This is a genomic window from Bradyrhizobium sp. i1.15.2 (assembly GCF_040548425.1).
Classification (GTDB): domain Bacteria; phylum Pseudomonadota; class Alphaproteobacteria; order Rhizobiales; family Xanthobacteraceae; genus Bradyrhizobium; species Bradyrhizobium canariense.
The window spans coordinates 1-54,638 of sequence record NZ_JBEPRQ010000001.1 but is presented as its reverse complement, the minus strand read 5'-3'; the positions used below and the strand labels follow the sequence as shown (position 1 = coordinate 54,638).

Below are 54,638 nucleotides of genomic sequence, written 5' to 3'. Positions count from 1 at the left end.
GGCGTCTACGCCATCGCCCGCACCATTCCGCCAGGCAAGACCGTCACCTATGGCGACATCGCCAGGCAGCTCGGCGGCGTCGAGCTGTCGCGTGACGTCGGCCAGGCGCTCGGCCGCAACCCGTGCCCGATCGTCGTGCCCTGCCATCGCGTGCTGGCGGCCGGCAACAAGCCCGGCGGCTTCTCCGCGAATGGCGGCGTGGTGACGAAGCTGAAGATGCTCGAGATCGAAGGCGCGCTGGTGAACCACACGCCGAGCTTGTTCGATTGAGGCGATGCCGCCGCGGGCTAAATCTTCGCCGCCGCCTTCGGCCAATATTTGTCGCGCAAATGCCGTTTCACCAGCTTGCCGGTGGGCGTGCGCGGCAGCTCGGCTTCGAAATCGATCGAGCGCGGGCATTTGATCGTCGAGAGGCGGCTCTTGCAGTAGGCGATCAGGTCGGCCTCGAGCTCGCTGCCGGCGCGCTTGGGATTGTGCGGTTGCACCACGGCCTTGACCTCTTCGCCCATCTCCTCGTTCGGCACACCGAACACGGCGACGTCGGCGACTTCAGGATGGGTGATGAGCACGTCCTCGGTCTCCTGCGGGTAGATGTTCACGCCGCCGGAGATGATCATGTAAGACTTGCGGTCGGTGAGAAAGAGAAAGCCGTCCTTATCGAGATAACCGACGTCGCCGAGCGTCGACCAGCCCTTTGCGTTGTAGGCCTTCTTCGTTTTCTCGGGATCGTTGTGATAGGTGAACACAGGCGCATCGGCGAAATAGACCGTGCCAATCTCGCCCGTCGGTTGCTCCCCGTCGTTCTCGTCCAGAATCTTGATTTTGCCGACCACGGCGCGGCCGACGCTGCCGCGGTGCTCCAGCCATTCTTTCGAGTTGCAGACGGTGACGCCGTTGCCTTCGGAGCCCGCGTAATACTCGATCAGGATCGGCCCCCACCATTCGATCATCTTGGCCTTGACCTCGACCGGGCAGGGGGCGGCGGCGTGGATCGCGCCCTTCAGTGTCGAGACGCCGTAGCGGTTGCGGACCTCGTCCGGCAGCTTCAGCATGCGCACGAACATGGTCGGCACGAGCTGCGCGTGGGTCACCTTGTACTTTTCGACCAGCTTCAGGAAATCTTCGGCGTCAAAGTGCTCCATGATGATGGAAGTGCCGCCGAGCAGGATCGCCATCATGTTGAAGCGCAAGGGAGCGGCGTGATAAAGCGGAGCCGGTGAGAGATAAATAGTCTCGGCGTTCATGCCGCACATGCTGGCGCAGAGCACACGCAGAAACGCGTTCGGCTCGTCGATCGGCTTGCCCTCGAACGCCTTCTTGATGCCCTTGGGTCGGCCCGTGGTGCCCGACGAATATAGCATGTCATAGCCGGCGACCTCGTCGGCGATCGGCGTTGTTGGCTGGGCGGCCGCTTCCTTGTCGTAGGAGCGGAAGCCTGACAGTGGCTCGTCCATCATGTAGAAGACCGGCTCGCCGGGCGCACCCTTGATCAGGGCCTTGATCTGGTCGGCGCATTTCGGTGTCGTGATCACGACCTTGGCGCCGCAATCGGCGATGATGTAGTCGATCTCGTCCTGCTTCAAATAGCGGCTGATCGCGGTGTAATAGAGCCCGCTGCGTTGCGCCGCCCAGCAGATCTCCATGAAGGCGAGGCGGTTCTCCATCAGCAGCGCGATGTGGTCGCCGGCCTTCAGCCCGAGCGAGCGGAACAGGTGCGCCCCCTGGTTCGAAAGCTCGTCGAGCTCGCGATAGGTGATCGCCTTGCCGGTCCCGGCCATCTGATAGGCGATCTTGTCGGGTGTGGCGCGGGCGTAGATGGAGGGGTGAGTCATAAGCGCGGTCCTAAGGCATACGGGACGACACTATTGGCGAGTAACGGCTTACAGCCGCTCCACGATCGTCACGTTCGCCATGCCGCCACCTTCGCACATGGTCTGCAGGCCGTAGCGCTTGCCGCGCTGATGCAGGGCATGCACCAGCGTCGTCATCAGCTTGGTGCCGGAGCAGCCGAGCGGATGGCCGAGCGCGATGGCGCCGCCATTGACGTTGAGACGTTCCGGATCGGCGCCGGTGGTCTTCAACCACCCCGTCGGTACCGAAGCAAAGGCCTCGTTGACTTCGAACAGGTCGATATCGTCGATCGTCATGCCGGCCTTTTCCAGCGCGCGCTTGGTGGCGTGCAGCGGAGCATCGAGCATGATCACGGGATCGCCGCCCATCATGGTCATGTGGTGGACGCGCGCCAGCGGCTTCAGGCCAAGCTGCTTCAGGCCACGCTCGTTCACCACCATCACGCCGGAAGCGCCGTCGCAGATCTGGCTGGCGCTGGCCGCGGAAAGCTTGCCGTTCTCGGCGATCAGCTTGACGCCCTTGATGCCGTCGAGCGTGGCGTCGAAGCGGATGCCTTCGTCGATGTGGTGGGTGTCCTTGGAGCCGTCGGCGCGGGTGATCTCGAGCGGCACGATCTCCTTCTTGAAGTGGCCGGCCTGGGTTGCCGCGATCGCGCGCTGATGGCTGTTGTAGGAGTACTCGTCGAGCTCATCCTTGGAGAGGCCGTACTTCTCGGCCATCATCTCGGCGCCGGTGAACTGGCTGAACACGATGTTCGGATAACGCTGCTCGATGCCCGGGCTCTTGTAATTGCCAAAGCCGTTCTTGGCGGGAAGCTGCGACGACAGGCCCATCGGTACGCGCGTCATCGATTCCACGCCGGCGGCGATCACCACGTCCATCGCGCCGGACATCACGGCCTGGGCTGCGAAGTGCAGCGCCTGCTGCGAGGAGCCGCACTGGCGGTCGATCGAGGTGCCCGGCACGCTCTCCGGCAGCTTCGAGGCCATAATCGCGTTGCGCGCGACGTTGTTGGACTGCTCGCCGACCTGCATGACGCAGCCCATGATCACGTCCTCGACCAGCGCAGGATCGACCTTGGTGCGGTCGACCAGCTCGTCCAGCACCTTCGCGGCGAGATCGGCCGGATGCCATCCGGCGAGGCGGCCCCCCTTGCGCCCACCGGCGGTACGCGCAGCGGCGACGATGTAAGCCTCGGCCATGTCGGTTTCTCCCTGGATTATTCTGAATGGTTGGTTGTCGGGGCGGATTTAAGGGGCGACTGGTCGTTTAGTCAATCGATCAATTAACTCTTGTGGAGAGGCGCTGCTTGGGCTTATCTGCGGCGGCTCTCGCGCTAAATCGGGGATCTCCGTGACTACCAGCGTACCGAACAGGCTCCCCAGCGGAAAGAATTCCACGGCAGAGAAATTGCTCGTGGCCGCGAGCGAGCTGATGATCGAACGCTCCTCGATCGAGATTTCGCTGAGCGACATCGCCCAGAAGTCCGGCGCCAACGCGGCGCTGGTCAAATATCACTTCGGCAACAAGGACGGCCTACTGTTGGCGCTGCTCGAGCGCGACGCGGGGACGGAACTGTCCAATCTCGAATATCTGCTGGCGCAGCCGATCACGCCGACCGCGAAGCTGAAGCTGCACATCGGCGGCATCATCCGCGCCTATCACCGGTTTCCCTACATGAACCGGTTGATTCACTATCTGCTGCACGAGAGCGTCGCGGGCTCCGCGGACGAAGTCTCGAAATTCTTCGTCGCGCCGCTGCTGGATTTCCATCGCCGCCTGCTAGCCGAAGGCGTCAGTCAGGGCGAATTCCGCGCCACCGATCCGGTGTTGTTCTACACCAGCCTGATCGGCGCCTGCGATCATTTGTTCTTCGGCCGGCACGCGATGTCACGCGCGACCGGCGTCGGCCCGGTCACCGACGACGTCTGCCGGCAATATATCAAGCACATGGAAACGCTGATCTGCGGCGGCATCCTCACGCAAGGCGAGGAAGCTGCCGCGGCCGGATGATCTGGCCAGAACGCAGAAGTCTAGAGAAGAAACGCCCAAGGAAAAGGTAGAGGAAAGGTATTTGCGATGCAGTTGAAAGACGTAGCCGTTCTTATCACCGGCGGCGGGTCGGGCCTTGGTGCCGCGACCGCCCGCGCCATGGCCGCCAAGGGCGCCAAGATCGGCGTGATCGACCAGAGTAAGGAAAACGCTGAGAAGGTCGCCGCCGAAGTGAAGGGCATCGCGCTCCACGCCGATGTCACCAGCGAGGAGCAGATCAAGGCGGCGATCGCCAAGGCGGAAGCTGCGCACGGCGTCGCGCGCGTGCTGATGAACTGCGCCGGCATCGGCGGATCGCAGCGCATCGTCGGCCGCGACGGCGTCTACCCGCTGGAAAAATTCGCGCGCATCATCAACGTCAATTTGATCGGCACCTTCAACTGCCTGCGTCTGTTCGCCGAGCGCCTCGTCACGATCGAGCCGGTCGGTGAAGAGCGCGGCGTCATCGTCAACACGGCGTCGGTCGCGGCTTACGAAGGCCAGATCGGCCAGATCGCTTATGCGGCGTCGAAGGGCGGTGTCGTTGGCCTTACCCTGCCGGCGGCGCGCGATCTAGCGAGCCAGAAGATCCGCGTCAACACCATCGCGCCCGGCCTGTTCCTGACGCCGCTGCTGATGGGCTTGAACGAAGAGGCCCGCAAGAGCCTCGGTGCCCAGGTGCCGCATCCCGCGCGACTCGGCGACGCCAATGAATACGGCTCGCTCGCCGTGCACATCGTCGAGAACCCGATGCTCAATGGCGAGACAATTCGCCTCGACGGCGCGATCCGCATGGCGCCGCGTTAGGGCTCTTTTTCCTTCTCCCCTTGTGGGAGAAGGTGGCGCGCGTAGCGCGCCGGATGAGGGGTCTCTATCCACGGAGACAGACCCCTCACCCAGGCGAATTCCGAGCTCACAGCGTACATGCCCTCTCCCACAAGGGGAGAGGGCGCAGCAATCGGCACCGCGAATGGCGGCAAGCACGAGGCGCCTCATGTCCCAACCGCTGCTGATCGAGCACAACGACGGCGTCGACACCGTGACGCTCAATCGTCCCGAACACCTCAACGCGCTCGATCCTGCGCTGATCGACGCGCTCAATGTCTACTTCCAGGGCCTTCAGCGCAACCGCGACACGCGCGTCGTGGTGCTGAAGGGCGCCGGCAAGAATTTTTGCGCAGGGCTCGATCTCAAGGCGGCGATGGCGCGTCGTGCCGGCCAGCAGGAGCCGCCCGGTGTCACGGAGTCGCTGGACTCGCAGCGGCGCATCGCCGACATCGTGATGCTGATGCGGCGCTGTCCGCAGCCGATCCTCGCGCTGGTACAGGGCGCGGCGGCCGGCGGCGGCTTTGCGCTGGCGCTCGCCTCCGACATTCGCATCGCGACGAGATCGGCGCGGATGAACTGCGCTTTCATCAAGCTCGGCCTTGGCGGCTGCGACATCGGCACCAGCTATTTCCTACCGCGCCTGGTCGGTGTCTCCGTGGCCTCGGAGCTGATTCTCACAGGGCGCTTCATCGGCGCCGAACGGGCGCTCGCGGTCGGGCTGGTCTCCGAGGTCGTCGAGGAGGACAAGCTCGATGATGCCGCCGAACCCTATGTCGACGCGATGATCACGGCCTCGCCCGTGGGCTTACGCCTGTCCAAGGAATGTCTCAACATGAGCGTCGATGCCGGATCGCTGGAAGCCGTGATCGCGATGGAGGATCGCAACCAGGTCCTGTGCAGCCGCTCCGAGGAGTTTTCGGAAGGCATCAGGGCCTTCCTTGAGAAGCGAAAGCCTGTCTATATCAGGCGCTGACAATGAAGATCCGTAAAGGACGAGAAATTCCGGGAGACGCACAATGAGTGGAAGCGCGGCGGCGGTGATGACGAAGCCCGCCTTTCGCAAGGTCAAGTGGCTTGCGCGCGACATCGATGTCGAGCGCCGCGACGACGGCACGGTGGTGCTGAAGTCGCGCATCCCGCTGCAGACCTACGAGAAGCATATCCCGGCTTCGCTGGCAAAATGGGCGAAGGAAGCGCCCGAGCGGATCTGGCTTGCCCAGCGCGGCGGCCCGAACCGCGAATGGCGTAAGGTGTCCTATGGGGAGGCCAAGCGCACCGTGGATGCGCTGACGCAAGGCCTGCTCAATCTCGCGCTCGACGGCCGCCCGGTCACGATCCTCTCCGGCAATTCGATCGAGCACGCGCTGATGACGCAGGCCGCGATGCAGGCTCGCGTCCCCGCCGCGCCGGTCTCGCCGGCCTACTCCTTAATGAGCCATGATCACGTCAAGCTGAAATATTTGTTCGACCTGATCAAGCCCGGCGTGGTGATGGTGCAGGACGGCCCGACCTTCGAGAAGGCGCTGAAAGCGCTCGATCTCACCGGCGTCACCGTCGTTCACGTCTTGCGACCCTGCGAGGACATCGAGAGCGTCAGCTTTGCCGCGCTCGCGGCGACGGCCGTGACTGCCGATGTCGAAACGTCGATTGCAAAGATCACGCCTGAGACCGTCGGCAAACTGCTGTTCACGTCAGGCTCGACCGGCATGCCCAAGGCCGTCATCAACACGCAAGCGATGATGTGCGCCAATGCGGCGATGATGATGCAGGTGCGGCCGCGCGATCCCGGCGGTCCGATCTCGACCATGCTGGACTGGATGCCCTGGAACCACACGATGGGCGGCAATGCGGCGTTCCACCCGATCCTGGTCGACGGCGGCACACTCTATATCGACGACGGCCGGCCGATGCCGGGCCAGTTCGATGAGACGCTGCGCAATCTGCGCGAGATCTCGCCGACCTATTACGCCAACGTGCCCGCCGGCTATGCCGCGCTCGCCGCGGCCATGGAGAAGGACGAGGCGCTGTGCCGGTCCTTCTTCAAGAACCTCTCGATCATGGCCTATGGCGGCGCACGACTGCCGGATGATCTCTACGACCGCATGCAGGCTTTGGCCGTGAAGACCACTGGCGAGCGCATCGTGTTCTACACCGGCTGGGGCTCGACCGAGACCGCGCCGACCTCGACCGGCACCTATTGGGACACCGAGCGCGTCGGCCTGATCGGCCTGCCGTTCCCCGGCGTCGAGTTGAAGATGGTGCCTTGCGGCTCGAAATACGAGCTGCGTCTGCGCGGCGTCAACGTCACGCCGGGATATTTCGGCCAGCCTGACCTGACGAAGAAAATGTTCGACGAGGAAGGTTTTTATTGCATCGGTGACGCCGGCATCTTCGTCGACGATTCCGATCCGGTGAAGGGAATCATCTTTGCCGGGCGCGTGGTCGAGGATTTCAAGCTGACCACCGGCACCTTCGTCCATGTCGGCTCGCTGCGCACCGATGCGATCGCCGCCGCGACGCCGGTCGTGCATGATGCGCTGGTCGCGGGGCAGGATCGCGCCTTCATCGGCCTGCTGGCCTGGCCGAATCTGCATGCCTGCCGCCAGCTCGTCGGCAATCCCGATCTCAGCTTCGGAGACGCAGTGAAGCATCCCGAGGTGATCGCCTGCTTCAGGCGCGGGCTGGAGGCTCACAACAAGGAGTGCGAAGGCGCCAGCAGCCGTATCATCGCGCGCGCCATGCTGATGGCGGAACCGCCCTCGATCGACGGCAACGAGCTCACCGACAAGGGCTACATCAACCAGCGCGCCGGCCTGGAGCGCCGTGCCGCCCTGGTGGAGCGGCTTTATGCCGACAAGCTCGACCGGGACGTCATCATTCTCAAGTAATCGACATCATCAACACGGATACGCGCCATGAACTTCGATTTCTCCGACGACCAAAAGCAGCTCCGCGATCAGGCGCGCAAATTCCTCACCGAGAAGTGCCCACCCAAAGCTGTGCGCATGGTTCTCGACGGCAAGGCGCCATACGACAAGGAGCTGTGGAAGAGCCTCGCCGAGATGGGTTTTCTCGGTGTCGCCATTCCCGAGGATTTTGGCGGCGCGGGCGCCGGTCATCTCGAACTTTGCGTGATCGCTGAAGAGATGGGCCGGGCGAACGCACCGGTGCCGTTTTCCTCCACCGTCTATCTCGCAGCCGAAGCGCTGCTGATCGCCGGCAGCGACGCGCAGAAGAAGAAATGGTTGCCGGCAATTGCCTCGGGCGAGGCGATCGGAACGCTGGCGCTGTTCGAGGGCAAGGGCAATCCGTCGCCGAAGAACGTCAAGCTGACGGCTGCGAACGGCGTGCTCAACGGTGTCAAGAAGCCGGTCCCCGATGGCGCGATCGCCGACTTCGCGGTGGTCGCGGCACGCACGGGATCGAGCGGGCGCGACGGCGACATCTCCTTATTCATCGTCGATCTCAAGGACGGCGGCGTCGAGGTGAAAAGCCTGACCAACCTCGATCCGACCCGCGGACAGGCCGAGATCACTTTCAGGGATTGCAAGGCAGAGCCGCTAGGCGCGGCCGGCGAAGGCTGGAGCATCTTGACTCAAGTGCTCGATCGCGCCGCGGTGCTCTGCGCGTTCGAGCAGGTGGGCGGCTCCGACCGCGCGCTGGAGATGGGCCGCGACTACGCGCTCGACCGCATCGCCTTCGGCCGACAGATCGGCTCGTTCCAGGCCGTCAAGCACATGCTGGCAGACATGTACGTGTCGGCGACGCTGGCACGTTCCAACAGCTATTACGGCGCTTGGGCGCTCTCGACCAATGCATCCGAATTGCCGGAAGCGGCTGCAGCCGCGCGCATCAGCGCGACGCAGGCGTTCCAGCACTGCGCCAAGAACAACATCCAGGTTCACGGCGGCATGGGTTTCACCTGGGAGTTCGACTGCCACATGTACTACCGCCGTGCCAACGCCATGGCGCTCGGGCTCGGCAGCCTGTCCTATTGGGAAGACCAGTTGATCGACCGTATGCGCAAGAAGAACGCGGCGTGACGTTATCGTCATTCAGGGGCGCCGCAGAGCGGCGAACTATGATGTGCAATTGCACATCCGAGAATCCAGAGATGAGTGAATAACGTCGAGATTCCGGGTTCGCGCTTCGCGCGCCCCGGAATGACAGAGAGAATAGAACCATGAACTTCGACGATACCCCGCAGGAAGCTGAATTTCGCGCCACTGCTCGCGCCTGGATCGCGGCCAATGCACCGAAGCAGTACGAGGAGGAGCTTCGCAAGTCTTCGCTCGGCCGCACGCAATTGAAGAACGCCAACATTCTGGAAGTGGCAAAGGCCTGGCAAAAGAAGAAGGCCGATGCCGGCTGGGCCTGCCTGCACTGGCCGAAGGAGTATGGCGGCCGCGGCTCGTCGCCGATCGAGCGTGTGATCTGGCAGCAGGAAGAGGGGCCGTTCGGCCAGCTATCCCGCATGTTCATCATCGGCCACGGCATGTGCGGGCCGACCATGATGGCGTTCGCGCGCGAGGAGCACAAGCGCGCCTATCTGCCGCCGCTCGCCTCCGGCGAAAAGGTCTGGTGCCAGCTGTTCTCCGAGCCCGCGGGCGGCTCCGACGTTGCGGGCCTGCGCACGCGCGCGGAGAAAGACGGCGACGAGTGGGTCATCAACGGCCAGAAGATCTGGACGTCGGGCGCGCACTATTCCGATTACGGCATTTTGCTCACCCGCACCGATCCGACCGTGCCCAAGCACAAGGGCCTGACCATGTTCTTCCTGGACATGAAGAGCCCCGGCGTCGAGGTGCGGCCGATCAAGCAGGCCAGCGGCGCTTCCGACTTCAACGAGGTCTATTTCACCAATGTTCGCATTCCCGATCATCAGCGCCTCGGCGAGGTCGGTGACGGCTGGAACGTCTCGCTGACCACGCTGATGAACGAGCGCAGCGCGATCGGCGCGGCCGTCTCGACAGGCTTCCCCGAGCTGTTCGAATATTGCTCCAGCCTGATGCTGGACGATGGCCCGGCAATCGAGGACCGCGCGGTGCGCGCGAAGCTGGCGAGCTGGGCGGTGAAGGCGAGCGGGTTGCGCTACACCAGCATGCGCGCGATCTCCGCGCTGTCTAAGGGCGAGCGCCCGGGGCCGGAAAATTCCATCGGCAAGCTGGTCGCGGGCTCGATGATCCAGGATGTCGCGACCTATGCGCTGGATCTGCAAGGCGCCGCCGGTGTGATCAGCGGTCCTGAAGATTCCGAACTCGCCGGCCGTTTCCAGGCGATGCTGCTGCGCGCGCCGGGCACGCGTGTCGAAGGCGGCACCGACGAGATCATGCGCAACATCATCGCCGAGCGGGTGTTGGGCCTGCCCGGCGACATCCGGGTGGACAAGGACGTGCCGTTCAACAAGATCCCGACGAAGGGAAGAGGTTGATGATCCTCATCCTGAGGAGCCGCGGAACGCGGCGTCTCGAAGGATGCAGGCCCGACTGGGGCCTCGTGGTTTGAGACGGCGCTGCGCGCCTCCTCACCATGAGGGACTAAGACAGAGCAAGAACGAAGAGGTCCGCCGTGAATTTCGACGACACCCCGCAGGAAGCCGCATTCCGCGAGACCGCGCGCAAATGGGTCGAGGCCAACGCGCCGAAGGAGTTTTTGGCCGAGCTGTCAAAATCCTCGCTCGGCCGTATCCGGCTCGCCAACCACGACATCGTCGATGTCGGCAAGGCCTGGCAGAAGAAGAAGGCCGAAGGCAATTGGGCCTGCCTACATTGGCCCAAGGAATATGGCGGCCGGGGTGCAACGCCGATCGAGCGGGTGATCTGGCAGCAGGAGGAAGGCGTCTATGGCAAGCTGACGCAGCCGTTCCAGATCGGCGAGGGCATGTGCGGCCCAACCGTGATGGCTTTTGGCAGCGAGGACGCCAAGCGGCGCCATTTGCCGAAGCTGGCCGCAGGCGAGGAGATCTGGTGCCAGCTGTTCTCCGAGCCGTCGGCGGGCTCCGACGTCGCGGGCTTGCGCACGCGCGCGGAGAAGAAGGGCGACAATTGGGTCGTCAACGGCCAGAAGATCTGGACCTCCGGCGCGCACTATTCCGACTACGGACTTTTGATCGCGCGCACCGATCCCAATGTGCCCAAGCACAAGGGTCTCACCATGTTCTTCCTGGACATGAAGAGCCCTGGCGTCGAGGTGCGGCCGATCAAGCAGGCCAACGGCATGCAGGAGTTCAACGAGGTCTATTTCACCGACGTCGTCATTCCCGACAGCCAGCGCCTCGGCGCCGTCGGCGAGGGCTGGAGCGTGTCGCTGACCACGTTGATGAACGAGCGGATGTCGATCGGCTCGCGGCTTGCGACCGGCGTGCCCGAGATGTTCGAGTTCTGCTCCAATCTGATGATGGAGGATGGCCTCGCCATCGACGATCCCGCCGTGCGCTCAAAACTTGCGAGCTGGGCCGTGAAGTCGAGCGGGTTGAAATACACCAGCTACCGAGCGATCTCGGCGCTGTCCAAGGGTGAACGGCCGGGGCCGGAGAATTCGATCGGCAAGCTCGTGTCCGGCATGATGCTGCAGGACATCGCGACCTATGCCATGGACCTCCAGGGCGCGGCCGGCGTTCTTACAGGCAGCGACGAGGAAACCGTGCAGGGCCAGTTTCAGCAGATGCTGCTGTCCTCGCCCTCGATGCGTATCGCGGGCGGCACAGACGAGATCTTGCGCAACATCATCGCCGAGCGCGTGCTGGGATTGCCGGGCGACATCCGCGTCGACAAGGACGTGCCGTATAACAAGATTCCGACCAAGGGACGGTGATCTAGCCTCTCGCTGTATCTTGTAGGGTGGGCAAAGCGAAGCGTGCCCACCATATGCAGATGCGCCGAGGTAAGTCTGTCGGTGGGCACGGCGCTATGCGCCTTTGCCCACCTTACGTAGAGAAGGCGCGAGTTGATCCATGGACGCACAAGTAAAGCAAGACGACCGCATCGGCGTGCTCGAAGAGCTGCTCAACGAGCGCTACTCGGTCCGTGCCTTCCTGGCCAAGGAGGTCGATCGCGCGACGATCGAACATTTGCTGACCACCGCGCAGCGCACGGCGTCCTGGTGCAACAGCCAGCCCTGGCAGATCGTCATCGCCAGCGGCGAGGCCAAGGAGCGTTTCCGCAATCTGATTTATAAGGAGGCTTCGGGCGGTCTCGGGGACGACTATGATTTCCCGCCGCCACGCGAATATCTCGGCGCGTACCTCGAACGCCGCCGCGAGAGCGGTTTTCAGCTCTACAACACGCTCGGCATCGTGCGCGGAGACAAGACGGCGTACGCGAAGCAGGCGCTAGAGAACTACAATTTCTTCGGTGCGCCGCATGTGGCCATCATCCACACCGACGAGCCGCTCGGCATCTACGGTGCGATCGATTGCGGCGCCTATGTCTCGAACTTCATGCTGGCCGCGCAGGCGCTCGGGCTCGGTACGATTCCGCAGGCGGCGCTCGCGCGCCACTCCGGCCTGATCCGCCGCCATTTCAATCTGCCTGATGATCGCCGCATCGTTTGCGGCATTTCGTTCGGCTATGCCGACAACGCCCATAAGGTCAACAGCTACCGCACGTCGCGTGCGAGCGTGGCCGAGACCGTGACCTTCGTGGACAAGTAATCAGGCGTGGACCGGTGATCGAGGCGGCGCACGCCCCGCATCACGTTTCAGACGCGATCACGTCAGACATACGAAGACGGCCGCGGAAGCGGCCGCCTTCATCGCGGTCTCAATCCGAATAACGCCCGCCGTCAGCCGCCGCTGCCGCCGATCACGGCGCGAATGGTCTCGTCGGGCCCGAAATCCTCCGCGCCGTCGACATAGAGCAGCGCCGCGAGCTTGGAGCGCGCGCGGTTGACGCGGCTCTTGATCGTGCCCACCGCGCAGCCGCAGATCGAGGCCGCATCCTCATAGGAGAAGCCGGAGGCGCCGACGAGGATCAGCGCTTCACGCTGGTCCTGCGGAAGCTTGTCGAGCGCCGTGCGGAATTCCTCGAACTCGAGATGGGCGTTCTGCGAGGGCTGCGTCTTCAGCGTCTTGGCATAGTTGCCTTCGGCATCCTCGACTTCCCGCCGCCGCTTGCGATAGTCGGAGCGGAACAGGTTGCGCAGGATCGTGAACAGCCACGCCGGCAGATTGGAGCCGGGCTGGAACGAGTCGATGTTGGCGAGCGCGCGCAACAGCGTCTCCTGGACAAGATCGTCGGCGCGATCGGCATTGCCGCTGAGCGAGATGGCGAACGCGCGCAGACTGGGCACGGCCGCCAGGATGTCGTTACGCAGGGAGTCCGTGAGAGGCATCAATCCCTCCCATTGTTGTTGTCGTTGGAGCCGCCACCATTTTCCACTTGGGGTGTCGCTCCCGGCGCATCAAGTTTCTTGATCAGTTCCGCGAACCGGTCCGGAACCCCCTGCCGCACCACGTCGTCGTACATGGCGCGCAGCTGGTGCCCAATCCGGGACTGAATCTCCGGAGTGAGCCCTCCCTTGCCGGGGGTCGTGCTTTTGCTGGCTTGAGACTTGAGATCTTTCATGACCTGTTCCACGTTTCCCCGAGTTAAGTAGCTGTAAAATCGAGAAGTTCTCTCAACCGGGAGCCGTTCCCTGGATAGGCTCAATGCGAGTTGCGAGAAAAAGTTCCGCCCCCATGCGGAACTTTTCTCAGTCTGAGGCGTAATCAGCCCAGCAGGGGAACCCGGGCCCCCCGCCTAACGCCTGCACGTCAAGGTCGGCCCGAAGATGATATGGAGTGGGGATGTCCCGTTCACAGCTCGTTGCTGAACACTTGCCGTTGTTGCGCCGGTATGCACGCGCCCTGACGGGCAGCCAGTCCTCCGGTGACGCCTATGTCGCAGCCATGTTGGAAGCCATGCTGGGGGATCCGTCGGTGCTCGACGAGAGCCACGGGCCGCGCGCCGGCCTCTTCCGGCTGTTCACCCAAATCTGGAATTCCGTTTCCGTCAACGACGATTCGGAAGTGACGAACCTGCCGATGCCCCCGGAGCGACGGCTGTCCAACATCACGCCGTTGCCGCGGCAAGCCTTCCTGCTGCTCTCGCTCGAGGGATTCTCGGAAGAAGAGGTCGGCTACATTCTCGGCACCGACGTCGGCGAGACGCGCCGGCTTGCGGATGCCGCAGGGCGTGAGATGGCCGCCGAGATCGCCACCGACGTGCTGATCATCGAGGATGAGACCTTCATCGCCATGGACCTCGAAAGCCTGGTGAAGAACCTCGGCCACAATGTCGTCGGCGTCGCCCGCACCCACGCCGATGCGGTCGCGCTGGCAAAGAACAAGCGACCCGGCCTGATCCTCGCCGACATCCAGCTCGCCGACGGTTCGTCGGGCCTCGACGCCGTCAACGAGCTGCTCCGCACCTTCGAGGTGCCGGTAGTGTTCATCACGGCATACCCTGAGCGCTTCCTCACCGGCGAGCGTCCCGAGCCGGCGTTCCTGATCTCAAAGCCATTCCAGCCGGCTATGGTGTCGGCGGTGGCGAGCCAGGCGCTGTTCTTCCAGCGCAACTCGCGCAACCGCGCGCCGAAAGTGCCGGCGGCGTAAGGAAGCGCCTGCGCCCGGCATTTGACGAAATCCCGATCCGGCGTGCCGCAAGGTGCGCCGGATTTTCGTTGACCGGGTTGCCACGCTTGACGGCCATCGAATTCGCCGCTCATACCTCGTGCAGCGGCCGCGTTGCAGCCGCGGTGCCATCGGAGACGTGTTCATGGACCAGCAACTCCTCGATCGTCTCGCCATCCGCGACCTCGTCGAGAACTGGGCGGTGTGGCGCGATGCCGGCGACTGGGAGCGCTTTGCCACCGTCTGGCACGAGGAAGGCTGGATGTCCGCCACCTGGTTTCAGGGGCCGGCGCGGGATTTCATGCGGGTCAGCCAGGAAGGGTTCGCCAAGGGCGTGCGCATCCTGCATTTCCTCGGCGGCACCAGTATCGACCTCGAGGGGGCGCGCGCCATCGCGCAGACCAAGATGACCATCTCGCAGCGCGCGCCGGTGCACGACGTGCCCTGCGACGTGGTCTGCACCGGGCGCTTCTACGATTTCCTGGAGAAGCGGCAGGGAAAATGGGGCATCGTCCGCCGCCAGCCGATCTACGAGAAGGACCGGATCGACCCGGTCGATCCCGCCGCGACACTTCAGCTCGACCAGAAAGCCCTTGCCGCGCTCCCGGAAGGCTACCGCCACCTCGCCTACATGCAGGAGCTGATCGGCTACAAGGTCAAGCGCGACATGCCGGGCCTGACCGGGCCTGAGGTCGAGAAGCTCTATGCCGAGGGTCGGGATTGGCTGGCGGGGAAGGCGAACTGAACTCCAGACAAAAGTAAGGCGCGACTGGCATCACCACAGTCGCGCCCTACGTCACCGGCTTATGGGGCAGGGGGGAATAGCCGGCTGTTGAGACGACTCCCGTCCGCGAAAGTCGTTCCAGGCGGTTGCGAAATTTTTTTCGCGGGGACAGTGCCCTTTCGCACACGGTTAAGTGATCTTAACGACTGAGAACTCTGGGTCCTCTCCTCGCGTTGTTCCCGCGATCGCCATGGGGCGAGGGACCGACAGCCATGTCACAGATTCAAAAGGTATTTTTAGGCGCGGTCGCGATCGCCGCGACGCTTGGCGCTGTCCAGGTGGGCGCCGTGCAGCTGGCCTCCGGCCATGATCTGGCCGACCGCTGGCAGGCGGTCGCTGACAAGCCGGGCCATAACGTCAATCGCGCCAGCAAAGCCGACCGGCTGGCCGACATCAAGCAGGCTGAGGTTCCGACCCGCACCGTGTCGATGCGGCTGAACGATCTGGCCGACACGTCGGTGCTGTTGCGGGTCCCCGCAGTGATCGAGGCCGGTAACGCCAAGCCGCCGGTGTTGCTCCCGGACCAGAAGCAGAGCCGCAAAAAGCCGACGATCGCCTGCGAGCCGATGGTCAGCTCCCTGACCGAGGTCGCAAAACTGCTCCAGCCCGGCCGCTGCGTGACCTGACCGGCATTTGCCACGGACAAGTCGCCCTCCGTCCGGAGGGCGATTGCTGCCGTCCACTTGATCCCCTGCCCCCTCGCGTTATATCCCGGGTTTCTTCCCCTTTCGATTGACCGGGTAAACGCATGACGACGTCAGACACGGCTGTGCATACGCAGCCCTTCCAGGCCGAGGTTTCCGAGCTTCTGCACCTGATGGTGCACTCCGTCTATTCCGAGACCGACATCTTCCTGCGCGAGCTCGTCTCGAACGCATCGGACGCCTGCGACAAGCTGCGCTATGAGGCTATCGCTACTCCGGCGCTGCTGGGTGACGGCGACGCGCTCAAGATCCGGATCATTCCGAACAAGACGGCCGGAACGCTTGCGATCGCCGACAATGGCATCGGCATGGAGCGGCAGGAGCTGATCGACCACCTCGGCACCATCGCCCGCTCCGGCACCAAGGCCTTCGTGTCGAAGCTCAAGGAGGCCAAGGATGGTCTGGGCCTGATCGGCCAGTTCGGCGTCGGCTTCTATTCCGCCTTCATGGTCGCCGACAAGATCGTCGTGGTGAGCCGCCGCGCCGGCGAGAGCGACGTCTGGACCTGGACGTCCTCGGGCGGCTCGGGCTTCGAGATCGCGCGTGCCAGCGAGGAGGATGCGGCCCGCGTGCAGCGCGGCACCGAGATCGTCCTGCATCTCAAGGACGAAGCGAAGAAATATCTCGAAGCCTACGAGATCGAGCGTATCGTCGGCGCTTATTCCGACAACATTCTCTTCCCCATCGAGCTCGTGCCCGAAGAGGGTGAGCCGCGTCAGATCAATTCTGCGAGCGCGCTATGGCAGCGCTCGAAATCCGAGCTCACGCCGGAAGACTACAAGAAGGCCTATCAGCAGATCGCCTCCGCCTTCGACGATCCCGCGATGACGCTGCATTATCGCGCGGAGGGGCGTTACTCCTACGCCGTGCTGCTGTTCGCGCCATCGACAAAGCCGTTCGACCTGTTCGAGCCAAACCGCAAGGGGCGCGTCAAGCTCTATGTCCGCCGCGTGTTCATCACCGACGATGCCGATCTGCTGCCGGGCTATCTCCGCTTCATCCGCGGCGTCGTCGACAGCGAGGATCTCCCGCTCAACATCTCCCGCGAGATGCTTCAGAACAATCCGCAACTCGCGCAGATCCGCAAGGCCGTAGCGACCCGCGTACTGTCCGAGCTCGAAAGCCTTGCGGAGAAGGATCCGGAGAACTTCGCGAAAATCTGGGAGGCCTTCGGCGCGGTGCTGAAAGAAGGCATCTACGAGGATTTCGAGCGCCGCGAAAAGCTGCTCGCGCTGTCGCGTTTCACCACGACCTCGGGCGAGAAGCGCTCGCTCAAGGACGTCATCGCCGATTTCAAGCCGAACCAGACCGAGATCTATTACCTCGTCGGCGACAGTATCGAGCGGCTGAAGTCGAACCCCCGGCTCGAGGCGGCGACTGCGCGCGGCATCGAAGTGCTGCTGCTGTCCGATCCCGTCGACGCCTTCTGGACCTCGATGCCCTCGGAGTTTGACGGCAAGCCGCTGAAGTCGCTGAGCCAGGGCGATCTCAATCTCGACCTGATCCCGCGCGTCGACGAGGCCGACGAGGCGAACAAGGACGAGCCGGCCGCCGACGAGGCCGCCACCATCGCGGTGATCAAGGCCGCGCTCGGCGAGCGCGTCAGCGACGTCAAGGCCTCGACGCGTCTGACCAGCTCCGCTTCCTGCCTCGTCGCCGACAGCCAGGGCCCGAGCCGCGAGCTCGAGCGCATCCTGGCCCAGCAGAACCGTGGCATGCGCACCAAGCCGATCCTCGAGATCAACCTGCGCCATCCGCTGGTCACGGCGATCACGAAGGCTCAGGCCGGCTCGAAGGCGGTCGACGATCTCAGCCTGCTCCTGCTCGAACAGGCGCAGATCCTGGACGGCGAGCTGCCGGAGGACCCTGCGGCGTTTGCGGCAAGGCTGAACCGGCTGGTGTTGCAGGGGCTCGGCGGGTAGCCGGCGCAGGCCATATGTGCCGCCGCGCTCATTCCGCCGCGTGATCCTTCCGCTCATCGCACGCGACGGTAGCTTGCGGCTTCTTCTCCATCCAGCGCGAGAGCAGGTCGGAGAAGCGGTCGAGGTAGAGGTAGACGACCGGGGTCGTGAACAGCGTCAGCGCCTGGCTCACGAGAAGGCCGCCAACCATCGCATAACCGAGCGGTTGGCGGATTTCGGAGCCGGTGCCGCTTCCGAGCATCAGCGGCACGCCGCCTAGCAGGGCGGCCATCGTTGTCATCATGATCGGGCGAAAGCGCAGCAGCGCCGCCTGGCGGATCGATTGCTCCGGGGTGAGATGCTGCTCGCGTTCGGCCGCGATGGCGAAATCCACCATCATGATGCCGTTCTTCTTGACGATGCCGATCAGGAGAATGACCCCGATCAGGGCAATGAGACTGAAGTCGAAGCCGAAGATCATCAGGATCGCGACGGCGCCGACGCCAGCCGAGGGCAACGTGGACAGGATGGTCAGAGGATGGATGTAGCTCTCGTAGAGCACGCCCAGAATCAAATAGACCACGACCAGTGCGGCGAGGATCAGCAACGGCACGGTGCCGAGCGATTGCTGGAATGCCTGCGCGGTACCCTGAAAACTTGTTGCCAGCGCCGGCGGCGCGCGCATCTCGCGGACCGCGTGCAGCACCGCGTCGGTCGCCTGTCCCAGCGCCACGCCCTCGGCAAGATTAAAGCTGATCGTCACCGACGGAAATTGGCCTTGATGCGAGATCGCAAGCGGTCGCACGGGCACATTGGTCCAGTTGCAGAACACCGAGAGCGGCACCTCGTCGCCGGTAAGCGGTGATTTGAGATAGATCTTGTCGAGCGTACCGAGCTGGCCTTGCAGGTCCGGTGTGATCTCCAGGACGATGTGATAGCTGTTGGTCTGGGTAAAATATTGCGCGACCTGACGCTGGCCGAACGCGTCATAGAGGGTGTCGTCGATCAGCTGCGGCTGAATGCCGTAGCGTGCGGCGGTGTCGCGATTGATCCTGAGTTGAACCGTCGTGCCTTCGGTTTGCTGGTCGGTCGCGACGTCGCGCAGTTGCGGCAGCGTCTTCATCGCATCGAGGATTTTCGGCGCCCATTCGTTCAGTTCGGCGAGGTTAGCGTCCTGGAGCGTGAATTCGAACTGAGTGCGGGTGGCGCGGCCGCCGAGACGAACGTCCTGCGAGGCCTGCATATAGAGCTTGGCGCCCTCCACCTTGGCGATCTTGGGCCGCAGCCGCGCGATGATCTGCTGTGCGCCGGCATCGCGCTCCTCCAGCGGTTTCAAGGTGATGTACATGCGCCCCGAGTTCAGTGCCGTACCGCCGCCGCCGATGAACATCGCGATCGAAGCGACGGCGGGGTCGGCCTGCACGATGGTGTTGAGCTCCACCTGGCGCCGTTTCATCTCGGCAAAGGAGATGTCCTGGGGCATCTCGGACACGGCTGTGAGGAAGCCGTTGTCCTGCTGCGGGAAGAAACCCTTCGGGATCAGGATGAAGAGGTAGATCGAGAGTGCTACGGTCGCGAAGAAGATGCAAAGGGTGACGAAACTGTGGCGCAGCGCGACGTCGAGCCCGCGTTCGTAGGCGCCGAGCACCCTTCCGAACATCCGCTCGCTCCACTGGTAAAAGCGGCCGTGCCGAGCCTCGTGGTTGGCGCGCAGGAAGCGCGAAGCCATCATCGGCGTCAGGGTCAGCGACACCACCAGAGAAACAAGGATCGCCATCGCCAGCGTGACCGCGAATTCGCGGAACAGCCGGCCGATGATGCCGCCCATCAGGAGCAACGGGATCAGCACCGCGATCAGAGAGATGCTGATCGAGACGATCGTAAAGCCGATTTCGGCCGCGCCCTTGTAGGCCGCAGCAAGCGGCCTCTCGCCCTGCTCGACGTAACGGGTGATGTTCTCCAGCATCACGATGGCGTCGTCCACCACGAAGCCGACCGCGATCGTCAGCGCCATCAAGGAGAGGTTATCCAGCGAATAGCCGAAGACCCACATCAGCGAGCAGGCTCCCAGTAGCGCTAGCGGCACAGTGATGCTCGGGATGATCGTCGCCCAGAAGCTGCGGAGGAAGATGAAGATCACCATCACCACGAGCGCGATAGTGGTCATGAGCGTGATCTGTACGTCCTCGACGGCGGCGCGGATGGTGATGGTGCGGTCGCTGATGATCTTGATCGAGATCGCGGGCGGGATGGCCGCGATCAGCCGCGGCAGCTGCGCCTTGATGCGATCGACGGTCTCGATGACGTTGGCGCCGGGTTGCTTGAAGATGACGAGGAATACGCCGCGCTTGCCGTCGGCCCAGGCCGCCGTCTTCATGTCCTCCGGCCCTGCCACGGCCTCACCGATGTCGCGGATCCGCAATGGAGCGCCGTTGCGATAGGCGACGATGACGTCCTGCCAATGCTGGGCCTGGGTGAGCTGGTCGTTGGCGTAGATCGTGTAGGCGCGCTTGGCCCCGTCGATGCTGCCCTTCGGGCTGTCGGTGGTCGCAGCCGCGATCTGGGCGCGCACGTCCTCCAGCGACAGGCCCTTGGCGACGAGCTTGGCCGGATCGATCTGTATGCGTACGGAGGGTTTCTGCTGTCCGCCGACGAACACTTGGGCGACGCCGGATAACTGGCTGATCTGTTGCGCGAGCTGCGCATCGGTGCGGTCGCTGACGACGGTCAGCGGCAGCGTGTCGGACGTCGCGGACAGGATCATCACCGGCGAATCCGCCGGGTTGACCTTGCGATAGGTGGGAGGCGAGGGCAGGTTCTTCGGCAATTGGCCGCTCGCTGCATTGATCGCTGCCTGCACATCGTTGGCGGCGGCGTCGATCTTCCGGTTGAGGTCGAACTGGATCGTGATCGACGCCGAACCCAGCGAGCTGGTCGACGTCATCTGCGTGATGCCGGGGATCTGTGCGAGCTGGCGTTCGAGCGGCTGCGCCACGGAAGAGGCCATGGTCTCGGGGCTGCCGCCGGGGAGCGAGGCCGAGAGCTGAATGGTCGGAAAGTCGACCTGGGGCAGCGGTGCAACCGGCAGCAGAGGATAGGCCACGAGGCCTACGAACAGGATGCCCGCCATCAGCAGTGAGGTGCCGATCGGATAGCGGATGAACGGAGACGAGAAGCTCTCTTGCATGCCCTGACACCACAGCCCTGGCCAGCGCATCTTCTCCCCGCGCACAGCGGAGTCGCGCCCGAGAGCGCAAGTGCGTTTCCTTCAGCCCATTTGCTTGTTCATTGCCCTGGAACGTCGTCGGTCCGGGCCGGCGTTGTGATCGAAAGACTAGTACGTTCGCTTGGGCCAGCGAACGGATTCCTGCGCTGGATGCTTTGCGACCTTTGTCGAAGGAGAGCTGCAGCGAGTTATGCGTTCCGCGCAAGCCGGAAAACTGGGTGCTTTCCGCTTCCGCATCTTTGCGGCGCTGTGTCTCACTCATTTCGTCGCGTGTCACAAGCCGAAGAGGTATGAAATAGGAACAATCGCTTCTGCCGCTCAGTTGTGCCATATCGAAATGACATAACGCGTGCCGTTGCCACCGATTCGAGGAATGTCCGATGCGCCTGCCGATCCTGACCCTCACCGCAATTGTTACGCTGTTCGCGGCGGCAGATGCCAGCGCCCAGACCTACGATCCGCGTTACCCGGTGTGCATGCACGTCTATATGCCCGGCGGCTTCGGCGGTGGCGGCGGCGACTATTTCGACTGCTCCTTCACCTCGCTGCCGCAGTGCCGCGCCACGGCTTCGGGCCGCTCGGCAAGCTGCGACGTCAATCCCTACTACGCGTTCGACCAACCCCCGCCGCCGCCGCGCCGGCGCCACAAGAACGTGCACTAGCGATCCGCAATGCGGCCTTCAGGGGGAATTTTCATGCGTCGCTTATTCGGCCTGATCATGACCGTCGGTGCCCTGCTCACGGCCGCGCCGTCGCATGCGCAGACCTTCGATCCGCGCTATCCCGTCTGCATGCACGTCTATTCCGGTGCGAACGGGGGTGGCGGGGAGTGGTACGATTGCTCCTTCACCTCCGTGCCTCAGTGCCGAGCTACCGCTTCAGGCCGCTCCGCCAGCTGCGATCTCAATCCGTATTATCCGTTCAACGCACCACCGCAGCGCTTGCGCCATCAGCGCGGCGGCTAGCGCGGGGCAATTACGTCCCGGCGGTCCGTGGGGCATCGCGGATGAGCCGCCGCGTGCCTTTTAGGAGGGCGGCGCCATGTTGACAGCGTCGACGATTGCGTTGGTCAATTGCCACGTCATCTTGTCCGTGGTCCAGTCGCTTGCGTGCAGCCTGTCGTCGTCGCCTGGGTCGACCATGCGGTCGAACGAAATCCCGGCGACATCATGCCAGCCCTTCATCAGCGCGAAACGGCCGAAGACGTTGACGCGCTTCTCCTGCGCGATCTGGCTGATCGCCTTGACCATGGCGCTTGCCTTCCTGGCCTTGGCCGGTGTCAGCAGCGCCGGCACATATTGAAGGTCCATCAGGATCACATCGATCTGCTTGGCGTCGAGCAGCCGGTCAACACCCTCGCGGATCGCTTGCGTGGTGTCCTCGAACGAGGGACCGGCGGATTGCCACACTGAATTGGTACCGACCTGCCAGATCACCAGATCGGGCTTCAGATCGAAGACGTCATGCTCGAACCGATTCAACTCCAAACGAGCATCTTCGCCGCCGACGCCGCGGTTGATCACCTCGATTGCGACGTTTGGAAATTTTATCCGAAGGTCCGACAGCAGCCGCTGCGGATAGGGCGCAATACCCCCTTCGCCCGCCGTGGTCGACGAGCCGATCGCGACCAGCCTGGCCTGTCCGCCCTTCACTCGGTGAGCAAAATTTGTCAGCGGCTGCTCGAAAGGCGCGGCCCGGACGGGAAACTCTAAGGGATCGAGAGCCACGGGTCGCTTTCCTTTCGCAGCCAGAACAACGCCGGCAGAAAGAATAGCCCGTTTCCCCGAGGTCACCTAGCGTCGCGAGGCCCGATTGCTATTGCTTCCGGATGCCTGACAGCTCCACCACCTTGCGCCAACGGTCGGTCTCCGCCGTCAGCATGCCGCCGAATTCGCTGGCATTGCCGTGCAGCGGGATCGCGCCGAGCCCGGCGATGCGGGACTTGATCTCCGCATCGGACAGCGCGGCGTCGATTTCGCGATTGAGCAGGTCGATGATCTCGCGCGGCGTGTCGTGTGGAGCGCCGACACCGTAGAATGAACTCGTCTCGTAGCCGCTGAGCGTGTCCGCGATCGGCGGCGCGTCCGGCAAAATCTCCGAACGCTCGCGCGTGGTGACGCCGAGTGCGCGCAATTTGCCGGCGCGCACGAGCTCGAAGGATGAAGTGACGTTGTCGAACATGCCCTGAATCTGGCCGCTCATCACGTCGGTCAATCCGGGAGCCGAGCCGCGATAGGGCACGTGGATGAACTGCACGCCGGCCAGCGACTTGAACAGCTCGCCGGAGAGATGCAGCGAGGTGCCGATGCCGGAAGAGGCAATCGACATCTTGCCGGGATTGGTCTTGGCGTAGGCGATGAAGTCGGCGACGCTGTTCACCGGCAGGTCGTTGTTGACGACCAGCACCAGCGGAATTCGCGCGACGCCGGCGACCGGCGCGATGCCCTTGGCGAAATCATACGGCAGCGCCGGGTCGAACGAGGCGTTGATGGCGTTGGCGGTCGAGGTCAACAGCAGGGTGTGACCATCGGGGGCGGACGTAATCACCGCCTGTGTCCCGATATTGCTGCCGGCGCCGGGCTTGTTCTCGACGACGAAGGTCTGGCCGAGCCGGTCGGAGAGGCGCTGGCAGAGCAGCCGCGACAGCACGTCGGTGGCCCCACCCGGCGCATAGGGTACCACCCATTTCACGCTGCGCGAGGGATAGGAGGGATTGCCGATCGCAAAGGCGCGTGGCGTGGCGAGCACGGTTGCGGCAGAGGCTGCAGCCTGAAGGAAATGTCGCTTGGTGATCAATGCATGCATCCCGCTCTTCTTCCTTCTCCCTTGTGGGAGAAGGTGGCGCGAAGCGCCGGATGAGGGGTCACTCTCCGCACGTGAACTCGCGGAGAGTGCCCCCTCACCCGTCTCGCCGCTATGCGGCGAGCCACCCTCCCCAACAAGGCGAGAGGGGAAGCTTCCACGCACGATGAGATACTGCAAAGGCTGTGGCTGCGCACGCCCATCCCACCGGTTTGGTAAAGGATGACTAGAGTTAATCGCGCACTAACCCGGTTTTACCTTGTCTCTTAACACCTGGGCAGGGCGTGCGAGCTAAGCTCTCGGAACCAGCAGACACGTTCCGAAAGAATGAACGGCATGACAACCGGCGTCATCGAGCAACCGAAAGCCGCGCGCGCACCTTCGGCTTCGAAAATCTGGCTGAAGGCGATCGAGCTCACCGCACGGATCGAGACGTTGCCGGGCCGGCTGTTCGCCGACGTCGTCGATGATTGGGCGCAGCGCCAGCCCGATCGCATTGCGCTGGCCACCGATGACGCGAGCCTCGACTATGAGGGGCTTTCGAAACGCATCAATCGCTATGCGCGGTGGGCGCGCTCGGCCGGTGTGGCCAAGGGCGACAGTGTCGCGCTGATCATGCCGAACGGCATCGACTATGTCGCGGCCTGGCTCGGCATCAGCCGGGTCGGTGGCGTGGTCGCGCTGATCAACACCAAGCTCGTCGGCCGGTCGCTCGCGCATTGCATCGGTGTCGCAAGGCCCGCCCACATCATTGTCGCGCACGAGCTCAAGGATGCGCTGGACGGCGCGTCGCCACCCCTGAACACGGAAGCAAAGGTCTGGACTCATGGCGATGCCCGCAGCGAACGTGCGATCGATGTCGCGCTTGCCGCCCTCGACGACGGGCCGCTTTCGCCGGACGAGCGTGGCGACGTCACCATCGACGACCGGGCCCTGCTAATCTACACGTCCGGGACGACCGGCCTGCCGAAAGCCGCCAGCATCAGCCACCGCCGCATCCTCAATTGGGGCTTTTGGTTCGCCGGCCTCACCGGCGCGACGCCGCAGGATCGGCTCTACGATTGCCTGCCGCTGTTCCACTCGGTCGGCGGCATCGTCGCGCCATGCAGCATGCTCGCTGCCGGCGGTGCGGTGGTGATCGCGGAAAAATTCTCGGCCTCGAATTTCTGGCCCGACATTGTGCGCCACGACTGTACGCTGTTTCAGTATATCGGCGAGCTCTGTCGCTACCTGCTCAAGGCGCCGCCGTCGGAATACGAGAACCGGCATCGCCTGCGGCTCGTCTGCGGCAACGGCCTGCGCGGTGATATCTGGGACGATTTTCAGGCGCGTTTCGCCATTCCGCGCATCCTCGAATTCTACGCGGCGACGGAAGGCAATTTCTCGCTGTTCAACGTCGAGGGCCAGCCCGGCGCGATCGGCCGCGTTCCGCCGCTGCTCGCGCATCGTTTCCCTGCCGGTCTCGTCAAGCTCGATCCCGATAACGGCGCGCCGCTGCGCAATGCAGAGGGGTTTTGCATCGCCTGCGCGCGCGGCGAGCCCGGCGAAGCCATAGGCCGCATCGGCACGGCGGATGAGGGCGGCGGCCGCTTCGAGGGCTATACCGAGGCGAGCGAGACCGAGAAGAAGATCCTGCGCGATGTCTTTGCCAAGGGCGATTCCTGGTTCCGCACCGGCGACCTGATGCGGCTCGACGAGAAGGGATTCTTCCACTTCGTCGACCGCACTGGCGACACCTTTCGCTGGAAGGGCGAGAACGTCGCGACTTCGGAGGTCAACGACGCAGTGCGCGATTTCAGCGGCGTGATCGACGCCACCACCTACGGCGTCAGCATCCCCGGCACTGATGGCCGCGCCGGCATGAGCGCGATCGTGGTGAACGAGGGCTTCGTGCTCGAGGCGCTGCCCGCCCATCTCGCACAGCGCCTGCCGGCCTATGCTCATCCCGTCTTCATACGCATCTCGCGCGAGCTCGATGCGACCGAGACGTTCAAGCAGAAAAAGGGCGAGCTCGCGCGCGAGGGGTTTGATCCGGGCGCGGTCTCCGATCCGCTGTTCATGCTGGACCCGAAAACCGGCGCCTATGTCGCGCTGGACGCAGAGACATATGCGCAAATCAACGAGGGTACGATCCGGCTCTAGCCGCGCGAAAATCCGCCAGATAGGTCCAATTTTATCCGAATTGTCCAAGAAGCCATTTACTTCTGTCGGGTAAACAAGCGGCCAAGGGAGGCGGTCATCAAGAGCCGCCGGAACACGAACGACAACAGAAGCGAGCCAGCCATGTCGGTACGGTCTAAGGTCATCGAAGCGATCCAGCAGATCGCCAAGGAGCAGCACGTCGCGCTTCCCGCACTCTCTGACGATCTGTCCCTGCACGAGACGGGATTCGACTCGCTCGCCTTCGCCATCCTGGTGGCACGCCTCGAGGACGAGACTGGCGTCGACCCCTTCACCATCTCCGAGGACGCAGCGTTCCCCGCCACCGTGGGCGATTTCGTGCGGGCCTACGAAAATGTCCCCGCGTGAGATCTTTGCGCTCCGCGACCATCTTGGCACGGAGCTGACCGGCCGCACGCTGTCGGACGCGCACGAGGTCGTGTCGCTGACGGATATCCTGTCGCAGACGGTCCTGGCTGGCCGCCTGGGCGAGCTGTCCGGCCGCGCGGTGCTGCTGAAATTGTCCGACCAGCTCCGGTCAGGCCTTGCCATGATCGAGCTCGACGGTATCGCGCGTCGCATGCTGCTGTGCCCACCCGATCTCAACCCCGCGCATCTCGATGCGCTGATGGCGGATGCCGGGATCGATGCCGTCGTCACCGACGAGCCCGATCGCTGGGCCGAGACCGGCGTGCCGCTGGTCGTCACCGCACAACTGCCGCTTCAAGCCACGACGCCGGCCAGGACAGAACGCGCCACGGAATGGCTGATGCTCACTTCGGGCACGTCCGGCGTGCCGAAAATCGCCGGCCATACGTTGGAGGCACTCACCGGCGCGATCATCGCCGAGGGCCCCGCGAAGGCGCCCGCGCCGGTATGGGCGACGTTCTACGACATCCGCCGCTATGGCGGCCTGCAGATATTCCTCCGCGCCGTCCTCTCCGGCGGCTCGATGGTGCTGTCCGATCCGCATGAGGCGCTCGGCGATCACGTCACGCGGCTGAACGCGCGCGGCGTCTCCCACATCTCCGGCACGCCCTCGCACTGGCGCAAGCTGTTGATGAGCGGCTCGGCCGCGCGATTCGCGCCGCGCTATGTCCGCCTCTCCGGCGAGATCGCCGACCAGGCTGTGCTGGACGGCCTGAAGGCGGCGTTCCCGAATTCCTCCGTCGGCCATGCCTATGCATCAACCGAGGCCGGCGTCGGCTTTGCCGTCAATGACGGGCTGGAAGGCTTTCCGGCGGACTATCTCGGCAACCGCAACGGCGTCGAAATGAAGGTCGTCGACGGCTCGCTACGCATCCGTTCGACCCGCACAGCGCACGCCTATATCGGCCGCGACGCGGCCGCGCTCACCGATGCGGACGGGTATGTCGATAGCGGCGATATCGTCGAATTGCGCGGCGACCGCTACTATTTCGTCGGCCGCCGCGGCGGCATCATCAATATCGGTGGGCTGAAGGTTCACCCCGAAGAGATCGAGGCGGTGATCAACCGTCATCCCGACGTACGGATGTCGCGGGCGAAGTCACGCAAGAGCCCGATCACCGGCGGCATCGTCGTCGCCGACGCGATCCTCGCCGACGGTACCGATACGGCGCGCGCGAAAGAGATCCGCGACCAGATCCTGGATCAGTGCCGCGCGCAGCTCGCGTCCCACAAAGTGCCGGCGGTGATCCGCTTCGTCGAGGCGCTCGACGTCACCCCGGCCGGCAAACTGGCGCGCACCGATGCATAATGTTCTCGTCACGGGTGGTAGCCGCGGCATCGGCCTTGCAATCGGCCAGCGGCTTGTTGATGGCGGCTACAACGTGATCGCGGCGGCGCGGCGCGAGAGCGACGCGCTCAAGGCGGCGATTGCCGGGTCGGAGGGGCGCCTGCATTTCCGCGCCTGCGACCTCGCCGTGATCGACGCGATTCCCGCTTTCGCAAAACTCGTGCGCGATGAATTCGGCCCGATCTACGGCCTCGTCAACAATGCCGGCCTCGGCACCGAAGGCCTGCTCGCGACCATGCACAATTCCGAGATCGAGGCGCTGGTGCAGCTCAACGTGCTGTCACCGATCATTCTCACCAAATATGTCGCACGGCAGATGATGGCCGACGGTGCCGGCCGCATCATCAACATCTCGTCGATCATCGCGACCACCGGCTATAACGGCCTCTCCGTTTACGGTGCGACCAAGGCCGCCGCTACCGGCTTCACCCGTTCGCTTGCGCGCGAGGTCGGCAAGCTCGGCATCACCGTGAACGCGATCGCGCCCGGTTTCATCGACACCGAGCTGACGCACAATCTCTCCGACGATAGCCGAAAGCGCATCGCCGGCCGCAGCGCGCTGCGGCGCCTGCCGGAGACCGACGACGTCGCGCGCATGGTGGAATATCTGCTGGGCGAGGGCGGGAGCAACGTGACGGGTAGCGTGTTCACGGTCGACGCGGGCAACACGGCGTAGGCGGAACTCTACTGCCACAATTGCATTGATCCGGCGCAATGACATCATCCGGATTTGGTCCTAAGATGCCGCGCAATTGATTGGCTTACGTCAATCGATCTGCCCTAATCGACAGGGAGCAGTCCATGACCGCTGCGAGCCCGGACAAGGCGTCGGCAAAGCCATCTTCCGCACAGCAAAGCGACGTCCACTGCCAGACCGTTCACTGCCAACCGATGTCTCATCAAAATTCAGGTGATCACGGTTACGAAATGTATCCGCAGAAATTCGTGCGTCTGGTCGGCTGCCATGACGTACCCTCATCCGCGCTACGCAAGCGCGAGGTCGAGAAGTTGCACTAGACGTTCAGGTCCGGTGCTTCGGCAGGTCAATCCGTTCGTGTGAGAACTCCGGCGGGCCGTCGGTCAGGCGGCGGATCCGGCGCTCGCGTTCGTCTTCAGACAGGGCAGGATCGAGCAGCGCCTCGAGTTCATGCACTGCAAGCTCTTCGATCCTGGTGGCATCCGAGGCGAGCGGGTGCCCTGGCGGGAGTGCCGGGGGCGCGACCTTTAGGCCCAGCTCGACCAGCGTACGAATGGCATCGGAGCGCGACAGGTGATGGGTTTCCGCCCAGCTATCGACGGCCGCGGTCAGGCTTTCCGGCATCTTCACCGCGCTGATCGGATCACGGCCAGTGCGCCGGCTTACCGGAGCGATGGAGTCCTTCCTGTCGAAGTCGGACACGTCGATGTTCCCGCGCAACCGTGTGAGATCATCGAGACTAGACGCCATTTACGGCCAACTGTTTGATGCCGATCAATGACCTTCTGTGGCATTGCAGCGCGCCCTCATCTTGTTGTCCGGGTCCATTTCGGCCAATGGTTGCAAGGGCGCCCCCCGGCGAACCCGAATCGGTTCTTCCACGTATGTCTCTTTGGACGTGCGTCCCAACTATCCGGCATCATCCGATGACATCAGCGTTCTATAGCGGCATTCCGGTCTTTCGCGGCTTCACCAGCCTGATGGACCCCGCTTTGTATTCGCCGCTGCCCGACGACTGGAGCATCGGCGTTGCCGACATCGTGGATTCCACCAAGGCCATCGCGGCGCAGCGCTACAAGGCGGTGAACATGGCCGGTGCCGCCGTGATCGCGGCGGTGACGAACGCATTGGAGGGACGCGAATTTCCCTTCGTGTTCGGCGGAGACGGCGCGAGTTTTGCGGTCGCGCCTAATGATCTCGAACTGGCCCGCGAGGCTTTGGCTGCGACCGCGACCTGGGTCCGGGAAGATCTCGACTTGCGGATGCGCGTCGCGCTGGTGCCAGTCAGGGTCATCCGCGGTCACGGCCTAGACGTACGCGTCGCGCGCTTCGGTCCGTCGGCCAATTTGTCGTATGCGATGTTTTCTGGCGGCGGGCTCGCCTGGGCGGACGCTGCGATGAAGCGCAGCGAGTTTGCGATCGCCGAAGCGCCCGCGGGCACGCAGCCCGATCTCTCCGGCCTGTCCTGCCGCTTCGAGGTGATTCCGGCTGCGCGCGGCCTGATCCTGTCCGTGCTGGTCATGCCGGCCCAGGGCGCCGATCCCTCGGCATTCCGCAACGTGATCGAGGACATCATCCATCTCGTCGAGCGCAGCCCGGATGCCGGTCGGCCCGTGCCGCCACAAGGGCCACCGCTGACATGGCCGCCGCAGGGGCTGGAATATGAGGCGCGCACCAAGCGCGGAGGTCCGCTGTTCGCACGCCGCGCCAGCGTGCTGGCCTACACGCTGTTCGTCTATCTGATCATGCGCTTCGACCTCAAGCTCGGCGGCTTCGTGCCGAAGCTTTATAAGCGGCAGGTCGTGGAGAACTCCGACTTCCGCAAATACGACGACGGCCTGCGCATGATCCTCGACTGTACGCCGGAGCTCGAACGCGCGCTCAGCGATCGCCTCGCGACTGCCGCGCGCGACGGCATCGTGCGTTACGGGCTCCACCAGCAGGACGCCGCGATGATGACCTGCTTCACCCCGTCGGCGCTCCGCAGCGACCACGTCCATTTCATCGACGGTGCGCGGGGCGGCTACGCCTCGGCGGCGACGGCGCTGAAGGCAATGATGGCGTGAAGCGCTAGCGCCCCGCGCGGGTCCAGGTTTCGCCGCCGCAGAGCGCGCCGACGCAGCCTTCGACCCGCAGTGAATCCGCAGATGTCACGGTCACGCTGCTCGCATAGGTGCTGCCGTCGTCGGCATTGTAGATCTGGCCCGACCATTTGTTCGGTCCTGAAGGCTGCATGCCGCTGAACAATGGCAAGCCGATCATCGGGCGCCTGGCGAGGGCGGGATTGGGATTCTTGCTATCGGTAGCGGGCTGGCCGGTCGCGGTGTCGTGGGGTTCACGCAGCCAGACGACGTTGCCGCAGATGCCGCCGCCGCATTTGCTGATCTTGACGCGGGCATCCCCGGCCTGGGTGAGCCAGGTCCCGTCGGCGCTCTGCGCATGGGCGGCAGTCGCGCCAAGGAACGCAGCCACAAGGACGATGAGAGCAGCGAATCTGGAAGTCATGAAGAGAGCCCCGAGGTGGAGCGCCTCCATAGCAGCCCAGCAGGATAGTGCAACGCTGGATGGAATCACATTCCTGCGTTTATCTGCCTGCGTGCATTGACCTGCGCTCATTTGCCCCAGCGCACCAAGGCGACCGAGCCTGCGGTCGACAGCCCGAACACCACCATGGCGCCGCCGACCAGTGCGAACAGGGTCCAGGCTGGAGCCTGCGCCATCATGAGGGTGCCGCCGCCGATCGCGACGATCAGAAGGCGCGCGGTGGAGGCGAGCACGGGACCGCCGACCCGCGCCGCGCCTTGCGAGGAGAAATACAGCGACACGCCCATGCCGAAGAACACAAAGGTCGGGCCCGCCCAGTGGAAGTAGCTGTGCGCGGCGGCGGCGACGCCGGCATCCCTGGTGAAGAGCGAAACCCACAGAGACGGATCGAGCGCGATGACGAGGCCGATCAGGCCGACCGTAATTCCCGAGGCCGCGGCCGCGGTCCAGGCCACGCGCCGCGCGCGTTTCACCTGTCCGGCGCCCATCGCAATGCCGACCATCGGCACCGATGCGATGCCGAAGGCGAAGGTGATCGGGATCAGCAAGAATTCCAGTCGCGAGCCGATGCCGTAACCGGCCAACATCTCGGTGCCGAAGGTCGCCAGGATCTTGGTGAAGATCAAAATGGTGAGCACGGTCTGGAGCGGCGACAGGCAGGCGACCGCGCCGACCTTGAGGATGTCGAAGAACAACGCGCGATCGAAATGGAAGGCGCGGAAATCCAGCGGCAGCCGGCTGCGGCCGGACCAGAGATACCAGAGGAAAAAGATCGCAGCACAGGTGAACGCGATCAACTGACCGGCGGCGACGCCGGGCATGCCGAATTGCGGCACGCCGAATAGGCCAAGCCCCAGCGTGCCGCCGAGCGCGATCTGGAGCACGCTCGTCCCGATCAGCGCCATCGAGGGCAGACGCATGTCGCCGGTGCCGCGGATCACCGAGGCCAGCGTGTTGACGAGCCAGATCGCGACCGCGCCGGAGAACAGCATTTGCGAATAGCCGCTGGCTTCCTCGAGTACACGCTCGCGCCCGCCCAGCAGCATGAAGAACGAGCGGCCGAAGACGAGCATCGTCACCGTGAAGAAAAGCCCGCCGCAGAGGCCGATGATGGCGGCGTGCAGCGCCAGCGTCGCCGCACGGGTCCGATCGCCGGCGCCGAGCGCGCGGCTGATCGCAGACGAGACGCCGCCGCCCATCGCGCCCGCGCTCATCATCTGCGTCAGCATGGCGAACGGAAACACCAGCGCGATCGCTGCGAGCGGGATGGTGCCGAGCCGGCCGATATAGGAGGTCTCGGCGACCGCAACGAGCGTGCTGCCGACCATCGCGATCATGTTGGGGATCGCAAGCCGCAGCAGTGTGGGCAGGATCGGTGCCGTCAGCAAGCCGGCGATGGGGGAGGCGACCGGGGCAGGCGGCGGCACGGCGTCTATCGAGGCGTCGATCGTCATGTGTCACCGCGCGGAATATTGGATGATGACCGACATATTATATGGCGTGCGGCGCCGGCGCCAGCCTCGCTTCACGCAGGGCTCACCAGGGCAGGCCGCAGAGGTCGATGGTGCCCAGCGTCGGCGCGCTGACGATGTTGCAGACATAGGGCGCCATGTGGGTGAAGCGGATCCGCCCCTCCGGCTGCTCGCAATAGACCTCGCCCTTGAAGGGGAGCCAGCTGCGGTTCTGGTAGAACGCGACATTGTGCGGCTCGCAGAACAGCAGCGCGAAGCGGACCGCCTCGTTGGCACGCATGGTATGCAGCGCGGCGTCGATCGCCATGGTGGCATAGCCGCGGCCGCGCCGGTCCTCCCGCGTGCAGACGCCGCCGATGCCGCCGATGTGAACCTTCTGCCCGTTCCAGGTGACGGTGCGGAAATAGATGCCGACATGGCAGACGAGACCATCCTCGGGCGTCTCGATCAGCACGCGCAAATCGGCATTGGCCCATTTGACGTGAGCCCAGGAGGGCTTCTCGACGGCGTCGCGTCCCCAGACGGCGCTGAGCAGGGGCTGTGCGATCGGCCATGAGGCGTCGCCGTTCAAAATGTCGATCTCGATGCTCATCGCTCTCTCTTTCGCATCTCCGTGCCGCCGGTGCGTTTCGTTCTGCCATAAGCACCTCAAAGGCAATGATATTTTACGGCCCGGTTGAAACGACCGACATCCTTGCGACGATTTTATGCAATCCGGCCAAGCCGCCGCACCATGCCTTCTGGAAAATTCGCGGTATTTAACGGCCACGGAACCTTCTATAAGGGGTGACCGTTAAGTCTCGTTCCCCCATCAGTCGCGGACAACACCCATGACCTTTACGCTGCCCCCACTCCCCTACGCCTATGACGCCCTCGGGCAATTCATGTCGAAGGAAACGCTCGAATTCCACCACGACAAGCATCATCAGGCCTATGTCACCAACGGCAACAACGCGCTCAAGGGCACCGAATGGGAAGGCAAGTCCCTTGAGGAGATCGTCAAGGGCTCGTTCGGCAAGAACCCCGCGGTGTTCAACAATGCCGGCCAGCACTACAACCACATCCATTTCTGGAGCTGGATGAAGCCCAATGGCGGCGGCACCAAGCTGCCGGGCAAGATCGAGAAGAAGATCAACGAGGATCTCGGCGGCTTCGAGAAGTTCAAGACCGACTTCCAGGCGGCCGGCGTCGGCCAGTTCGGCTCCGGCTGGTGCTGGCTCCAAGTCAAGAACGGCAAGCTCGAGATATCCAAGACCCCGAACGGCGAGAATCCGCTGGTGCACGGCGCCACCCCGATCCTCGGCTGCGACGTCTGGGAGCACTCCTACTACATCGACTATCGCAACCGCCGTCCGGACTATCTCAAGGCGTTCGTCGAGAACCTCGTGAACTGGGAATACGTCGAGTCCCTGTTCGACAAGGCGTAAGATTTTACGCCACCATTCCGGGATGGTGCGCTAGCACCAGACCCGGAATCTCGAGATTCCGGGTTCGGCTTCGCCGCCCCGGAATGACGGAAACAACGGAAGGCGGTCGCACGTGCGGCCGCCTTTTTGCTGTGCGGAATTCGGCCCCGCATGGCCCTGCGCGAGGTGCGCATCGCTCCCGTCATCGTACTGTTTGCATCGCATCTGCGGCGCCCTTAATCAGGACGGGCATCACCCTCGAGCCGAACGCGCCCGTTGTCAGAACCCTCCCCGAAAGACCCGGCGCCCGCCGAGGACGCGGACTCCGAGCCACGGCCGGGGCGCGTGCGCAAGCCGATCGGCTGGTCGACCATCATCATCGCAGCGCTGGTGGCGGTGAGCGCGGGTCTGGTCTGGCGGCGTGACGGCACCGACGGTGTTCTCGAGATCCTGACCCACGATCTCTCGCTGTTCGGCGGCATCCTGCCGCGCGTGCTGGCCGGGTGCCTGCTCGGCGCCTTCATCTCGGAAATCCTGCCGCACGAAAAAGTCTCGCGCGCGCTCGGGCCGAAATCGGGCCTGAAAGGCCTTCTGATCGGCACTGCCTTCGGCGCGATCCTGCCCGGCGGTCCCTTCACCGCCTATCCCGTGGCGAGTGCGCTGCTGGCGGTCGGTGCCGATTTCGGTGCCACCATCGCCATGGTCGTGAGCTGGACCTTGATCGGCTATGGCCGGGCGGTGGCTTGGGAAATCCCGATCATGGGTACCGACTTCACGCTGTGGCGCATCGTCATCTCGCTGCCGTTGCCGGTGCTCGCAGGCGCGCTCGGCCGCTTCGTCTATGTCCGGCTCTATCCGAAGCCAGCCCTGAAGGACGACGAGAATTGAGCGCCGCGCTTCTAATCGACATCCTGTTGTGGGGCTCGGTGTTCGGCGTCGGCCTGATCGCCTTTCGCCGCGGCCCACCGGTGTTCAAGGCCTCGCTGCGCGAAGGCTCCATGGACTTCATCAACATCGTGCCCCGGATCGCGCTGGGGGTGATCGGCTCCGGCTACATCGCCGCCATCATCCCGCAGGAGGTGATCAGCGGCTGGCTCGGCCCGGACAGCGGTTGGCTCGGGGTCGCGACTGCCGTGGTCGCCGGGGCCGCGACCCCCGGCGGCCCGGTGATCGGGTTCTCGATCGGTACGGTGGCGCTGAAATCGGGCGGTGGGGTACCGCAGGTGGTCGCCTATGTCGTCGCTTGGGCGCTGTTTGCCTTCCAGCGGGTGATTTTGTGGGAAATTCCGTTCATGCCGGCCCGTTTCGTCTGGTTCCGCTGTGCGGTTTCGGTGCCGTTCCCGTTCGTCGCCGCCGCCATCGCCATGGTGATCGGGAAGCCCTAGAGCCCGGCGTGGACAGAGGTAATGTTATAATATAACGTTTCGGCATGGTTCCCGCCGCGTCCCAAGCCCATCATCACGATCATGCTCATGGCCATTCCCATGATCATTCCCGTGACCACGGGCATTCGCATGGACACGATCACACCCACGCACACATCCATGGTGCGGCCTCTCCGCATCCGGCTCAGGCGGCGCATTGGTCGATCCTGCGCATGACGATGGCCGCCCGCCTCGCGGCCGCGCTCGTGGTCTGCGCCGTGCTCTGGGGCGTGGTCTTCCTGGCGATGAGGTGACCATGGCGGCGCTGCATTTCCACAACGTTACGCTCGGCTATGACCGTCACCCGGCCGTGCACCACCTCAATGGTGAGGTCGCCCCGGGCGCGTTGCTGGCCGTGATCGGCCCGAACGGGGCCGGCAAGTCGACACTGCTGCGCGGCATTGTCGGCATCCTCAGACCACTCGACGGCAGCATCCATCTCGGCGGGCTCGACAGCCGCGATATCGCCTATCTGCCGCAGAGTGCGGAGATCGACCGCAGCTTCCCGATTTCGGTGCTGGACTTCGTTGCCACCGGGCTGTGGCGCGGGACCGGCCTGTTCGGCGGCATCGGCAAGGCGGCGCGCGAAAAGATCCTCCGCGCAATCGCTTCCGTCGGTCTCAACGGTTTCGAAAACCGCCCGATCGGCACACTCTCGGGCGGCCAGATGCAGCGCGTGCTGTTTGCGCGCGTGCTGCTCCAGGACGCGCGGCTGATCGTGCTGGACGAGCCCTTCAACGCCATCGACAGCAAGACCACGGCCGATCTGCTGGCGCTGGTGAAGCACTGGCATGGCGAGGGCCGCACCGTCCTCGCCGCGCTGCACGACATGGAGATGGTGCGCACCCATTTCAGCGAGACGCTGGTGCTGGCGCGCGGGCCCGTGGCGTGGGGCCCGACGGCAGAGGTGCTGACGCCGGAAAACCTTATGGTCGCGATGCGGATGTGCGAAGCCTTCGACGACAGCGCCGCCGCCTGCTCGGCCGATGATGCCCGCTCACGGGCGGCTTGATATCCGATGCTTTATGACGCGCTGATCGACCCGTTCACCGAATTCGAGTTCATGCGACGTGCGCTCGCGGCCGTGATCGCGCTGTCGCTCGCGGGCGCGCCGATCGGCGTGTTCCTGATGTTGCGGCGAATGAGCCTGGTCGGCGACGCCATGGCGCATGCCATCCTCCCCGGCGCCGCTGTCGGTTTCCTACTCTCGGGTCTCAACCTGTTCGCGATGACGGCCGGCGGCCTGATCGCGGGTTTTGCCGTCGCGATCCTCGCAGGCCTCGTCGCACGCTCGACCGGGTTGAAGGAGGATGCCTCGCTCGCGATCTTCTATCTGGCCTCGCTGGCACTGGGCGTGACCATCGTCTCGATCAAGGGCACCAATATCGACCTGCTGCACGTGCTGTTCGGCAATATCCTCGCGATGGACGATCAGACGCTGCTGGTCGTCGCCTTCAACGCCACGGTGACGCTGCTGGTGCTCGCCGTGATCTATCGCCCGCTGGTGATCGAGAGCGTCGATCCCTTGTTCTTGCGCACCGTGAGCCGGGCTGGCGGGCCTGCGCATCTCGCTTTCCTTGCGCTGGTCGTGATCAACCTCGTCAACGGCTTTCAGGCGCTCGGCACGCTGCTCGCGGTCGGCCTGATGATCCTGCCGGCCGGCATCGCGCGGTTCTGGTCGCGCGATCTCACCGTCATGATCTGCATCGCGGTCGTCGCTGCCGCCGTCTCCGGCTATGCAGGTCTTGTGCTGTCGTTCCAGACCCGTGTGCCCTCGGGCCCTGCGATCATTCTGGTGGCGAGCGCGCTCTACACCGTCTCCGTCCTGTTCGGCCGGGTCGGCGGCGTCGTCAGGCAGCTGTTTCCCGGCCGGCATCTGGAAGCGTGACAGCGATGCGGCGCATCCTGCTTTGTGTGCTCTTGCTGATCGCCTCGCCGCTGCACGCTGCGGAGCAGCTGAAGGTCGTTGCGAGCTTCTCGATCCTCGCCGATTTCGTCCGTAATGTCGGCGGCGACCGGATCAATCTGACGACGCTGGTCGGGGCCGACAGCGACGTCCACGTCTACACGCCCGCGCCCAGCGATGCGAAGCGGATCGCGGACGCAAAGCTGGTCATCGTCAACGGCCTTGGTCTCGAGGGCTGGCTGCCGCGCCTCGTGCAGTCCTCCGGATCCAAGGCGCAGGTGATCACCGCGAGCGCCGGCATCGCGCCGCTCAAGCTCGGTTCGGCCGCCGACCCGCATGGCTGGCAGTCCGTTCCCAACGCCAAAATCTACGTCACCGACATCGCCAATGCGCTGGCCGCGGCCGACCCTGATGACGCGGAGCTCTTCCGCGCCCAGGCCAAGGCCTATCTGGAAAAGCTCGAAACGCTGGACCGCGAGGTCCGCGATGCCGTGGCCAAAATCCCGCCCGAGCGGCGCAAGGTGATCTCGACCCATGACGCCTTCGGCTATTTCGCCGCGGCATACGGCGTCCAATTCATCGCGCCGCTCGGCGTCTCCACGGAAACCGAGCCCAGCGCCCGGGACATCGCCACCATCATCGGCCAGATCAAGGCCCAGAAAATCCCAGCCGTGTTCCTGGAAAATATCAGCGACGACCGGCTGATCCGGCGGATCGCGGCGGAGACCGGCTCAAAAGTCGGCGGGACCCTGATTTCGGACGGTTTGACCGGCGAAAAGGGGCCTGCACCCACTTACATTGATATGGTCAGGCACAATATAAAGGCCCTGACCGCCGCGCTTGACCACTAGGGCAGGGGCCACCCCGCCTCGCGTCGCGCGACAAGCCCGAAGTCCGGAGTTGTTATGTCTGAAGCGACCGCCCCAAAAATTCCTGTGACCGTCCTGACCGGCTATCTCGGTGCCGGCAAGACCACGCTGTTGAACCGCATCCTGTCGGAAAACCACGGCAAGAAGTACGCCGTCATCGTCAACGAATTCGGCGAGATCGGCATCGACAACGACCTCATCATCGGCGCCGATGAGGAAGTGTTCGAGATGAACAACGGCTGCATCTGCTGCACCGTGCGTGGCGATCTCGTGCGCATCATGGAAGGCCTGATGAAGCGCAAGGGCAAGTTCGACGCCATCATCGTCGAGACCACCGGTCTTGCCGATCCGGCACCGGTGGCCCAGACCTTCTTCGTCGACGAGGACGTGCAGAAGAACGCGCGTCTCGATGCGGTGGTCACGGTTGCGGACGCAAAATGGCTGTCCGACCGTCTCAAGGACGCGCCCGAGGCCAAGAACCAGATCGCCTTTGCCGACGTCATCGTGCTGAACAAGACCGATCTCGTCACCAAGGGCGAGCTTGCCGAGGTCGAGGCCCGCATCCGTGCCATCAACCCCTATGCGAAGCTGCACCGCACCGAGCGCTGCTCGGTGGCTTTGGCCGACGTGCTCGACCGCGGCGCCTTCGACCTCGATCGCATCCTCGACATCGAGCCGGACTTCCTGAATGCCGATGATCATGACCACGACCATGATCATCATCACCACGGCCACGACCATCATCACGATCATGATCACGGCCACGGCCTGAAGCACTATCACGACGAGGATATGCAATCGCTGTCGCTCAAGACCGACAAGCCGCTCGATCCCAACGTGTTCATGCCCTGGCTCCAGAATCTGGTGCAGGTGGAGGGCGGCAAGATCCTGCGCTCCAAGGGCATCCTCGCCTTCCACGACGACGACGACCGTTACGTCTTCCAGGGCGTCCACATGATGCTGGAGGGCAACCACCAGCGGAAGTGGAAGGACGGCGAGCCGCGCGAGAGCCGCCTCGTCTTCATCGGCCGCGAATTGCCGCAAGATCTCATTCGCCAGGGTTTTGAGAGCTGCATCGTCTCGTGATGAAAGAGTTTACGCCGCCCGCCGATTCCGCCTCGATCGTCTCCGTCACCGAGCGCGTCAAGCCGCTCGCGCTCGGCATGGTCGTGACCTCCGTGCATTTCCTTGGGCCCCGCGCTGCCTTCGTCGGCGGCGAGGAGAATGTCGCGTTCGTGGATGGCCAGGGCGAGATCAGCAAGGTCGCCGTGCACAGCGGCGGCATTCTCTCGGCCGCCTCCGATGGCAAGCGCCTCGTGATGGGCGGCGACGATGGAAAAGTCGTGTCGCTCGACGCCAAGGGCGAGGTGACGCTGCTTGCGAGCGACCCGAAACGGCGCTGGATCGATGCGGTGGCGCTGCATCCGGACGGTGCCTACGCCTGGTCGGCCGGCAAGACCGCTTTCTTCAAGAGCGGCAAGAGCGAGGAGAAGTCGCTTGAGGTGCCCTCAACCGTTGGCGGCCTCGCGTTTGCGCCGAAGGGCCAGCGTCTCGCGATCGCCCATTACAACGGCGCGACGCTGTGGTTTCCCAACATGGCGGGATCGGCCGAATTCCTGCCCTGGGCCGGCTCGCATCTCGGCGTCACCTTCAGCCCGGACAACAAATTCCTGGTCACCACGATGCACGAATCCGCGCTGCACGGGTGGCGGCTTGCCGACAACAGGCACATGCGTATGACCGGCTATCCCGGCCGCGTCCGCTCGATGTCGTGGAGCGCGGGCGGCAAGGCGCTGGCGACCTCGGGCGCCGACACGGTGATCCTGTGGCCGTTTGCCAGCAAGGACGGCCCGATGGGCAAGGAGCCCGCGATGCTCGCGCCGCTCCAGGCGCGCGTGTCGGTCGTCGCATGCCATCCCAGGAACGACATCTTCGCCGCCGGCTATAGCGACGGCACCGTGCTGATGGTGCGTCTGGAGGACGGCGCCGAGATCCTTGTCCGCCGCAATGGCACGCCGCCGGTGGCCGCGCTCGGCTGGAACGCCAAGGGGACGCTGCTGGCGTTCGCCGACGAAAATGGGGATGGCGGGCTGCTGGAGCTTTGATCTGTCATCGTTCCGGCCGTAGATGGGGCCATGCGGTTTCTGACGACCTTCCAGATCGCTGACTTTGCGGACACGCTGGTCAGTCTGTTCACGGCCTTCGTGCTGGGCACGCTGATCGGTGCCGAGCGGCAGTACCGCCAGCGCACCGCGGGCCTGCGTACGAACGTGCTGGTCGCGGTCGGCGCCGCCGCCTTCGTCGATCTCGCCATGCACCTGACCGGCGCCGACGGCGCGGTGCGGGTAATCTCCTACGTCGTCTCGGGCATCGGCTTCCTCGGCGCCGGCGTCATCATGAAGCAGGGCATGGACGTGCGCGGGCTCAATACCGCGGCGACGCTATGGGCTTCAGCCGCGGTCGGCTCCTGCGCGGGCGCCGACATGATTGCCCAGGCGGCGGCGCTGACGGTGTTCGTGATTGCCGGCAACACCATGTTGCGGCCATTGGTCAACGCCATCAACCGCATTCCGCTGAACGAGAAGACCTCCGAGGCGACCTATTACTTCAAGCTCGCGGTCGCACCGGACGCCTTGCCCGACATGCGCGACCGGCTCGTCGAGAAGCTCGAGGGCGCAAAATATCTGGTGGCCGATATCGAAATGGTCGAAACCGGGGATGATTTGATCGAGATCGTGGCAAAGCTGGTCGCGAGCGCCGTCGATCCGAACGAGCTGAATGCGGTGGCGACCGATCTCCAGCACCTGCCCGGCGTCCGCCACGCCACCTGGGAAGTCAGCACCACGGATTGAGCGCGCAGGCGTCGAGTTCCGGCCGTCACGGGCAGGGAACCGCAGACCGGCGATTTCGTTGATCCCCTGGACAAAGGCGGTGATCGACATGCCCGGCCAATATGACAAGCGCAGACTGAAGCTCGACCTGATGGTTGCCTGCTCGCTGTTCGCGGCAGGCGTCGTGGTGTCAGGCATGTCGCTGGCGCAAATCCGCGCCGAGACCCGGATGCAGACGGCCCAGGCGACGCAACCCCTTCAGGGCACGCCGTCCGACGATCAGAACAAGCCCGCGGAAGCCAAGCCCGGCGGCGACCGGCCGACCACGCCCGCCCCAGAGCCGGCGCGACCCGACCCACAGACGCAAGGGGCTGCCGGTGCGGCTAAACCAGCATTGCCGCCAGCGCCAGCCGAGAAGATCGCGCCGCCGATTGAGAGGAAGTAGGCTCCCCTGTCATTCCGGGCTCGCGCCAAGTGGCGCGCCTCGGAATGACGAGCGGAGAGTTGGGTGACGGCTCTCACCGCACCAGAACGTTCCGGAACTGCCACGGATCTGACGTATCGATATCCTCCGGAAACAGTCCCGGACGATCCGTCAGCGGCGTCCAGTCGGTATAAAACCCCTTCACCGGGCCGAGATACGGCAGCTGAATTTCCAGCAGGCGATCGAAATCCATCTCGTCGGCTTCGACGATGCCTTCCTTCGGGTTTTCGAGCGCCCACACCATGCCGCCGAGCACGGCGGAGGTCACTTGCAGGCCAGTGGCGTTCTGGTAGGGCGCGAGCTTGCGGGTCTCTTCGATGGAGAGCTGCGAGCCGTACCAATAGGCATTGTTGTCATGGCCGAACAGCAGCACGCCGAGTTCGTCGATACCGTCGACGATCTCGTTCTCGTCGAGGATGTGGTGCTTCTCCTGCATCTTCGCGGCGCGGCCGAACATTTCATGCAGTGACAGCACGGCATCGTCAGCCGGATGATAGGCATAGTGGCAGGTCGGACGGTACACCGCCGTGCCCGATGCGTCGCGCACGGTGAAATAGTCGGCGATCGAGATCGACTCGTTGTGGGTGACGAGGAAGCCATACTGCGCGCCGCGGGTCGGGCACCAGGTGCGCACGCGCGTGTTGGCGCCGGGCTGCATCAGATAGATGGCAGCGCCACAGCCGGCTTCGTGAGTCCGCGCATTTTCGGGCATCCATTTTTCATGGGTGCCCCAGCCGAGTTCTGATGGCTGCACGCCTTCCGACAGAAAACCTTCCACCGACCAGGTGTTAACGAAGACATCCGGCTCTTTCGGCTTCTTGGAGCGCTGGGTGTCGCGTTCAGCGATGTGGATGCCCTTGATGCCGGCCTGTCGCATCAAGTCCGCCCATTCGGCTTTGGTTTTCGGCTTGGGGGCATTGAGCTTCAGATCGGCGGCGACATTGAGCAGCGCCTGCTTCACGAAAAACGAGACCATGCCGGGATTGGCGCCACAGCAGGAGACCGCCGTCGTCGAGCCTGCGGGGCGCGCCTTCTTGGCAGCCAGCGTCGCTTCGCGAAGGGCGTAATTGGAGCGCGCTTCCGGGCCTTTCGAGGAGTCGAAATAGAAGCCGAGCCAGGGCTCGTTGACGGTGTCGATATAGAGAGCGCCGAGCTCGTTGCAGAGCTCCATGATGTCGGTGGAACCGGTATCGACCGAGAGATTGACGCAAAAGCCCTGGCCGCCGCCTTCGGTGAGCAGCGGGGTCAGCAACTCGCGATAATTGTCCCTGGTCACGGCCTTCTGGATGAAACGCACATTGTGCTTCTCGCAATGCGCCTTGCGGCCCTCGTCCTTGGGATCGATCACGGTGACGCGCGACTTGTCGTAATCGAGATGCCGCTCGATCAGCGGCAACGTGCCTTTCCCGATGGAGCCGAAGCCGACCATGACGATGGGACCAGTGATCTTCGCGTAGATCTGCGAGGGGTGGCTCATGGGATGGTTTCTCCGGAACGTGCTGGCGAACAAATGGTGAGGGGGGATCAGGCGCTACGGCGCTTGGCGGTGACTTCGATCTCGACCTTCATCTCGGGCTTGGCGAGGCCGCTGACGACCAGCAAGGTCGCGGCCGGCCTGATGTCACCGAGAACCTCGCCGCAGACGGCGAAATGGGCATCGATATAGCTGGCGTCGGTGACGTAATAGGTCGCGCGGACGATATCGGCCATCTCGAATCCGCCCTCCTGCAGGGCGGCTTCGATGGTCTTGAAGCAGTTGCGTGACTGGCTCGTGACATCGGCCGGCATGGCCATCGTCGTGTAGTCATAGCCGGTGGTGCCCGCGACAAAGGCGAACTCGCCGTCGATCACGGCGCGGCTGTAGCCGACGGTCTTCTCAAGCGGAGAGCCGGTGGAGATCAGGCGACGGGACATGGTCTTGGGCCTCGACTGAAGGGGGCGTTTGGCGGGTTAAAGGGCGTTTCTCAGGCCCGCGCAACCCTAAAGCAAAGGGTCGCGCGAGCATCTCCGCTCGCCGCGGCTTTGGTCATCGCGATCATGGCAATCCCTTACGCCGCGCGCGCCTCGAGGCCGCGAACTACCCTCCGTTTGGGTAGGGCCGCGCCAGTCGGGACGATCATCCCGGCGGCGCCATCCAGCGCACCCGCTTCGAATTCGATCGCCAGCAGGCGGTCGCGCTCGAACGGACCGGGCAGCGACAGCTCGCCGGTGTTGGCGGCTGAGAAGCCGAAGCGGGCGTAATAAGGGGCATCGCCAAGCAGGATCACGGCGGCATGCCCGCGCGCCCGGGCGGCAGCCAGCGCTTGTTGCATCAGCGCGGCGCCGATCCCGAGCTCGCGGCAAGCAGGGTCCACCGCCAGCGGTCCGAGGACCAGAGCGGGCCTGCCTCCGGCGCTGACGTGCCACAGCCGCACGGTTCCCACGAGCTTCCCCTCGCGCATCGCGGCCAGCGCAAGGCCGGCTGCGGGTGCGCGTCCGTCGCGCAGGCGCTGGCAGGTGCGGCCATGGCGGTTATCGCCAAAGGACGCATCGAGCAGCGCTTCACGCATCGCAACGTCGCCAGCACGCTCCGCACGGATCGCGAACGGAGCGGCTTTCGAGGTGGGGTCAACCTGTGTCTTCCGAAGAGCAGTCATGGCGCGTCAGTCCCCGCTTGAAGCCGACGTGCGCAAAGCACGCCGGTCCAAGGCGTCGTCAGAAATCGAAATGTCAGGGAGGGAGCCGGCAAGCCGGCTCCCGGGTTCGTCAGGCCTCGGACGAGAGGCGGATCAGATGTGGTAGGTCTTCAGCGGCGGGATGCCGTTGAACGCCACCGCCGAGTAGGTCGACGTATAGGCCCCGGTGCCTTCGATCAGCAGCTTGTCGCCGATCTCGAGCGTCACCGGAAGCGGATACGGGTTCTTCTCGTACAGCACGTCGGCGCTGTCGCAGGTTGGCCCAGCGAGCACGCACGGTGTCATGTCCGCACCGTCATGCGGGGTGCGGATGGCGTAACGGATCGACTCGTCCATGGTCTCGGCGAGACCGCCGAACTTGCCGATGTCCAGATAGACCCAGCGCACCTCGTCCTCGTCGCTCTTCTTCGAGATGAGCACGACCTCGGATTCGATGATGCCGGCGTTGCCCACCATGCCGCGGCCCGGCTCGATGATGGTCTCCGGAATCTGGTTGCCGAAGTGCTTGCGCAGCGCGCGGAAGATCGAGCGCCCGTAGGTGACCACCGGCGGCACGTCCTTCAGGTACTTGGTCGGGAAACCGCCGCCCATGTTGACCATGGTCAGGTTGATGCCGCGCTCGGCGCAGTCGCGGAACACCTGCGAGGCCATCGCCAGCGCACGGTCCCACGCCTTCACCTTGCGCTGCTGCGAGCCGACATGGAAGGAGATGCCGCACGGCTCCAGGCCCAGACGCTTGGCAACGTCGAGCACGTCGACGGCCATCTCTGGATCGCAGCCGAACTTGCGCGACAGCGGCCATTCGGCGCCGGCGCAGTCATAGAGGATGCGGCAGAACACCTTTGCGCCGGGAGCGGCACGGGCGACCTTCTCGACTTCGGCGGCGCAATCGACCGCGAACAGCCGAATGCCGAGCGCGAAGGCACGCGCGATGTCGCGCTCCTTCTTGATCGTGTTGCCGAAGGAGATGCGGTCGGGCGTCGCACCGGCGGCCAACGCCATCTCGATCTCGGCGACCGTGGCGGTGTCGAAGCAGGAGCCCATGGAGGCGAGCAAAGCCAGCACTTCCGGCGCCGGGTTCGCCTTGACGGCATAGAACACGCGGCTGTCGGGCAGCGCCTTGGCAAAGGTCTGGTAATTGTCGCGCACGACTTCGAGGTCGACCACGAGGCACGGTTCGGTGTCGAGGCCCTCGCTGCGGCGGTTGCGCAGGAATTCCTGGATACGGTCGGTCATAGCACTCTCCCAAACGGCCCAGCGACGGGGATCCGTTCAAAAAATGACGTCGGATAAGAGCGCTCCGGCCAGATCGCGCGATGGAGGCGCGACGAGCCAAAGACTCAGATCAGACTGTGCTGCCGTGGATTGGTTGGGAATGTTCCCGCCCGCACACCTGGCAATGAAGGACAAGCCTTTTCAGTAGCCCGCGCCGGCGTTGGACTGCCGGTAGAGACCAAAAAAGCCCGATCCGTCGTTGCTTTAAGTCGCGTCCCCCGTTGAGAGCGGGGTGCGCCGGTTCGCCTCCGGCTGCCAGTCACGGTTGCAAAGAGCAAAGTCACCTTCGACAAGGCATCTCTTTGAGAGAGATGCTGGACGCTCCGGGTTTGCTTTCGTCTTCCGGCTATGAGCCTTCCGACTTCCACACTTCCGAAGAGCCCCTCGGCTTCTTCACCCCTTGGCGGCTGTCCGGCCTCTTGTCCGGATACCTACCGACTGACACACGACCACAGGCACGTGCGAAATTGGGCAATCCGCACATAAGTGTTTTGACTCTGCTTCGCAAGAGATTTTTTAGCCTGCGAACAGAATTGCCTAACATCTGCTTGCGCAGTGTTGCGCGAGCGACGCGGAAGATGAACGCGCGTTAAGTTTTCTGTGCGGCGCGCGTCACTCGCGCGCGTGCGCGCTTCAGCCGCGCTTCGTGAACGGCTCGACGCGCTGAGCGGCGCGGATGAAGGCAGTCATGACGAGCACGCCGAGCGCGAACAGCGCGGCCTGAAGGATGTGCGTGCCCTGCTCGCCCAGCCCGAACAGGATCGCGAGCGCCCAGCCGCCGGCAAACGCCGCGCCGAACACCTCGGCGCCGATCAGGATGGCGGCGCTGATGACGGTGATGACGCTCGGCCAGACGATCCGACGGGAAGACGAGGAAGTCGCGTTCATGAGCTCAGGGGTCCTAGGCTTTGAAGGGCCGCAATCTCCCCGAAAAGGCAGCCGGGAGCAAGGGCAAATGGCCCAAAAAAGCCCCATCGCGTGCTATAGCTGGCCGCAACAATCGAGCCACAAATCGGGACTTGTAATGTCAGAAACCCGCCAAACTACGGACTCCGAGACCAACCCGCTGCTGAAGGCCTGGGTGACGCCATTTGCGACCCCGCCCTTCGACGAGATCAGGCCGGAGCACTTCCTCCCGGCCTTCGAGCAGGCCTTCGCGGACCACTCCGCCGAGATCGCTGCGATCACCAACGACCCGACTGCGCCCGACTTCGCCAACACCATCACGGCGCTGGAGCGCTCGGGCAAGCTGCTCAGCAAGGTTGCGTCAGTCTTTTACGACCTCGTCTCGGCGCATTCCAACCCGGCCATCCTGGAGATCGACAAGGAGGTTTCCTTGCGGATGGCGCGGCACTGGAATCCCATCATGATGAACGCCGTGCTGTTTGGCCGCATCGCCCAGCTGCACGAGAACCGCGCCAATCTCGGTCTGACACCGGAACAGCTCCGCCTGCTCGAGCGTACCTACACCCGCTTCCACCGTTCCGGCGCCGGCCTTTCCGAAGAGGCAAAGACGCGGATGGCAGAGATCAACGAGAGACTCGCCCAGCTCGGCACCAGCTTCAGTCATCATCTGCTCGGCGACGAGCAGGAATGGTTCATGGAGCTCGGCGAAGCCGACCGCCAGGGCCTGCCGGAGAGTTTTGTCGCCAGCGCCAAGGCTGCGGCAGAAGAACGCGGCATGGCCGGCAAGGCCATCGTCACGCTGTCGCGCTCCTCGGTGGAACAGTTCCTGAAGAGCTCGGCCCGGCGTGACCTGCGGGAGAAGGTCTACAAGGCTTTCACCGCGCGGGGCGACAACGGCAATGCCAACGACAACAACGCGACCATCGTCGAGGTCCTGAAGCTGCGCGAGGAGAGCGCCAATCTCCTGGGCTATCCGACTTTCGCGGCCTACCGGCTCGAGGATTCCATGGCCAAGACGCCGGAAGCGGTGCGCGGCCTTCTGGAGCGGGTCTGGAAACCGGCGCGGGCGCGGGCCCTCGCCGACCGCGACGACATGCAGGCGCTGATCACGGAGGAGGGTGGCAATTTCAAGCTCGCCCCCTGGGACTGGCGCTTCTATGCCGAAAAGCTCCGCCTTCAGCGCGCCAATTTCGACGACGCCGCGATCAAGCCGTATCTGGCGCTCGATCACATGATCGCCGCCGCCTTCGACTGTGCCACGCGCCTGTTCGGCGTCACCTTCGAGGAGCGCAAGAACGTGCCGGTCTGGCATCCGGACGTCCGGGTTTGGGAGATGAAGGGGCAGGACGGCAAGCACAAGGCGCTGTTCTATGGCGACTACTTCGCCCGGCCGTCGAAGCGCTCCGGCGCCTGGATGACCTCGCTGCGCGACCAGCAGAAGCTCGACGGCGAGGTCGCACCCCTGATCCTCAACATCTGCAACTTCTCAAAGGGCGCGGATGGGGAACCCTCGCTGCTGTCACCGGACGACGCCCGCACCCTGTTCCACGAGTTCGGCCACGGCCTGCACGGCATGCTCTCCAACGTGACCTATCCGTCGCTGTCGGGCACCTCCGTGTTCACCGATTTCGTCGAGTTGCCGTCGCAGCTCTACGAGCACTGGCAGGAGCGGCCCGAGGTGCTGCAGCAATTCGCCCGCCACTACCAGACCGGCGAGCCGCTGCCGGACGATCTGCTGCAACGGTTCCTGGCCGCGCGAAAATTCAACCAGGGTTTTGCCACCGTCGAGTTCGTCTCCTCGGCGCTGATCGATCTTGAATTCCACACCCAGCCGGCCTCCGCCGCGCAGGATGTCCGCGCCTTCGAGAGACGCGAGCTGGAAAAAATCGGCATGCCCGAGGAGATCTCGCTGCGTCACCGTCCCACGCAATTCGGTCACATCTTCACCGGCGATCACTATGCCGCCGGCTATTACAGCTACATGTGGTCGGAGGTGATGGATGCCGACGCCTTCGGCGCGTTCGAGGAAGCCGGCGACATCTTCGATCCCGCCGTCGCAAAACGCCTGCATGACGACATCTACTCGAGCGGCGGATCGGTCGATCCGGAAGCCGCCTATGAGGCCTTCCGCGGCCGCCCGCCGGAGCCCGACGCGCTCTTGCGTCGCCGCGGCCTGCTCGACGCTCCGAAGGCGGCCTGATGGGCATGCGGGCCCTGTTGGGGCTGCTGCTCGGTGTCGCCCTGTCGCTCGCGGCAGGCGCGGCGCGGGCGCATCCGCATGTCTGGATCACTGCGACCAGCGAGTTGCTCTATGCCGCGGACGGCAGCATCACCGGCGTGCGCCACGCCTGGACGTTTGACGACATGTTCTCGGCCTATGCGGTGCAGGGGCTCGAGAGCAAGACCAAGGGCGCCTACACCCGCGAGGAGCTGGGGCCGCTGGCGCAGACCAATGTCGAGTCGCTGAAGGAATATGCCTACTTCACCTTCGCGCGAGCCGACGGCAAGAAGGAGCGATTCCAGGAGCCGGTCGACTACTTCCTCGACTACAAGGATACTGTCCTGACCCTGCACTTCACGCTACCGCTGAAGAACCCCCTCAAGCCCAGGCAATTGGTGCTCGAAGTGTTCGACCGTTCCTTCTTCATCGACTTCCAGATGGCCAAGGACAACCCGGTCAAGCTGGTCGGCGCGCCCGCCGGCTGCCAGATGAAGCTCGATCGTCCCAGCGACGGCACCGCGACCGCGCAGAAGCTCAACGAGCAGACTTTCATGAGCGGCGAGAACACCAATTTCGGCATGATGTTCGCCAACAAGATCACGGTGGATTGCCCGTGAAGCGGCAACGCACGCCCATGGCACGCGGGCTCGCTGTCTGCGCCGGCGTTCTTCTCGTCGTGGGCGTGACCGATGCGGCGCTCCACGATCTCCTCGCGCAGAACCCGTTCGGCGCGCCGCGTTCGCCACAAGCTGCCCAGCCCGAGGCCGGCGGCTTGATCGGCTGGCTGTTGGCAAAACAGTCGGAATTCTATCGGCAGATGTCGGCGACCATCCGCGCCGCGAAGTCCGATGGCTCCGCGGTGTGGACGCTGCTGTTCATTTCCTTTGCCTATGGCATTTTCCACGCGGCCGGCCCGGGCCACGGCAAGGCGGTGATCGCCTCCTATCTCGTCGCCAATCGCGAGACCGCCCGGCGGGGCATCGCGCTGTCGTTTGCCTCGGCGTTGATGCAGTCGCTGGTAGCGATCCTGATGGTCGGCATCTCGGCCTGGGTGCTGAATGCGACCGCCAAGACTATGTGCAAGGCGGAGGGCGTGATCGAGATCGCGAGCTACGCGTTGATCGCGCTGTTCGGTCTGCGCCTGGTCTGGGTCAAGGGCCGCACCTTCATCCGCGCGCTCCAGGTGGTCCAGCCGGTGCCGGCGATCGCGGGCGTGCCGCATGACCATGATCAAGACCATCACCATGCGCACGCCCATCATCACCACCAGCATGACCACGTCCATGACGAGCATTGCGGCCATTCCCACGGCCCCACCCCGAGCGAACTCGGCGGCCCGGGTGGCTGGGGACGCGGCTTTGCCGCGATCCTGACCGTCGGCATCCGTCCCTGTTCGGGCGCGATCCTGGTGCTGGTGTTCGCGCTGGCCCAAGGCCTGTTCTGGGCCGGCATCGCCGCGACCTTGCTGATGGGGCTCGGCACCGCGATCACCGTCGCGGCCATTGCGGTGGTCGCCGTCTCCGCCAAGGACATCGCCGCCCGCCTGAGCGCCGGACGCGACGGCAGCGGCGCACTGTTCATGCGCGGCATCGAATTCGCCGCCGCCGGCCTCGTGCTGCTGTTCGGCGCAGGCCTGTTGTTGGGTTACGTCGCGGCCGAACGGACGACGTGTTTTTGAGCGGCAGGTGTTGTAGCCCGGATGGAGCGAAGCGCAATCCGGGACAGTGCCGCCGTGGAGGGGACCCCGGATTACGCTTCGCTCCATCCGGGCTACGGTTTCACGAACTCACACCGGCAGAAACTGCTTCAACGCCGGCATGAAGAATATCCCGAGATTGATCGCAAAGCCGATGCTCCAGAGGATCGAGCGCAGCGTCGGGCGGTTGCCGAGATAGGTCAGCACATAGGCGATCCGCACGATCAGGAACAGCACCGCGAGCTCGTCGATCAGGCGCTGCGGCGAATCCCTGTATTCGGCCAGCAGCACCGCAAAGGCGAAGAACGGAAAGGTCTCGATACCATTCTGGTGGGCGCCGAGCGCGCGCTGCGCGATGGCGTCTTCGTAGAAGGCGGGATCGCGCGGGCGTGAATTGTCGAACCCGCGAAACCTGATCCATTTGACCGAGACGATCGTCACCAAATAGAGCAGCAATGCTCCGAAGACGCACCATTCCGCGAGTGTCATCTTTCCTCCCCCGCCTCGGTGCGACCCTAGCGAAACCGGCCTGATCTTGACAAGCTCGGGGCAACGCGCGACCCAACGAGGCATGACAACCCTAGCCCCTCTCAAGACCGCGATGCCGGCCACGCAGCCCGCCCCCTCGCGCGTCGGCGTGCTCCTGGTCAATCTCGGCACGCCCGATACCGCCGACGCGCGCGGCGTGCGGGTCTATCTGAAGGAGTTCCTCTCGGACGCCCGTGTCATCGAGGATCAGGGCTTGATCTGGAAGCTGGTGCTGAACGGCATCATCCTGCGCACCCGCCCCCGCGCCAAGGCGCGCGACTATCTCAAGATCTGGAACACCGAGAAGAACGAGTCGCCGCTCAAGACCATCACGCGCTCGCAGAGCGACAAGCTCGGAGCCATGCTGTCGGACCGCGAGCAGGTGACGGTGGAATGGGCGATGCGCTACGGTAACCCCTCGATCAAGTCGGGCGTCGATGCGCTGATTGCGAAGGGCTGCGATCGCATTCTTGCCGTACCCCTCTATCCGCAATATTCGGCTGCGACGTCGGCCACCGTCTGCGACGAGGTGTTTCGCGTGCTTGCGCGGCTGCGCGCGCAGCCGACGCTGCGGGTGACGCCGCCTTATTACGAGGACGAAGCCTATATCGAGGCGCTCGCCACCTCGGTCGAGACGCATCTGGCGAGCCTGCCGTTCAAGCCGGAGCTGATCGTCGCCTCCTTCCACGGCATGCCGAAGGCTTATGTCGACAAGGGCGATCCCTATCAGGACCAATGCGTGGCCACGACGGAGGCGCTGCGCCGCCGGCTGGGGATGGACGAGACAAAGTTGCTGCTGACCTTCCAGTCGCGCTTCGGATTCGACGAGTGGCTGCAGCCCTACACCGACAAGACCATGGAGCGTCTGGCGAAAGAGGGCGTGCGCCGCATCGCGGTGATCACGCCGGGTTTTTCCGCCGACTGCCTCGAGACGCTGGAGGAGATCGCGCAGGAGAATGCCGAGATCTTCGAGCACAATGGTGGCGAGCAGTTTTCCGCGATCCCCTGCCTCAACGACAGCAACCCCGGCATGGATGTGATCCGAACGCTGGTGCTGCGCGAACTCCAGGGCTGGATAGAGTGAGCCTGGATCCGAGGAGCGCCCCATGAACCGCCGCGAGGTTCTGGCGCTTCTTGGGGTGGCCGCTGCGCTGCCGGCCTCAGTGCTGGCGCAGCAGCCGACGCGCCGGCTCGGCGTGCTCTCGGTCACGGCGGCCGACGATGCGATCGGGCAGACGCGTAGCGCGGTCCTGGTCCAGGCGCTTGCCGGCCATGGCTGGAAGGAGCGCGACAACCTCAAGACCGATTGGCGCAACGGCGGCGGCGACCGCGCACGGATCGCGCAATTCGCTGACGAACTCGTGGCGCTCAAGCCCGACATCCTGCTTGCGGTCGGTACGCCCTCGCTCGAGGAGCTGCGCCGGCGCACGACGACGATCCCGATCGTTTTCGCCGTCGTCACCGATCCGGTCAGCCAGGGCTTTGTCCAGAATCTCGCCCATCCCGGCGGCAATGTCACCGGCTTCACCGATTACGACGGCCCGCTGGCCGGAAAATGGCTCGAGATGCTGACGCAGGTCGTGCCAAGACCGTCCCGTATCTTCGTGGTCTACAATCCCGCCACCGCGCCGTTCGCGCCGCTGATGCTGGGTACGATCGAGGACGCTGGCCGCGCGCTCGATGTGACGGTGGAGCCGGCGCCGATCCATGACACGGCCTCGATCGTCGCCCTGGCTTCGCGGAAAGACGGCGGCCTGCTGGTGCTGCCGGACTTCTTCACCATGTCCAACCGTGCGCTTCTGCTGGCGGCCATCAATGAAGCGCGCGTGCCGGCGGTGTTCTGGAGCCGTACCTTCGTCGACGAGGGTGGCTTGATGTCCTACAGCACCGACAGCGCCGAGCAGCTCCGCCGCGCCGCCTCCTATATCGATCGCATCCTGAAGGGGGCGCGGGCGGCCGACCTGCCGGTCCAAAATCCAACCACGTTCGAGCTGGCGATCAACTTGAAGACGGCCAGGGCGATCGGCGTCACGCTTTCGCCAAGCCTGCTCGCAACCGCGAACGAAGTCATCGAGTAGGATTTGGCTGCGACCGCCGGCATGGCCGGATTCGTTAACGTCGTCGCTAGGTCCGTGCCTGCACGCTTTCAAGAGCGCCTCGCAAATACATAATCGCGACCATTCCCTCTCCCGGCGTCTTGTGTAGAATCCTGCCGATGCCGAAATCATCTACGACCGCTGAACACTGGATACGCTTTACTGAACCCTTGGGGTCGTGATCCCGACCAATGACAGCGCGGAAAAGGGCCTTTTCCGACAATCTTTTCCGCCTTGGAGGAAATATGAGCGGTTTCGACATTTTCGCGATTGTCCTGGTTTTGCTCGTCATCGTCACGCTGGTGGCCGGCGTAAAGACGGTGCCGCAGGGCTATGACTGGACCATCGAGCGGTTCGGCAAATACACCCAGACGCTGAGCCCCGGGCTCAATCTGATCGTGCCCTATTTCGATCGCGTCGGACGCAAGATCAACATGATGGAGCAGGTGATCGACATTCCCGAGCAAGAGGTGATCACCAAGGACAACGCCACCGTGACGGTCGACGGCGTCGCCTTCTTTCAGGTGTTCGACGCCGCCAAGGCGAGCTACGAGGTCTCAAACCTGACCCAAGCCGTCACCGTGCTGACCATGACTAACATCCGTTCGGTGATGGGGTCGATGGATCTCGACCAGGTGTTGTCGCATCGCGACGAAATCAACGAGCGCCTGCTGCGTGTGGTCGATGCCGCCGTCTCGCCCTGGGGCCTCAAGGTCAATCGTATCGAGATCAAGGACATCGTGCCGCCGGCGGACCTCGTCGAAGCCATGGGCCGACAGATGAAGGCCGAGCGCGTCAAACGCGCCGACATCCTTCAGGCTGAAGGTGCACGCCAGTCCGAGATCCTGCGCGCCGAGGGTGCCAAGCAGGGCCAAATTCTCCAGGCAGAAGGTCGCCGCGAGGCCGCCTTCCGCGACGCCGAAGCACGCGAGCGGTCGGCGGAAGCTGAGGCCAAGGCGACGCAGATGGTCAGTGAAGCCATCGCCAAGGGCGACGTCGCGGCGCTGAACTATTTTATCGCCGACAAGTATATCAAGGCGTTCGGGCAACTGGCTGAATCGCCGAACCAGAAGGTCATCATGCTTCCGGTCGAAGCCATGAGCATGCTGGGCTCGCTCGCCGGCATCGGCGAGATTGCAAAGGCAACGTTCGGTGAAAGCGCGGCGTCCGCGGCCGCTGCCGCCCGCCGCGGCTCGGTGCCGACGACCGGCAGCACGCCACCCGCGGTGCCGCCGCGTCAGGGGTAAAGCGCATGCCCCGGAAAAGTGGACACCGGTTTTCCGACAAGGGCATGCGTCATTTCAAAGAGGTCGTGTCATGACCGACATGTTCGTATCGCTCGGCACCTGGAACTGGCTGATCTTCGGCTTCATCCTGATGGCGCTGGAGGTGCTGGCGCCCGGAGTCTTCCTGTTCTGGCTCGGGCTCGCCGCGTTGCTGGTCGGCCTGATCTCGTTCGGAGTGGCGATATCCTGGCAGATCCAGCTCGTGATGTTCGCGATCTTCGCCGCAGCGGCCGTGCCGGTGTGGCGCCGCCTCGCCCGGCCGAAGCCGGATGCAATTGCCGCCAGTCCCTTCCTCAACAAGCGCGCGGACGCGTTGCTCGGCCGCGAGTTCACGCTGGAGAAGCCGATCGTTGACGGCAACGGCACCATGCGTATCGGCGACACGGTCTGGCGCGTCGCAGGCCCCGATACGCCGGCGGGCACGCGTGTGAAGGTGGTGCAAGTGGATGGCGCGAATCTGACGGTGGCGGCGGCGTAGCTGTTGCCTCCCCGTCATTGCGAGCGAAGCGAAGCAATCCAGACTGCCTCTGCGGAAAAATTCTGAGCCTCCCCTAAATCGGTGGACACCTATAGCTTAGACAGCAAGAGGTGTCAGATGACGAAACGGCAGCGACGTTCTTATTCGGACGAGTACAAGCGGCAGGCAGT

Annotated in this window: 56 protein-coding genes (1 of these 56 running past the window's edge); 39 read left to right on the top strand and 17 right to left on the bottom strand. The window is 64.2% G+C overall.

Annotated elements, in window-relative coordinates:
- Nucleotides 1-270, top strand: partial view of a methylated-DNA--[protein]-cysteine S-methyltransferase gene (locus tag ABIB80_RS00280; RefSeq protein ID WP_219680412.1) — the 3' end only. Its footprint begins 273 nt before the window's first position; only the last 270 of its 543 coding nucleotides appear in the window; its start codon lies beyond the left edge, outside the window; it ends in the stop codon at nucleotides 268-270.
- A gap of 17 nt (nucleotides 271-287) precedes the next feature.
- On the opposite strand, the gene ABIB80_RS00275 is transcribed toward ABIB80_RS00280, so the two are convergent.
- Nucleotides 288-1,832 (bottom strand): acyl-CoA synthetase, encoded by a 1,545-nt coding sequence (locus ABIB80_RS00275; protein WP_354126818.1) that lies wholly within the window; start codon nucleotides 1,830-1,832, stop codon nucleotides 288-290.
- 48 nt (nucleotides 1,833-1,880) lie between these two features.
- Nucleotides 1,881-3,053: an acetyl-CoA C-acetyltransferase gene (locus ABIB80_RS00270; RefSeq protein ID WP_219680406.1), complete on the bottom strand. Its 1,173-nt coding sequence runs from the start codon at nucleotides 3,051-3,053 to the stop codon at nucleotides 1,881-1,883.
- Between the two features lie 232 nt (nucleotides 3,054-3,285).
- On the opposite strand from ABIB80_RS00270, the gene ABIB80_RS00265 reads away from it, so the two are divergent.
- From ABIB80_RS00265 to ABIB80_RS00230, 8 genes are all read left to right on the top strand, one after another.
- The gene (locus tag ABIB80_RS00265; RefSeq protein WP_473255131.1) at nucleotides 3,286-3,864 is read left to right on the top strand and encodes a TetR family transcriptional regulator; all 579 of its coding nucleotides are present in this window, start codon (nucleotides 3,286-3,288) and stop codon (nucleotides 3,862-3,864) included.
- Nucleotides 3,865-3,930: 66 nt separating this feature from the next.
- On the top strand, nucleotides 3,931-4,689 hold the full coding sequence (locus ABIB80_RS00260; protein ID WP_007615252.1) for an SDR family NAD(P)-dependent oxidoreductase: 759 nt from the start codon (nucleotides 3,931-3,933) through the stop codon (nucleotides 4,687-4,689).
- Nucleotides 4,690-4,876: 187 nt separating this feature from the next.
- Nucleotides 4,877-5,683 carry an enoyl-CoA hydratase/isomerase family protein gene (locus ABIB80_RS00255; RefSeq protein ID WP_219680401.1) on the top strand — a complete coding sequence of 269 codons (807 nt, stop codon included), beginning with the start codon at nucleotides 4,877-4,879 and terminating at the stop codon, nucleotides 5,681-5,683.
- A 43-nt stretch (nucleotides 5,684-5,726) separates the two neighbouring features.
- Nucleotides 5,727-7,598, top strand: a complete 1,872-nt coding sequence (locus ABIB80_RS00250) for an AMP-binding protein (protein WP_219680399.1) — start codon at nucleotides 5,727-5,729, stop codon at nucleotides 7,596-7,598.
- A gap of 27 nt (nucleotides 7,599-7,625) precedes the next feature.
- Nucleotides 7,626-8,753: an acyl-CoA dehydrogenase family protein gene (locus ABIB80_RS00245; protein WP_007597244.1), complete on the top strand. Its 1,128-nt coding sequence runs from the start codon at nucleotides 7,626-7,628 to the stop codon at nucleotides 8,751-8,753.
- Nucleotides 8,754-8,893: 140 nt separating this feature from the next.
- The gene (locus ABIB80_RS00240) at nucleotides 8,894-10,141 is read left to right on the top strand and encodes an acyl-CoA dehydrogenase (RefSeq protein ID WP_219680396.1); all 1,248 of its coding nucleotides are present in this window, start codon (nucleotides 8,894-8,896) and stop codon (nucleotides 10,139-10,141) included.
- Between the two features lie 137 nt (nucleotides 10,142-10,278).
- Entirely contained in the window at nucleotides 10,279-11,523 is a 1,245-nt protein-coding gene (locus ABIB80_RS00235) for an acyl-CoA dehydrogenase (protein ID WP_219680393.1), read from the top strand.
- 139 nt (nucleotides 11,524-11,662) lie between these two features.
- Nucleotides 11,663-12,361, top strand: coding sequence for a nitroreductase (locus ABIB80_RS00230; RefSeq protein WP_219680390.1), 699 nt, complete (start codon nucleotides 11,663-11,665; stop codon nucleotides 12,359-12,361).
- A 131-nt stretch (nucleotides 12,362-12,492) separates the two neighbouring features.
- Here ABIB80_RS00230 and ABIB80_RS00225 read toward each other — a convergent pair whose 3' ends face one another.
- Both ABIB80_RS00225 and ABIB80_RS00220 read right to left on the bottom strand, forming a co-directional pair.
- A complete protein-coding gene (locus ABIB80_RS00225) occupies nucleotides 12,493-13,041 on the bottom strand; it encodes a sigma-70 family RNA polymerase sigma factor (protein ID WP_007597240.1) in 549 nt (182 codons plus the stop codon).
- Nucleotides 13,041-13,274: a NepR family anti-sigma factor gene (locus tag ABIB80_RS00220; protein WP_007597239.1), complete on the bottom strand. Its 234-nt coding sequence runs from the start codon at nucleotides 13,272-13,274 to the stop codon at nucleotides 13,041-13,043. The genes ABIB80_RS00225 and ABIB80_RS00220 overlap by 1 nt, the downstream gene beginning before the upstream one ends.
- A gap of 221 nt (nucleotides 13,275-13,495) precedes the next feature.
- Between ABIB80_RS00220 and ABIB80_RS00215 the strand changes: the two genes are divergently transcribed.
- From ABIB80_RS00215 to htpG, 4 genes are all read left to right on the top strand, one after another.
- The gene (locus ABIB80_RS00215; RefSeq protein ID WP_007597237.1) at nucleotides 13,496-14,302 is read left to right on the top strand and encodes a response regulator; all 807 of its coding nucleotides are present in this window, start codon (nucleotides 13,496-13,498) and stop codon (nucleotides 14,300-14,302) included.
- 163 nt (nucleotides 14,303-14,465) lie between these two features.
- Nucleotides 14,466-15,065, top strand: a complete 600-nt coding sequence (locus ABIB80_RS00210; protein ID WP_219680387.1) for a nuclear transport factor 2 family protein — start codon at nucleotides 14,466-14,468, stop codon at nucleotides 15,063-15,065.
- 251 nt (nucleotides 15,066-15,316) lie between these two features.
- Complete coding sequence (locus tag ABIB80_RS00205; protein WP_007597234.1) at nucleotides 15,317-15,730, top strand: hypothetical protein; 414 nt, start codon at nucleotides 15,317-15,319, stop codon at nucleotides 15,728-15,730.
- Nucleotides 15,731-15,852: 122 nt separating this feature from the next.
- The gene (gene htpG, locus ABIB80_RS00200; RefSeq protein ID WP_007597233.1) at nucleotides 15,853-17,730 is read left to right on the top strand and encodes a molecular chaperone HtpG; all 1,878 of its coding nucleotides are present in this window, start codon (nucleotides 15,853-15,855) and stop codon (nucleotides 17,728-17,730) included.
- Nucleotides 17,731-17,758: 28 nt separating this feature from the next.
- On the opposite strand, the gene ABIB80_RS00195 is transcribed toward htpG, so the two are convergent.
- The gene (locus ABIB80_RS00195; protein WP_354126817.1) at nucleotides 17,759-20,896 is read right to left on the bottom strand and encodes an efflux RND transporter permease subunit; all 3,138 of its coding nucleotides are present in this window, start codon (nucleotides 20,894-20,896) and stop codon (nucleotides 17,759-17,761) included.
- A 419-nt stretch (nucleotides 20,897-21,315) separates the two neighbouring features.
- Between ABIB80_RS00195 and ABIB80_RS00190 the strand changes: the two genes are divergently transcribed.
- Both ABIB80_RS00190 and ABIB80_RS00185 read left to right on the top strand, forming a co-directional pair.
- Nucleotides 21,316-21,597: a DUF3551 domain-containing protein gene (locus tag ABIB80_RS00190; RefSeq protein WP_219680379.1), complete on the top strand. Its 282-nt coding sequence runs from the start codon at nucleotides 21,316-21,318 to the stop codon at nucleotides 21,595-21,597.
- A gap of 33 nt (nucleotides 21,598-21,630) precedes the next feature.
- On the top strand, nucleotides 21,631-21,900 hold the full coding sequence (locus ABIB80_RS00185) for a DUF3551 domain-containing protein (RefSeq protein ID WP_219680377.1): 270 nt from the start codon (nucleotides 21,631-21,633) through the stop codon (nucleotides 21,898-21,900).
- A 60-nt stretch (nucleotides 21,901-21,960) separates the two neighbouring features.
- On the opposite strand, the gene ABIB80_RS00180 is transcribed toward ABIB80_RS00185, so the two are convergent.
- Both ABIB80_RS00180 and ABIB80_RS00175 read right to left on the bottom strand, forming a co-directional pair.
- On the bottom strand, nucleotides 21,961-22,662 hold the full coding sequence (locus ABIB80_RS00180; RefSeq protein WP_007597229.1) for an SGNH/GDSL hydrolase family protein: 702 nt from the start codon (nucleotides 22,660-22,662) through the stop codon (nucleotides 21,961-21,963).
- A gap of 88 nt (nucleotides 22,663-22,750) precedes the next feature.
- Entirely contained in the window at nucleotides 22,751-23,731 is a 981-nt protein-coding gene (locus tag ABIB80_RS00175) for a Bug family tripartite tricarboxylate transporter substrate binding protein (protein ID WP_354171457.1), read from the bottom strand.
- A 333-nt stretch (nucleotides 23,732-24,064) separates the two neighbouring features.
- Here ABIB80_RS00175 and ABIB80_RS00170 point away from each other — a divergent pair, with 333 nt between their 5' ends.
- From ABIB80_RS00170 to ABIB80_RS00150, 5 genes are all read left to right on the top strand, one after another.
- Nucleotides 24,065-25,879 (top strand): long-chain-acyl-CoA synthetase, encoded by a 1,815-nt coding sequence (locus ABIB80_RS00170; RefSeq protein WP_354126815.1) that lies wholly within the window; start codon nucleotides 24,065-24,067, stop codon nucleotides 25,877-25,879.
- Between the two features lie 141 nt (nucleotides 25,880-26,020).
- Nucleotides 26,021-26,266 carry an acyl carrier protein gene (locus ABIB80_RS00165; RefSeq protein WP_007597226.1) on the top strand — a complete coding sequence of 82 codons (246 nt, stop codon included), beginning with the start codon at nucleotides 26,021-26,023 and terminating at the stop codon, nucleotides 26,264-26,266.
- Complete coding sequence (locus ABIB80_RS00160; protein ID WP_354126814.1) at nucleotides 26,253-27,635, top strand: class I adenylate-forming enzyme family protein; 1,383 nt, start codon at nucleotides 26,253-26,255, stop codon at nucleotides 27,633-27,635. Before ABIB80_RS00165 ends, ABIB80_RS00160 begins: the two co-directional genes overlap by 14 nt.
- Nucleotides 27,628-28,350, top strand: coding sequence for an SDR family NAD(P)-dependent oxidoreductase (locus tag ABIB80_RS00155; protein WP_354126813.1), 723 nt, complete (start codon nucleotides 27,628-27,630; stop codon nucleotides 28,348-28,350). The genes ABIB80_RS00160 and ABIB80_RS00155 overlap by 8 nt, the downstream gene beginning before the upstream one ends.
- 125 nt (nucleotides 28,351-28,475) lie before the next feature.
- On the top strand, nucleotides 28,476-28,691 hold the full coding sequence (locus ABIB80_RS00150) for a hypothetical protein (protein WP_219680368.1): 216 nt from the start codon (nucleotides 28,476-28,478) through the stop codon (nucleotides 28,689-28,691).
- A 4-nt stretch (nucleotides 28,692-28,695) separates the two neighbouring features.
- Here ABIB80_RS00150 and ABIB80_RS00145 read toward each other — a convergent pair whose 3' ends face one another.
- Complete coding sequence (locus ABIB80_RS00145) at nucleotides 28,696-29,121, bottom strand: ribbon-helix-helix domain-containing protein (RefSeq protein WP_219680365.1); 426 nt, start codon at nucleotides 29,119-29,121, stop codon at nucleotides 28,696-28,698.
- Between the two features lie 176 nt (nucleotides 29,122-29,297).
- Here ABIB80_RS00145 and ABIB80_RS00140 point away from each other — a divergent pair, with 176 nt between their 5' ends.
- Nucleotides 29,298-30,437 (top strand): DUF3095 domain-containing protein, encoded by a 1,140-nt coding sequence (locus ABIB80_RS00140; protein ID WP_354126812.1) that lies wholly within the window; start codon nucleotides 29,298-29,300, stop codon nucleotides 30,435-30,437.
- Between the two features lie 4 nt (nucleotides 30,438-30,441).
- Here the strand turns inward: ABIB80_RS00140 and ABIB80_RS00135 are convergent, their stop codons facing one another.
- From ABIB80_RS00135 to ABIB80_RS00125, 3 genes are all read right to left on the bottom strand, one after another.
- The gene (locus ABIB80_RS00135; protein ID WP_354126811.1) at nucleotides 30,442-30,876 is read right to left on the bottom strand and encodes a DUF2147 domain-containing protein; all 435 of its coding nucleotides are present in this window, start codon (nucleotides 30,874-30,876) and stop codon (nucleotides 30,442-30,444) included.
- 107 nt (nucleotides 30,877-30,983) lie between these two features.
- A complete protein-coding gene (locus ABIB80_RS00130; protein WP_354126810.1) occupies nucleotides 30,984-32,369 on the bottom strand; it encodes an MATE family efflux transporter in 1,386 nt (461 codons plus the stop codon).
- 82 nt (nucleotides 32,370-32,451) lie between these two features.
- Nucleotides 32,452-32,979 carry a GNAT family N-acetyltransferase gene (locus tag ABIB80_RS00125; protein WP_007597206.1) on the bottom strand — a complete coding sequence of 176 codons (528 nt, stop codon included), beginning with the start codon at nucleotides 32,977-32,979 and terminating at the stop codon, nucleotides 32,452-32,454.
- 238 nt (nucleotides 32,980-33,217) lie between these two features.
- Between ABIB80_RS00125 and ABIB80_RS00120 the strand changes: the two genes are divergently transcribed.
- From ABIB80_RS00120 to ABIB80_RS00070, 11 genes are all read left to right on the top strand, one after another.
- Nucleotides 33,218-33,814: a superoxide dismutase gene (locus tag ABIB80_RS00120; protein ID WP_007597204.1), complete on the top strand. Its 597-nt coding sequence runs from the start codon at nucleotides 33,218-33,220 to the stop codon at nucleotides 33,812-33,814.
- A 255-nt stretch (nucleotides 33,815-34,069) separates the two neighbouring features.
- Complete coding sequence (locus ABIB80_RS00115; RefSeq protein WP_007597202.1) at nucleotides 34,070-34,681, top strand: permease; 612 nt, start codon at nucleotides 34,070-34,072, stop codon at nucleotides 34,679-34,681.
- Nucleotides 34,678-35,178, top strand: coding sequence for a hypothetical protein (locus ABIB80_RS00110; protein WP_148775145.1), 501 nt, complete (start codon nucleotides 34,678-34,680; stop codon nucleotides 35,176-35,178). The genes ABIB80_RS00115 and ABIB80_RS00110 overlap by 4 nt, the downstream gene beginning before the upstream one ends.
- Before the next feature lie 44 nt (nucleotides 35,179-35,222).
- Complete coding sequence (locus ABIB80_RS00105) at nucleotides 35,223-35,471, top strand: hypothetical protein (RefSeq protein WP_354126809.1); 249 nt, start codon at nucleotides 35,223-35,225, stop codon at nucleotides 35,469-35,471.
- Between the two features lie 2 nt (nucleotides 35,472-35,473).
- Nucleotides 35,474-36,229: a metal ABC transporter ATP-binding protein gene (locus ABIB80_RS00100; protein ID WP_007597191.1), complete on the top strand. Its 756-nt coding sequence runs from the start codon at nucleotides 35,474-35,476 to the stop codon at nucleotides 36,227-36,229.
- Nucleotides 36,230-36,235: 6 nt separating this feature from the next.
- Nucleotides 36,236-37,105, top strand: a complete 870-nt coding sequence (locus ABIB80_RS00095; protein ID WP_354126808.1) for a metal ABC transporter permease — start codon at nucleotides 36,236-36,238, stop codon at nucleotides 37,103-37,105.
- 5 nt (nucleotides 37,106-37,110) lie between these two features.
- Complete coding sequence (locus ABIB80_RS00090; RefSeq protein WP_354126807.1) at nucleotides 37,111-37,974, top strand: metal ABC transporter solute-binding protein, Zn/Mn family; 864 nt, start codon at nucleotides 37,111-37,113, stop codon at nucleotides 37,972-37,974.
- Between the two features lie 54 nt (nucleotides 37,975-38,028).
- A complete protein-coding gene (locus ABIB80_RS00085) occupies nucleotides 38,029-39,078 on the top strand; it encodes a CobW family GTP-binding protein (RefSeq protein WP_007597188.1) in 1,050 nt (349 codons plus the stop codon).
- On the top strand, nucleotides 39,078-40,097 hold the full coding sequence (locus ABIB80_RS00080; protein WP_354127098.1) for a WD40 repeat domain-containing protein: 1,020 nt from the start codon (nucleotides 39,078-39,080) through the stop codon (nucleotides 40,095-40,097). The genes ABIB80_RS00085 and ABIB80_RS00080 overlap by 1 nt, the downstream gene beginning before the upstream one ends.
- A 30-nt stretch (nucleotides 40,098-40,127) precedes the next feature.
- Nucleotides 40,128-40,844, top strand: coding sequence for an MgtC/SapB family protein (locus tag ABIB80_RS00075; RefSeq protein WP_219680356.1), 717 nt, complete (start codon nucleotides 40,128-40,130; stop codon nucleotides 40,842-40,844).
- A gap of 88 nt (nucleotides 40,845-40,932) precedes the next feature.
- Nucleotides 40,933-41,268, top strand: coding sequence for a hypothetical protein (locus tag ABIB80_RS00070; protein ID WP_007597175.1), 336 nt, complete (start codon nucleotides 40,933-40,935; stop codon nucleotides 41,266-41,268).
- A gap of 73 nt (nucleotides 41,269-41,341) precedes the next feature.
- On the opposite strand, the gene ABIB80_RS00065 is transcribed toward ABIB80_RS00070, so the two are convergent.
- The 5 genes from ABIB80_RS00065 to ABIB80_RS00045 all read right to left on the bottom strand — a co-directional run bounded on the left by ABIB80_RS00065 (nucleotide 41,342) and on the right by ABIB80_RS00045 (nucleotide 46,145).
- Nucleotides 41,342-42,784 (bottom strand): homospermidine synthase, encoded by a 1,443-nt coding sequence (locus ABIB80_RS00065; RefSeq protein WP_354126806.1) that lies wholly within the window; start codon nucleotides 42,782-42,784, stop codon nucleotides 41,342-41,344.
- A gap of 47 nt (nucleotides 42,785-42,831) precedes the next feature.
- Nucleotides 42,832-43,221 carry a RidA family protein gene (locus ABIB80_RS00060; protein ID WP_354126805.1) on the bottom strand — a complete coding sequence of 130 codons (390 nt, stop codon included), beginning with the start codon at nucleotides 43,219-43,221 and terminating at the stop codon, nucleotides 42,832-42,834.
- 134 nt (nucleotides 43,222-43,355) lie between these two features.
- Nucleotides 43,356-43,943, bottom strand: coding sequence for a GNAT family N-acetyltransferase (locus tag ABIB80_RS00055; protein WP_354126804.1), 588 nt, complete (start codon nucleotides 43,941-43,943; stop codon nucleotides 43,356-43,358).
- Nucleotides 43,944-44,075: 132 nt separating this feature from the next.
- Nucleotides 44,076-45,218 carry a type III PLP-dependent enzyme gene (locus tag ABIB80_RS00050; protein ID WP_018453321.1) on the bottom strand — a complete coding sequence of 381 codons (1,143 nt, stop codon included), beginning with the start codon at nucleotides 45,216-45,218 and terminating at the stop codon, nucleotides 44,076-44,078.
- 672 nt (nucleotides 45,219-45,890) lie between these two features.
- Nucleotides 45,891-46,145, bottom strand: coding sequence for a hypothetical protein (locus ABIB80_RS00045; RefSeq protein ID WP_007597166.1), 255 nt, complete (start codon nucleotides 46,143-46,145; stop codon nucleotides 45,891-45,893).
- Between the two features lie 136 nt (nucleotides 46,146-46,281).
- On the opposite strand from ABIB80_RS00045, the gene ABIB80_RS00040 reads away from it, so the two are divergent.
- From ABIB80_RS00040 to ABIB80_RS00030, 3 genes are read left to right on the top strand one after another with little or no spacing between them, the layout of a single operon-like run.
- Nucleotides 46,282-48,363, top strand: coding sequence for a M3 family metallopeptidase (locus tag ABIB80_RS00040; protein WP_354126803.1), 2,082 nt, complete (start codon nucleotides 46,282-46,284; stop codon nucleotides 48,361-48,363).
- Nucleotides 48,363-49,001, top strand: coding sequence for a DUF1007 family protein (locus ABIB80_RS00035; RefSeq protein WP_354126802.1), 639 nt, complete (start codon nucleotides 48,363-48,365; stop codon nucleotides 48,999-49,001). The genes ABIB80_RS00040 and ABIB80_RS00035 overlap by 1 nt, the downstream gene beginning before the upstream one ends.
- Before the next feature lie 17 nt (nucleotides 49,002-49,018).
- Nucleotides 49,019-50,062, top strand: coding sequence for a nickel/cobalt transporter (locus ABIB80_RS00030; protein WP_502918723.1), 1,044 nt, complete (start codon nucleotides 49,019-49,021; stop codon nucleotides 50,060-50,062).
- 108 nt (nucleotides 50,063-50,170) lie between these two features.
- Here the strand turns inward: ABIB80_RS00030 and ABIB80_RS00025 are convergent, their stop codons facing one another.
- Nucleotides 50,171-50,569: an MAPEG family protein gene (locus ABIB80_RS00025; RefSeq protein WP_219680341.1), complete on the bottom strand. Its 399-nt coding sequence runs from the start codon at nucleotides 50,567-50,569 to the stop codon at nucleotides 50,171-50,173.
- Nucleotides 50,570-50,651: 82 nt separating this feature from the next.
- Here ABIB80_RS00025 and hemH point away from each other — a divergent pair, with 82 nt between their 5' ends.
- The 4 genes from hemH (at nucleotide 50,652) to ABIB80_RS00005 (ending at nucleotide 54,468) form a co-directional block, all read left to right on the top strand.
- Nucleotides 50,652-51,692: a ferrochelatase gene (gene hemH, locus ABIB80_RS00020; RefSeq protein ID WP_219680338.1), complete on the top strand. Its 1,041-nt coding sequence runs from the start codon at nucleotides 50,652-50,654 to the stop codon at nucleotides 51,690-51,692.
- Between the two features lie 22 nt (nucleotides 51,693-51,714).
- On the top strand, nucleotides 51,715-52,686 hold the full coding sequence (locus ABIB80_RS00015; protein WP_354126800.1) for an ABC transporter substrate-binding protein: 972 nt from the start codon (nucleotides 51,715-51,717) through the stop codon (nucleotides 52,684-52,686).
- 263 nt (nucleotides 52,687-52,949) lie between these two features.
- Entirely contained in the window at nucleotides 52,950-53,951 is a 1,002-nt protein-coding gene (locus ABIB80_RS00010; protein ID WP_219680333.1) for an SPFH domain-containing protein, read from the top strand.
- A gap of 70 nt (nucleotides 53,952-54,021) precedes the next feature.
- The gene (locus tag ABIB80_RS00005; protein ID WP_007597152.1) at nucleotides 54,022-54,468 is read left to right on the top strand and encodes an NfeD family protein; all 447 of its coding nucleotides are present in this window, start codon (nucleotides 54,022-54,024) and stop codon (nucleotides 54,466-54,468) included.
- Nucleotides 54,469-54,638: the final 170 nt, after the last annotated feature.

What these genes read in the sequence shown, in the direction of transcription:
- ABIB80_RS00015 (WP_354126800.1), top strand. Translation starts at nt 51,715, where the DNA reads ATGAACCGCCGCGAGGTTCTGGCGCTTCTTGGGGTGGCCGCTGCGCTG.
- ABIB80_RS00255 (WP_219680401.1), top strand. Translation starts at nt 4,877, where the DNA reads ATGTCCCAACCGCTGCTGATCGAGCACAACGACGGCGTCGACACCGTG.
- ABIB80_RS00025 (WP_219680341.1), bottom strand. Translation starts at nt 50,569, where the DNA reads ATGACACTCGCGGAATGGTGCGTCTTCGGAGCATTGCTGCTCTATTTG.
- ABIB80_RS00085 (WP_007597188.1), top strand. Translation starts at nt 38,029, where the DNA reads ATGTCTGAAGCGACCGCCCCAAAAATTCCTGTGACCGTCCTGACCGGC.
- ABIB80_RS00150 (WP_219680368.1), top strand. Translation starts at nt 28,476, where the DNA reads ATGACCGCTGCGAGCCCGGACAAGGCGTCGGCAAAGCCATCTTCCGCA.
- ABIB80_RS00165 (WP_007597226.1), top strand. Translation starts at nt 26,021, where the DNA reads ATGTCGGTACGGTCTAAGGTCATCGAAGCGATCCAGCAGATCGCCAAG.
- ABIB80_RS00145 (WP_219680365.1), bottom strand. Translation starts at nt 29,121, where the DNA reads ATGGCGTCTAGTCTCGATGATCTCACACGGTTGCGCGGGAACATCGAC.
- ABIB80_RS00240 (WP_219680396.1), top strand. Translation starts at nt 8,894, where the DNA reads ATGAACTTCGACGATACCCCGCAGGAAGCTGAATTTCGCGCCACTGCT.
- ABIB80_RS00215 (WP_007597237.1), top strand. Translation starts at nt 13,496, where the DNA reads ATGTCCCGTTCACAGCTCGTTGCTGAACACTTGCCGTTGTTGCGCCGG.
- ABIB80_RS00070 (WP_007597175.1), top strand. Translation starts at nt 40,933, where the DNA reads ATGCCCGGCCAATATGACAAGCGCAGACTGAAGCTCGACCTGATGGTT.
- ABIB80_RS00205 (WP_007597234.1), top strand. Translation starts at nt 15,317, where the DNA reads ATGTCACAGATTCAAAAGGTATTTTTAGGCGCGGTCGCGATCGCCGCG.
- ABIB80_RS00120 (WP_007597204.1), top strand. Translation starts at nt 33,218, where the DNA reads ATGACCTTTACGCTGCCCCCACTCCCCTACGCCTATGACGCCCTCGGG.
- ABIB80_RS00160 (WP_354126814.1), top strand. Translation starts at nt 26,253, where the DNA reads ATGTCCCCGCGTGAGATCTTTGCGCTCCGCGACCATCTTGGCACGGAG.
- ABIB80_RS00010 (WP_219680333.1), top strand. Translation starts at nt 52,950, where the DNA reads ATGAGCGGTTTCGACATTTTCGCGATTGTCCTGGTTTTGCTCGTCATC.
- ABIB80_RS00035 (WP_354126802.1), top strand. Translation starts at nt 48,363, where the DNA reads ATGGGCATGCGGGCCCTGTTGGGGCTGCTGCTCGGTGTCGCCCTGTCG.
- ABIB80_RS00065 (WP_354126806.1), bottom strand. Translation starts at nt 42,784, where the DNA reads ATGAGCCACCCCTCGCAGATCTACGCGAAGATCACTGGTCCCATCGTC.
- ABIB80_RS00040 (WP_354126803.1), top strand. Translation starts at nt 46,282, where the DNA reads ATGTCAGAAACCCGCCAAACTACGGACTCCGAGACCAACCCGCTGCTG.
- ABIB80_RS00170 (WP_354126815.1), top strand. Translation starts at nt 24,065, where the DNA reads ATGAACGGCATGACAACCGGCGTCATCGAGCAACCGAAAGCCGCGCGC.
- ABIB80_RS00100 (WP_007597191.1), top strand. Translation starts at nt 35,474, where the DNA reads ATGGCGGCGCTGCATTTCCACAACGTTACGCTCGGCTATGACCGTCAC.
- ABIB80_RS00225 (WP_007597240.1), bottom strand. Translation starts at nt 13,041, where the DNA reads ATGCCTCTCACGGACTCCCTGCGTAACGACATCCTGGCGGCCGTGCCC.
- ABIB80_RS00090 (WP_354126807.1), top strand. Translation starts at nt 37,111, where the DNA reads ATGCGGCGCATCCTGCTTTGTGTGCTCTTGCTGATCGCCTCGCCGCTG.
- ABIB80_RS00030 (WP_502918723.1), top strand. Translation starts at nt 49,019, where the DNA reads ATGGCACGCGGGCTCGCTGTCTGCGCCGGCGTTCTTCTCGTCGTGGGC.
- ABIB80_RS00105 (WP_354126809.1), top strand. Translation starts at nt 35,223, where the DNA reads ATGGTTCCCGCCGCGTCCCAAGCCCATCATCACGATCATGCTCATGGC.
- ABIB80_RS00195 (WP_354126817.1), bottom strand. Translation starts at nt 20,896, where the DNA reads ATGCAAGAGAGCTTCTCGTCTCCGTTCATCCGCTATCCGATCGGCACC.
- ABIB80_RS00220 (WP_007597239.1), bottom strand. Translation starts at nt 13,274, where the DNA reads ATGAAAGATCTCAAGTCTCAAGCCAGCAAAAGCACGACCCCCGGCAAG.
- ABIB80_RS00155 (WP_354126813.1), top strand. Translation starts at nt 27,628, where the DNA reads ATGCATAATGTTCTCGTCACGGGTGGTAGCCGCGGCATCGGCCTTGCA.
- ABIB80_RS00265 (WP_473255131.1), top strand. Translation starts at nt 3,286, where the DNA reads ATGATCGAACGCTCCTCGATCGAGATTTCGCTGAGCGACATCGCCCAG.
- ABIB80_RS00210 (WP_219680387.1), top strand. Translation starts at nt 14,466, where the DNA reads ATGGACCAGCAACTCCTCGATCGTCTCGCCATCCGCGACCTCGTCGAG.
- ABIB80_RS00130 (WP_354126810.1), bottom strand. Translation starts at nt 32,369, where the DNA reads ATGACGATCGACGCCTCGATAGACGCCGTGCCGCCGCCTGCCCCGGTC.
- ABIB80_RS00190 (WP_219680379.1), top strand. Translation starts at nt 21,316, where the DNA reads ATGCGCCTGCCGATCCTGACCCTCACCGCAATTGTTACGCTGTTCGCG.
- ABIB80_RS00075 (WP_219680356.1), top strand. Translation starts at nt 40,128, where the DNA reads ATGCGGTTTCTGACGACCTTCCAGATCGCTGACTTTGCGGACACGCTG.
- ABIB80_RS00125 (WP_007597206.1), bottom strand. Translation starts at nt 32,979, where the DNA reads ATGAGCATCGAGATCGACATTTTGAACGGCGACGCCTCATGGCCGATC.
- ABIB80_RS00050 (WP_018453321.1), bottom strand. Translation starts at nt 45,218, where the DNA reads ATGACCGACCGTATCCAGGAATTCCTGCGCAACCGCCGCAGCGAGGGC.
- htpG (WP_007597233.1), top strand. Translation starts at nt 15,853, where the DNA reads ATGACGACGTCAGACACGGCTGTGCATACGCAGCCCTTCCAGGCCGAG.
- ABIB80_RS00140 (WP_354126812.1), top strand. Translation starts at nt 29,298, where the DNA reads ATGACATCAGCGTTCTATAGCGGCATTCCGGTCTTTCGCGGCTTCACC.
- ABIB80_RS00185 (WP_219680377.1), top strand. Translation starts at nt 21,631, where the DNA reads ATGCGTCGCTTATTCGGCCTGATCATGACCGTCGGTGCCCTGCTCACG.
- ABIB80_RS00135 (WP_354126811.1), bottom strand. Translation starts at nt 30,876, where the DNA reads ATGACTTCCAGATTCGCTGCTCTCATCGTCCTTGTGGCTGCGTTCCTT.
- ABIB80_RS00230 (WP_219680390.1), top strand. Translation starts at nt 11,663, where the DNA reads ATGGACGCACAAGTAAAGCAAGACGACCGCATCGGCGTGCTCGAAGAG.
- ABIB80_RS00260 (WP_007615252.1), top strand. Translation starts at nt 3,931, where the DNA reads ATGCAGTTGAAAGACGTAGCCGTTCTTATCACCGGCGGCGGGTCGGGC.
- ABIB80_RS00245 (WP_007597244.1), top strand. Translation starts at nt 7,626, where the DNA reads ATGAACTTCGATTTCTCCGACGACCAAAAGCAGCTCCGCGATCAGGCG.
- ABIB80_RS00270 (WP_219680406.1), bottom strand. Translation starts at nt 3,053, where the DNA reads ATGGCCGAGGCTTACATCGTCGCCGCTGCGCGTACCGCCGGTGGGCGC.
- ABIB80_RS00080 (WP_354127098.1), top strand. Translation starts at nt 39,078, where the DNA reads ATGAAAGAGTTTACGCCGCCCGCCGATTCCGCCTCGATCGTCTCCGTC.
- ABIB80_RS00005 (WP_007597152.1), top strand. Translation starts at nt 54,022, where the DNA reads ATGACCGACATGTTCGTATCGCTCGGCACCTGGAACTGGCTGATCTTC.
- ABIB80_RS00045 (WP_007597166.1), bottom strand. Translation starts at nt 46,145, where the DNA reads ATGAACGCGACTTCCTCGTCTTCCCGTCGGATCGTCTGGCCGAGCGTC.
- ABIB80_RS00250 (WP_219680399.1), top strand. Translation starts at nt 5,727, where the DNA reads ATGAGTGGAAGCGCGGCGGCGGTGATGACGAAGCCCGCCTTTCGCAAG.
- ABIB80_RS00095 (WP_354126808.1), top strand. Translation starts at nt 36,236, where the DNA reads ATGCTTTATGACGCGCTGATCGACCCGTTCACCGAATTCGAGTTCATG.
- ABIB80_RS00060 (WP_354126805.1), bottom strand. Translation starts at nt 43,221, where the DNA reads ATGTCCCGTCGCCTGATCTCCACCGGCTCTCCGCTTGAGAAGACCGTC.
- hemH (WP_219680338.1), top strand. Translation starts at nt 50,652, where the DNA reads ATGACAACCCTAGCCCCTCTCAAGACCGCGATGCCGGCCACGCAGCCC.
- ABIB80_RS00275 (WP_354126818.1), bottom strand. Translation starts at nt 1,832, where the DNA reads ATGACTCACCCCTCCATCTACGCCCGCGCCACACCCGACAAGATCGCC.
- ABIB80_RS00055 (WP_354126804.1), bottom strand. Translation starts at nt 43,943, where the DNA reads ATGACTGCTCTTCGGAAGACACAGGTTGACCCCACCTCGAAAGCCGCT.